This is a genomic window from Bacteroides faecis MAJ27 (assembly GCF_900106755.1).
GTDB classification, from domain to species: Bacteria; Bacteroidota; Bacteroidia; order Bacteroidales; family Bacteroidaceae; genus Bacteroides; species Bacteroides faecis.
This window is the reverse complement of the sequence record NZ_FNNN01000003.1, coordinates 1-57671: the sequence shown is the minus strand read 5'-3', so window position 1 is coordinate 57671 and position 57671 is coordinate 1. Positions and strand designations below refer to the sequence as shown.

Sequence of the window (57671 nt, the reverse complement as noted above, 5' to 3'; positions counted from 1 at the left end):
TGGATGTTGTTTGATGGTGGAACTGTATTACCTGATGGAGCGCCTTCCTCTTGGAGACTGACCGGATGGGATGGAAATACCTGTAGCTATCTAGGTTTTACTCCACTCAATGGGCAGCGTCGTGAGAATCTTGAATTTCGTGTAAAGATTGACAGTGGCCAGGGAGAAGGTATTGGTGGGACAACATTGGCTTCCGACCCTCTGACAGTTGCAGGAGTTACTCGTCCGGCGGCTCTTGATTTGAGAAATGATCTTTCTACTCAAACAGAGGCATTGAGAGAATTCTACAATGCTAATCTTATACGCAAGACGAAAAAGGGAGATTCCTATAACGATTCTCAAGCAGAATTGTACATCGAATTTCTTCCCCGCTATTATTTCCTCGGATTTAACCAAGGCATACAGAGTAGTGCTACTACGCTGACGCAAACTATCGGTTGGGGAGATTACATGAACGGTGGTTCCAATGGTACTTTTGACCCACTGGAAGAATAAAAAGATCCGATTTTCTACCTAAATAAATAGGATTGAATACATAAGAAATTGCCATTTTCCATATCTTTTATGAAAGAAGAGAGGAAAAATGGCAATTTCTCATTTACTTTGAAGCCGCAGAGGGCAAGAATGCTCCCAATGGCAGAAAAAAAATGAGAATGGTATGATTTTTACTTGAAATAATAATAAAAATAAAGGATTGGACTGATTCTTGTGTTGCCGTGGACGATGCTTACTGCCTGCTCGTCAAGTTTCTTAACGCTAATACTCTAATTGAAGCGGGTACTGGTTATACAGACGTGGTAGCCAAATGAATGCTGCGTTTATTGTCTGTAACAAACGTCAGGTGCTAGGACGGAAGGCGAATGCCACAGAAGGTAGAACCTTCGATTGAGACAACAGTGGTGGTGAAACTTCGGACTTGACTATATAAGGAGGTTGGAAATTGGCACAAAATAAAATTGGGTGTTTAACAACAAAAGTTTCATGTGTCTAATTTTGAACATAGACAAAGATTTTATTTATAAATGATAAATTCAATACTGGGCAAAAACTAACAAAAATCACACTATTTTTTCTCTCCACTGATTACAAAATCTCTCCTCTCTCGTCTTATTATTGTATTTTAGAATGATCAATCTCACAAAACCTAATAAAAATGAAGAAGAAACATGTACTTTTAGTAGCCTTTGCTGCTACAATGTTGACTCCGACCGTTGTATGGGCACAATACCCGCAGATAACTGACGAAGCCAAAGCGAATTATACAAAGATGATGACCGAGGAACGGAAACGTTCTGATGAAGCATGGGAGAAAGCGTTACCTATAGTACTGAAAGAAGCAAAAGAGGGACGTCCTTATATCTCATGGGCTGGTCGTCCCTATGATTTGCCACAAGCTAGAATTCCCTCGTTTCCGGGTGCTGAAGGAGGTGGAATGTATAGTTTCGGTGGTCGTGGAGGTAAAGTAATTACGGTTACTAATCTGAATGATCGTGGCCCGGGTTCATTCCGCGAAGCTTGTGAGACAGGTGGTGCACGTATTATTGTATTCAATGTGGCTGGTATCATTCGTCTGGAATCTCCGATTATTGTTCGTGCACCTTACGTTACTATTGCCGGACAAACAGCACCGGGTGATGGTGTCTGCATTGCCGGAGAATCATTCTGGGTGGATACACACGACGTAGTAGTACGTCACATGAGATTCCGTCGTGGAGAAACAAAAGTGTGGCATCGTGATGACTCCTTTGGTGGTAATCCGATTGGTAATATCATGATAGACCACTGTTCATGTACATGGGGACTGGACGAAAATATATCTTTCTACCGTCATATGTATGATCCGAGTGAAGGACAGTATGAGAGCAAAGACGAAAAGCTTGCCACGGTAAATGTAACTATTCAGAATACGATTTCCGCAAAAGCTTTGGATACATATAACCATGCATTCGGCAGTACATTAGGAGGTGAAAACTGTGCATTTATGCGTAACCTTTGGGCTAGTAACTCAGGCCGTAATCCGTCTGTTGGTTGGAATGGAGTATTTAACTTCGTCAATAATGTGATATTTAACTGGGTGCATCGTTCAACTGACGGCGGTGATTATACGGCTATGTTTAACATGATCAATAACTACTATAAACCCGGTCCTGCTACTCCCAAAAACAATACAGTAGGTTGTCGTATCCTGAAACCGGAAGCCGGACGTAGCAAACTGAATTATAAAGTTTATGGTCGTGTATATGCTGATGGTAACGTGATGGAAGGTTATCCGGAAATAACAAAAGATAACTGGAATGGTGGTATACAGATTGAAGGTCAGCCAAATACTGACGGATATACTGAAATGATGCGGAGCTACGAACCGTTTGCAATGCCTTATATTAAAATTACATCTGCCAATGATGCTTATGATTATGTAACGAAACATGTAGGTGCCAATATCCCTTGCCGCGATATTGTAGACGAACGCATTATCGAAGAAGTAAAAACCGGTATTCCTTATTATGACAAGAAAATGGCGAAGGATGCTAACGGTGACCTTACAGGCTTAGCTCCTAAATCAATGGGTGAAGACGGTCAGTTCAGATATCGTCGTTTGCCGAAAGATTCTTATAAGCAAGGTATCATTACTGATATTCGTCAGATGGGTGGTTTCCCCGAATACAAAGGAACTCCGTATGTGGATACGGATGGTGACGGTATGCCGGATGAATGGGAAATTGCTAATGGATTGAATCCGGATGATCCAAGTGATGCTAATAAAGATTGTACAGGTGACGGATATACGAATATTGAAAAGTATATCAATGGAATCAGTACAAAGCACAAAGTAGACTGGAGAGATTTAAAAAACAACTATGATACATTAGCTGAAAAAGGAAAATTAATGTAATCTGCAACCGGCATCGGTAAGGTGCCGGAACCGAGTTTCCTTTTGGCATATGGTATAAAAAATAAGATGAAATGAAAAAGATAGTTTTAATGTCTCTGTTGCTTCTTTGCGGTTGGATATCTGCCGGAGCAGTTGATTTGAATAAAGAGAATCGTGATCCGAAATATGTAGAGTCCATTGTCAATCGTTCGCAGAAAATTGTAGATAAACTAGGACTTACGGATGCGAAAGTAGCCGAAGATGTTTGTAATATTATTGCCAATCGCTATTTCGAACTGAATGATATTTATGAAATACGTGATGCAAAAGTAAAAACCGTTAAGGAATCAGGTTTGACCGGTGATGCGAAAGATGAAGCGTTGAAGGCTGCTGAAAATGAAAAAGATGCAGCTTTGTACCGTTCTCACTTTGCTTTTCCTGCCAGTTTATCTCTCTTTTTGAATGAGGAACAGATAGAAGCCGTAAAAGATGGAATGACTTATGGCGTGGTGAAAGTGACTTATGAAGCTACGCTTGATATGATTCCTTCTTTGAAGGAAGAAGAAAAGGCACAAATCTATGCTTGGTTGGTAGAGGCGCGTGAGTTTGCTATGGATGCAGAAAATTCAAACAAGAAGCATGCGGCTTTCGGTAAGTACAAAGGACGTATCAACAATTATCTGGCCAAACGTGGGTACAATTTGACAAAAGAACGTGAAGAGTGGGCTAAACGTGTAAAAGCACGGGGAGGAACACTGTAAAACCATAGCATGTTGTAAACAAGGAATTTGTGACAAATAAGATACTATAAAAAGAAGTGGAATTCTTTCCCATTATTAAATGGTTAGTTTGTTTGATGGAGGAAAGGGTGGCTCGGAGAGTCGCCCTTTTATCGATTATAAAAAATGATTCTTTATATCTATTTGAGTACAAATCCGGCTTTTTATCGTCTCTGTATAAAGGATATTAGTATAGTGTAAAAGAATCATAGAAATGGGAAAGTTAAAAAATACATTAGCTGCAATAAGCATTCTGCTTTTAGCTTCTTGTGGAGGGAATAAAGATTATTATATGTTCACTTCATTTCATGAGCCGGCTGATGAAGGTCTGAGATATCTGTATAGCGAAGATGGAATGTACTGGGATAGCATTCCCGGCGTTTGGTTGAAACCGGAATTAGGGCAACATCGGTTAATGCGCGACCCTTCCATAGTGCGTACACCGGATGGAACCTTTCATTTGGTGTGGACTACCAGTTGGAAAGGTGATTTAGGTTTTGGCTATGCACAGTCCAAAGATTTGATTCACTGGTCGGAGCAACAAATGATTCCTGTGATGGCAGACGAACCTACCACTGTCAATGTATGGGCGCCGGAGATTTTTTATGATGACGAAGGTGAACAGTTTATGGTAGTATGGGCCTCTTGTGTGCCCGGTCGTTATGAAAAGGGAATAGAAGAAGAAGAGAACAACCATCGCTTGTACTACATCACAACAAAGGATTTTAAGGCAGTATCGAAAGCGAAAGTATTATATGATCCCGGTTTCAGCTCGATTGATGCTGTGATTGTGAAACGGGCGAAAAATGATTATGTAATGGTACTCAAAGATAACACACGTCCCGAACGCAATCTGAAAATAGCTTTTTCTGGCTCTATGACCGGTCCTTATTCACCGTCATCACAACCCTTTACCGAGTCGTTTGTAGAAGGCCCGACGGTTGAAAAACTCGGTGATGATTATCTGATCTATTTTGATGTTTATAAGAAAAAAATATATGGAGCTATGCGTACCAGGGATTTTCGGAATTTCACGGATGTCACCGAAAGCGTAAGTGTGCCTGTCGGACATAAGCATGGAACTATCTTTAAAGCTTCGGAATCTGTTGTTAAAACATTGCTGGAAGAAAGCAAGAAGAAATAAACTAAAACCTGAAATAAATCATGAACAACTTAACGAAGATTCTTTTTGTATTGGCTACCGGATGGCTGACAAATACCATTCAAGCACAGTCCCCGCAAGACAGAATCCATTACACAGGAAAGGAATTGTCGAATCCCGCTTATCATGACGGACAACTGTCTCCGGTAGTAGGAGTACATAATATTCAACTGGTACGTGCCAACCGTGAACACCCGGATACGTCGAACGGTAACGGATGGACTTATAATCATCAGCCTATGTTGGCCTACTGGAACGGTCAGTTCTATTATCAGTATCTGGCAGACCCTTCGGATGAGCATATACCACCTTCCCAAACATTCCTGATGACCTCAAAAGACGGTTATCAATGGACAAATCCGGAAATAGTATTCCCCCCTTACAAAGTGCCGGACGGATATACTAAAGAATCCCGCCCTGGTATGCAGGCAAAAGATTTGATCGCTATCATGCATCAACGTGTAGGCTTTTATGTATCTAAGTCGGGCAAGTTGATTACAATGGGAAATTATGGGGTAGCCTTAGATAAGAAAGATGATCCGAATGATGGGAACGGCATAGGTAGGGTAGTGCGTGAGATTAAGAAAGATGGTTCGTTTGGTCCTATCTATTTCATTTATTACAATCATGGATTCAACGAAAAGAATACCGATTATCCCTATTTTAAAAAGAGCAAAGACTGGGAATTCGTAAAGGCTTGCCAGGAAATACTGGATAATCCGCTTTATATGATGCAATGGGTAGAAGAAGCTGACCGTGAAGATCCGATCATTCCACTGAAAAAAGGATATAAAGCATTCAATTGCTATACATTGCCCGATGGACGCATTGCGAGTCTTTGGAAACACGCTTTGACTTCGATCAGTGAAGATGGGGGACATACCTGGGCAGAACCTGTGCTTCGTGCAAAAGGATTTGTCAACAGTAATGCGAAAATCTGGGGACAACGTCTGAGCGATGGAACCTATGCTACGGTTTATAATCCGTCGGAATTCCGCTGGCCGTTGGCTATCTCATTGAGTAAGGACGGATTGGAGTATACTACATTAAACTTGGTACATGGTGAAATTACTCCGATGCGCTATGGAGGAAATTACAAATCATATGGTCCTCAATATCCCCGTGGTATTCAGGAAGGAAACGGAATACCTGCAGATGGTGATTTGTGGGTTTCATATAGCGTGAATAAAGAAGATATGTGGATTTCCCGTATTCCTGTTCCGGTAGAGATCAATGCTTCCGCACATGCAGATGATGATTTTTCGAAATTCGGTTCAATGGCTGAACTAGCTAATTGGAATATTTATTCTCCGGTTTGGGCTCCGGTTTCTTTAGAAGGAGAATGGTTGATTTTACAGGATAAAGACCCGTTTGACTATGCGAAGGCAGAGCGTAAGATTCCGGCTTCTAAAGAATTGAAAGTTTCATTTGATCTGTTGGCCGGACAGAATGATAAAGGTATACTTCAGATTGACTTTTTAGATGAAAACAGCATTGCTTGTTCGCGGCTTGAGCTAACTCCGGACGGTATTTTCCGTATGAAAGGTGGCTCACGGTTTGCAAATATGATGAAATATGAGGCAGGGAAGACTTATCATGTAGAAGCAGTTCTTTCGACTGCAGATCGTAATATTCAAGTGTATGTAGATGGTAAGAGAGTCGGTTTGCGTATGTTTTATGCTCCGGTAGCGACTATTGAACGAATCGCTTTCCGTACGGGAGAGATGCGTACATTCCCGACCGTAGATACTCCTGCCGATCAAACTTACGATTTACCCAATGCAGGTGGGCAGGAACCGTTAGCGGAATATCGCATTGCCAATGTGAAGACTTCCTCCACAGATAAGGACGCTTCTTCCGCTTTTTTGAAATATGAGGACTTTAGTCATTATGCTGACTATTTCAATGGCATGGAAGATGAGAATATTGTTCAGGCCATTCCCAATGCCAAGGCTTCGGAATGGATGGAAGAAAATATTCCTTTGTTTGAATGCCCGCAACATAACTTTGAAGAAATGTACTATTATCGTTGGTGGTCATTGCGTAAGCATATCAAGGAAACTCCTGTCGGATATGGCATGACCGAATTTCTGATTCAGCGGTCTTATTCGGACAAATATAATCTGATAGCCTGTGCTATCGGACATCATATTTACGAGAGCCGTTGGTTGCGCGATCCGAAATATCTGGATCAGATTATACACACATGGTATCGTGGCAATGATGGCGGGCCGATGAAGAAAATGGATAAGTTCAGTTCATGGAATGCGGATGCCATACTTGCGCGCTATATGGTGGATGGTGATAAGGATTTCATGTTGGATATGGCGAAGGATCTGGAAACAGAATATCAGCGTTGGGAACGTACGAATCGTTTGAAGAACGGACTGTATTGGCAAGGTGATGTACAAGATGGTATGGAAGAGTCCATCAGTGGAGGACGGAAGAAAAAATATGCCCGTCCGACAATTAACAGTTATATGTACGGTAATGCAAAAGCTCTTTCGCTAATGGGAATTCTTTCCGGTAATGAAGGAATGGCTATGAAATACGGCATGAGAGCGGATACATTAAAGAGTCTCGTGGAGAACGATTTGTGGAATACACGTCATCAGTTCTTTGAGACTGTGCGTATTGATTCTTCTGCCAATGTACGTGAAGCAATCGGGTATATCCCATGGTATTTCAATTTACCGGATACAACGAAGAAATATGAAGTTGCCTGGAAAGAGATTATGGATGAAAAAGGATTTTCTGCTCCTTATGGATTGACTACGGCAGAACGCCGTCATCCGGAATTCCGCACGCGTGGAGTCGGCAAGTGTGAGTGGGACGGAGCTATCTGGCCGTTTGCTTCTGCACAGACATTGACTGCAATGGCTAATTTCATGAATAACTATCCGCAGACTGTTTTATCTGACAGTGTATATTTTCGTCAGATGGAATTGTATGTAGAGTCGCAATATCATCGTGGCCGTCCGTATATTGGCGAGTATCTGGATGAAGTGACCGGTTATTGGCTGAAAGGCGATCAGGAACGGAGCCGGTACTATAACCATTCTACATTCAATGATTTGATGATTACCGGATTGATTGGACTTCGTCCCCGTCTGGATGATACGATAGAAGTAAATCCGCTGATTCCGGCTGATAAATGGGACTGGTTTTGTCTGGATAATGTTTTATATCATGGGCACAATCTGACGATTCTTTGGGATAAAAATGGGGACCGTTACCATTGCGGAAAGGGATTACGTGTTTTTGTGGATGGGAAAGAGGCAGGACATGCGGATACGCTGACAAGACTTGTTTGTGAGAATGCTTTGAAATGATAGATTCAGACACGGATTATTATTTATAACATATTGAAAACCAGATAATGATTTTAAGAAAATATCTTCTTCTTATTCTTTGCCTGCCATGTTTCGTACAAGCGAAGAATATAACAATCAGTCGCCTGACTTGTGAAATGCAGGAAGGGTTAGTAGTGGTTGAGGGAGTGCCCCGTTTGGGATGGGTGATGGAATCACCTGAAAACGGAACACAACAATCGGCTTATGAAATAGATATTCGGGAGGTTTTTACCGGTCGTTCTGTGTGGAACAGTGGAAAAGTAAACTCTTCACAGAGCCAGTTGGTATCCATTGAAGGAGCGGATATTCGCTCTGGCAATCTACTCAATTATATTTGGCGCGTACGGGTTTGGGACGAATCTGGTTCACCCTCACAATGGAGCTCAGATGCTAAATTTCGTTCAGTTCCTGACTGCTTTTCTTCCAGGAAATGGATTGGGGCTATTACTCGTCAGGATGCCCACTTGCCGGAAGGTCGTAAGTTTCATGGTGGCGAATTGAAAAAGCCGGAGGTAAAAGCGGCTTGGGAAGCGGTGGATACACTAGCCAAGAAGAGCATTTATTTGCGGAAAACATTTGAGTTGGGAGATATAAAGGGAGGTAGTGCCGGTCGTAAAACAAGCAAGAGGATTGTAGAAGCGACAGCTTACGTATGCGGACTGGGATTCTATGAGTTTTCGTTAAATGGCAAGAAAGTAGGTGATAGTGAGTTTGCTCCGCTTTGGAGTGATTATGATAAAAGTGTTTATTATAACACGTATGATGTGACAGAGTTGTTGCAAAATGGTGAGAATGCAGTTGGAGTTTTATTGGGGAATGGATTCTATAATGTACAAGGGGGACGTTATCGTAAGCTACAGATTAGTTTTGGTCCTCCCACGCTCTTATTTGAGTTAGTTGTTAATTATGAGGATGGAACACATACGGTCATCCATTCTGATAATGGCTGGAAATATGATTTGAGTCCGATAACCTTCAACTGTATTTATGGAGGTGAGGATTATGATGCGCGTGGAGAACAGAAAGGATGGAACCAAGTTGGGTTTGATGATAGTGATTGGCGTCCGGTAGTAGTTCAGGAGGCTCCGAAAGGAATACTTCGCCCACAAATGGCACGTCCGGTGAAGATTATGGAACGGCACAACATTCAAAAGGTCACAAAACTGAATGATGAGCAAGTTGCCTTGGCTTCCAAATCTACGAAACGAGTGGTAGCCCCTTCTGCCTTAGTCTTGGACATGGGACAGAATCTGGCTGGTTTTCCCGAAATAACAGTACGTGGTAAACGCGGACAAAAAGTGACTCTGATAGTCGCCGAGGCGTTAACGGAAGAAGGTGCTTGTAACCAACGTCAAACAGGACGCCAACATTACTATGAATATACATTGAAAGGTGAAGGAGATGAAACTTGGCATCCTCGTTTCTCTTATTATGGTTTCAGATATATTCAGGTGGAAGGTGCTGTCTTGAAAGGACAGAAGAATCCGCATCAATTGCCGGTATTGAAAAACATTCAGTCCTGTTTCGTTTACAATTCGGCAAAGAAAGTTTCTACATTTGAATCATCAAATCAGATATTCAATGCTGCTCATCGCTTGATAGAGAAGGCAGTACGTAGTAATATGCAGTCTGTGTTTACGGATTGTCCGCACCGGGAAAAACTTGGTTGGCTGGAGCAGGTGCATCTTAATGGTCCGGGATTATTATATAATTATGATCTGACTGCTTATGCTCCGCAAATTATGCAGAACATGGCTGATGCGCAGCACTCCAATGGAGCAATGCCGACAACAGCCCCTGAATATGTCGTTTTTGAAGGTCCGGGTATGGATGCTTTTGCCGAATCGCCGGAGTGGGGAGGTTCTTTAGTTATTTTTCCATTTATGTATTATGAGACTTATGGAGATGATTCGCTGATCAGAAAATACTATTCCAATATGCGTCGTTATGTGGATTATCTCAAAACTCGTGCAAATAATGGAATCTTATCTTTCGGTTTGGGTGACTGGTATGATTATGGAGATTTTCGTGCGGGATTCTCACGGAATACACCTGTTCCATTAGTGGCTACCGCACATTATTACATGACCGTTATGTATTTGGTAAAGGCTGCCGGAATGGTAGGTAATGAATTTGATGTTCGTTATTACAGCTCTTTAGCCCATGATATTATGGTAGCCTTTAATAAATGTTTCTTAGATAATAATACCGCACAGTATGGTACGGGAAGTCAATGCAGTAATGCACTTCCGTTGTTTCTTCATTTGACACAAAGTGCAGGAGAACAAGGTGTTTGTCAGCCGGATACAAATTTGAATAAAAAGGTGCTTTTCAATCTGATTAAAGATGTAAAGGCACATAGAGATCGTCTGACAACCGGGGATGTGGGCAATCGTTATTTGATTCAGACATTAGCCCGTAACGACCAGAATGAACTTATTTATAAAATGTTTAATCATGAAGAAGCTCCCGGTTATGGTTTTCAATTAAAATTTGGGGCAACTACTCTGACAGAACAATGGGACCCGCGTCAAGGTTCTTCGTGGAATCATTTTATGATGGGGCAGATTGATGAATGGTTCTTTCGTTCATTGGTTGGAATTCGTCCATATACGGTATTATCTGCCTCCTTGGAAGGAAAAGATGATTCAATGCAGGGCTACCGGAAATTTATCATTGCTCCCCAACCGGTAGGAGACTTGAAATATGTCAAATCATCATACGAAACCCTTTATGGTACTATTATAGTAGAGTGGACTCGGCAAGAGGATGCATTTACCTTAAATGTGTCTGTTCCGGTGAATACAACGGCTGTCGTATATCTTCCGGGAGAGAAGGACCCCAAGGAAATACAAAGCGGAATGTATAAGTTTGACTGATAATACCTATATTTAGGCACGAATTTCTTGAATGGAAATGATGAAGAAGTATTCTTTAATATAATAGATTATGAATTTACAAATAACTCTTTTGGCATTCCTGTGCCTTTGTGCAGCCACTGTTCTTCATGCCGAACGTGTAGACATGCTGAAAATCGGTGCAAAGGCAAATGGCAAAGTTCTTAATACAAAGTTGATCAACACTACGATTGACCGTCTGAACCGTAATGGTGGAGGAACCCTTTTCTTTCCGGCGGGAACTTACCTGACAGGAAGTATCCGGTTGAAAAGTAATATAACCTTGGAGCTGGAAGCTGGTGCCACGTTACTTTTCTCAGATAACTTTGATGATTATCTTCCTTTTGTGGAAGTCCGTCACGAAGGAGTGATGATGAAAAGTTTCCAACCTTTAATCTATGCAGTGGATGCAGAGAATATTACGATCAAGGGCGAAGGAACTTTGGACGGACAAGGTAAAAAATGGTGGATGGAGTTTTTCCGGGTCATGATTGACCTGAAAGATAACGGTATGCATGATCTGAATAAATATCAGCCTATGTGGGATGCAGAGAATGATACTACGGCCATTTATACTGAAACAAATAAGGATTATGTAAGCACATTGCAGCGACGTTTTTTCCGTCCTCCGTTCATTCAGCCTGTTCGTTGTAAGAAGGTAAAGATTGAGGGAGTGAAAATTGTCAATTCCCCTTTCTGGACTGTAAACCCGGAATTCTGTGATAATGTGACTATCAAAGGAATTACGATTGATAATGTTCCTTCTCCTAATACAGATGGCATCAATCCGGAATCCTGCCGGAATGTACATATCAGCGATTGTCATATTTCAGTAGGTGATGACTGTATTACGATTAAATCGGGAAGAGATGCACAAGCCCGACGTTTGGGAGTACCTTGTGAAAATATCACTATAACCAATTGTACAATGCTTTCCGGGCATGGTGGTGTTGTTATTGGCAGCGAAATGAGTGGAAGTGTGCGTAAAGTGACTATTTCCAACTGCGTGTTTGACGGGACTGAGCGAGGTATCCGCATTAAGTCAACTCGTGGAAGGGGAGGAGTCGTTGAAGATATTCGTGTCAGCAATATTGTGATGAGCAATATCAAGCAAGAAGCTGTCGTTTTAAACTTGAAATACAGTCCGATGCCGGCAGAACCGAAGAGTGAACGCACCCCAATCTTTCGTAATGTACATATCAGTGGGATGACTGTTACAGATGTAAAAACACCGATAAAAATAGTCGGATTAGAAGAAGCTCCGATATCAGATATTGTATTACGTGATATCCATATTCAGGGAGGAAAGCAGAAATGCATCTTTGAAGATTGTGAACGCATTACGATGGATGATGTGATTGTCAATGGTGAGGAATTAAAACTTAAATAAATGAAACGGATACTTTTCACAATGCTGCTTGCCGCATCCCTTTCGGCAGAGGCGCAAACACAAAGATATGAGACGGAATTTGCCCGTCCCTTAAATGAAGTTCTGACGGATATTCAAAATCGTTTTGGAGTCCGCTTGAAATACGATATTGATACAGTAGGCAAAGTATTGTCTTACGCTGATTTCCGTATTCGTCCTTATTCAGTGGAAGAGTCGCTGACAAATGTACTTGCACCTTTTGACTACAAGTTTGTCAAGCAGAAGGGAAATATGTATAAGTTGAAAGCTTACGAATATCCCCGTCGGACGGATGAGGATGGGGAAAAGATGTTGGCGTATCTGAACACCCTTTATGCTGATAAGCAAACATTCGGATTGCGTGCGGATTCTTTGAAGAAAGAAGTCCGTCAGCGTTTGGGCATTGATGCTATGTTGGCCCAATGTGTTAAGTCGGAGGCTATTCTCTCGAAAATACGAAAGTTTGATGGCTATACTGTACAGAACTTTGCACTTGAAACACTTCCCGGATTGTATGTCTGCGGCTCTATTTACACCCCTCAATCAAAAGGGAAGCATGCACTGATTATATGCCCGAACGGACATTTCGGCGGTGGACGTTATCGTGAGGATCAGCAACAGCGCATGGGCACTTTGGCCCGTATGGGAGCTATTTGTGTGGATTATGACTTATTCGGATGGGGAGAATCTATATTACAGGTTGGCAGTGCGGCGCATCGTAGCAGTGCGGCGCATACTATTCAGGCGATGAATGGTTTGCTGATTCTTGATTATATGCTTGCTTCCCGGAAAGATATTGATACCGGTCGTATCGGAGCGAATGGTGGTTCCGGTGGTGGTACACATACAGTGTTACTAAGTGTATTGGATGATCGTTTTACGGCTTCTGCTCCGGTAGTGAGCCTGGCTTCCCATTTCGACGGGGGATGTCCCTGCGAAAGTGGCATGCCTATTCAGCTCTCGGCAGGAGGCACTTGTAACGCAGAATTGGCTGCGACATTTGCTCCGCTTCCACAACTGATTGTTTCTGATGGCGGAGATTGGACAGCCAGTGTTCCTACGTTAGAATTTCCTTATCTGCAACGTATTTATGGTTTCTACCATGCAAAGGATAAGGTTACAAATGTACACCTTCCCAATGAGAAACACGATTTTGGCCCGAATAAACGAAATGCTGTTTATGATTTTTTTGCCGATGTGTTTCATTTGGACAAGAAGAAACTGGATGAAAGTAAAGTTACTATTGAACCCGAAGCTGCCATGTATAGTTTTGGAGAGAAGGGAGAGCTATTACCGGAGGGCGCCATTCGTTCTTTCGATAAAGTAGCAGCTTATTTTGACAAGAAAGTATTTGCCAGACTAAACTCGGATACTTCTCTTGAAAAGAAAGCGATGGACTGGGTAGCCTCACTGAACCTGAATGACGAGAGTAAAGCCGGATTTGCAATTACTACTATTTACAATCATCTGCGTAAGGTTCGCGATTGGCACAATGACCATCCTTATACCACGATTCCTGCCGGCATCAATCCGTTGACAGGCAAACTATTGAGTAAACTTGACCGTGAAATGATTGCTGACTCTGCTATGCCGAAAGAGATACATGAAAAGTTGATGAAAGACTTGCGCAGGGTATTGACAGAAGAACAGGTGGAACAGATCCTTGATAAATATACTGTTGGAAAAGTTGCATTCACTCTAAAAGGATATCAGGCTATTGTACCTGATATGACGGAAGAAGAAACAGCATTTGTCCTGGAACAACTGAAGCTGGCTCGTGAGCAGGCTATTGACTACAAGAACATGAAACAGATTTCTGCTATCTTCGAAATCTATAAAACTAAATGCGAACAGTATTTTAACGAACATGGGCGTAACTGGCGCCAGATGTTTAAGGATTATGTGAATAAAAGGAACGCAGAGAAAAAAGCACAGGGAAAGAAATAAACCTTAGTTAGGAATAAGAGATAATCATATAATGTACATTAAGAGCGGCAATACCTTTGGAAAAAGAGGATTGCTGCTCTTGGTGTATCATACATTATGTGAAAAATAGAGTTAGCCGGACATCTTTTTCGCAGGAAATGTGTTAATTTGTAGACAACTAACAGAAACGTATAGTATATGAATAAGCAAAAAGTCGCATTAGTACTTTCTATGGGTGGTGCACGGGGTATTGCACATATTGGAGCCATCGAAGAATTGCTCCGTCATAATTATGAGATAACTTCTATTGCAGGAAGTTCAATGGGAGCGATGGTAGGAGCGATGTATGCTTCGGGAAAGATGGAGGAGTGTAAAGAATGGTTGTATAGCTGGGATAAGCGTAAAATGTGGGAACTGGCCGACTTAACCTTAAGTCGGGACGGGCTGGTAAAAGGTGACCGCTTCATCAAAGAATTAAAACAGATCATTCCGGATATGAATATCGAAGACCTGCCGATTCCTTATGTGGCAATGGCTACGGATATTGTATGTGATCAGGAAGTAAGGTTTGACAGAGGAAGTCTGCATGAGGCCATCCGGGCATCCATTTCTATTCCGATGGTTTTCCGTCCGTTGCGGAAAGATGGTATGGTATTGATTGACGGGGGAATTTTAAATCCTCTTCCGCTGAAGCATGTGCAGCGTACTGAAGGGGACATCCTGATTGCAGTGGATGTAAATGCCCCGATTGATTGTGGCAAGAAAAAGAAGATGAGTCCTTACAATCTATTGACAGAATCCTCAAGAATGATGATGCAACAAATCACCCGTTACCAGATAGATCGTTGTCAACCTGATATTTTGATTGAGATGTCCGGCAATGCTTATGATATGCTTGCATTCAATCACGCAGCTTCTATTGTGAAAACCGGGGTTGAAGTTACCAAAAGTGCATTGGATGGAATCGGTAGAAAGGAGTCATAAGCCTTTATCTATTCTGTATATATCATCTTTTTAGTCATTCCTCCGTCAATAGTGATATTCTCGCCATTGATAAAGTCGTTCTCATCCTGACAAAGGAATAGGCACATACGTGCAATATCTTCGGGTTTGCCTACCCGCTTAGAGGGATGCTGCATATGGTCTTCCGGTCGGAGTTGATCATAATTTTGTGTTTGTATCCATCCCGGAGCAATGGAATTTACAGTAATATTCCATTCTGACAGTGATGTTGCCAATGCATGTGTAAGCGAATAAATGCCACCTTTTGAGGCAGCATAGCCTTCACTTCCCGATTCGCTCATCAGATATCTTGTAGAGCAAATATTGATAATTCTTCCATATACATTAGGAGTGGACAGACCTTTACGATGGATAGCGAGTGCACGTGAGGTGATGAAAACCGGACGCAGATTGATAGACAGGATTTTGTCGAAATCTTCCACGCTTGTTTCTGTGATAGGAGAGAACTTGCTGATACCTACGTTGTTGACTATAATATCGATATCTCCCCATTCTTTCAGAATATGTTGCATACAACTTTCAAGTGCATCTTTATCACTGACATCGACCGGATAGAATGTAGCTCCGCTATTTTGAGCTGTTTGTTGTCCTGCTACTTCGTTAATATCACAGAAAGCGACTTGATGCCCGGCTTGGCAGAAAGATGCTACGATAGCCTTGCCGATACCTTCAGCTCCGCCTGTAACGAACACCCTTCTTTTCAAGCAGTTCGGCTTTGAAGTAATTACAGTCGGTTGTTCTGATTTTATCTGGTTAGTTGATGGCGATTTCTTTTTACCATATTTTTGCGCTTGTTTCCAAGCTGCTTTTCTCGCCTCGTATTGCTCTTGCTGTCTTTCTATATAATTGTCTGCCATGAGTTCTTCATTTTTAAATCTGAGGAACAAAAATAATATATTTATTCGAAAAGGCAAAATTACTCAAGAGTCATTATAATGGCTGCTGAAAATCAGTGCTTTGAAGAAAAATGAGCAACTTTTAACCTTAAAGCTAAGCATAATAATATCCCTTGCTTGGGTTGGTGTTATATTATGAATATGAATAAGTAATTCCCCAATAATCTAGAACATTGATGTTTACATTATCATTGATCATGAATTTGATAACTTTATAACACCGGACTTCTGAGGAAATAAACCTTATAATGATCTGTTTTTTTTATATTATCTAGAGATTTCTATTGGCAGGTAATTAAAATATGAGACTTTTTTACTTGCATATAGTGTTAAAAATATCAAACTGTTAGTGGTTATGAATAATGTTAAACGTCTTAAAAACAGTTCTAGCTTCTGATATCGAGAGGAATTTCATATTAGGTAGTACTCTTTATAATGACCATGCAAAGAACATGTCGGATAAGAATTCTACCCGTGTCATCTTGACTTTTTAATAATATATAGAAAAAAGAGTATGAAAAAGAATTTGAAGTATTTGTTGTTGCTCTCGTTATTATCCTTCATGGCTTGCAATGGTGATGAAAAAATAGATTCGGGTATGGTGCAGCAAGACGGTGAAGCATTGCAACTGAATGTTCGTGTTGGTGATTTTGCTATTAACGATATCTCCAATATTCGTGTCACGGATAGCGGAAGTGCAACCACTTTCGAAAATGGGGATCGTATCGGTGTCATTGTGCTGGATGCAGATAATAATGTACTATCCGACAACATACCTTACAAATATGATGGTAGCATTTGGAGCTTCGACAGCAGCAATGGTGAAGGAAAAACAGCCATATACTACGACAATAAAGCCACGGTTTACTTTGCCTACTTTCCGTATAGTAAGGAAGCGGATAATGTGATTAACATAGATGGTCTAAAAGGAATATTCTTACCGGAGGGTGATCAACGCAGCAAGGATGCCTACCGTGCTTCCGATTTGTTGGTATGGAGTGACACGAGTGGTAGACCGCTAAAAAAATTAGATATACTATTTGAACATGCTTATTCCTTACTTTCGTTGTCTCCTTCCATAAAATGCAAAATTAATGGAAGGAGGGACTTTACTTATGTTCCTTCTTCCATTAGTGATGTGAGTTTCAATATCGGAACTGAGTCTCTTTTCCCTTACCAGGTGAATGACGGCAGTTATCAGGTAATTATTTCTCCGAAAAGGGCAAAGGTTCATTGGCTTTATGAATATAACAAAGAGATGTATAGTGGTGCGATGCCCTATACAGATTTATCTGCCAATACCTGTTATACATTTACCCCGATTTTAAAAGATATAGGTGATTATACATTGGATAAAGTTCAAATGGGCGATTTTTATTGCAAGGATGAAAGTAATAACGGCTATTTGATTCCCGGCGATGTTACTGCTCTTTCCGCAGATATGGACTGCTTGGGTATCGTTCTGAAGTCGGGTAAAGACAGTGGAGGCGAATGGGTAGATTATTGTAAATACAAACAGAAAGATGGTATAACAGAGATGCATACCGTGCATGGTTACGTTCTTGCGCTTTATGATGCCAATGGAGGAAATGCTTGTACATGGGGGCTTTGGAGTCTTGCTGCTATAGACAGCGGTGAGCCGAGTATCGGTTTCTACGGTTATAAGAATACACAAAGAATTATTTCGTTTGCAGAAAGTGAGAATAGAACTTTAAAGGATGTTTTTCCCACTGTCTATTGGATAACGGATGGTACGGAAGGCTATGAATATAGTTATCCTGCCCCTGCGAATAGTAGTGGCTGGTTTTTACCCTCGCTAGGTCAATGTTGGTATTGGATGTACAATAAGGCTAATCTTTTATCCGCTATCAAGAAAGCTACTGGGGATAATGACTATGGGTGGAAATTGGGGTATTGGTCAAGTTCGGAGGACGGCTACGATCCGTTTCTCAACGCATACTATGCCGACACCTACGTCGGTGCCATGGATTGGGACTATAAGATCAGCAAACTTTATGTCCGTGCGTGTCTTGTTTTTTGATTTGTGGTGTATGCTATTTATTCGGTAAAGGAATATTGATAAACCTGTAAATAATAAAAATACCGCGCTGACACGATAATTGTCAGTGCGGTATAATTATAACAGAGAATCTGTTTTTTTATTCAGCTACTACTTAAGCTTTGACGGATCTATTTCCGCATACTTAATCCGTTGGCGACGCCAAGTATAAATCGCATGTAACTTGCCGTCTTTACCTTGAATAATACTTGGATAGGAATATTGGCTGATAGGACTATCTTCCAGTGTAAGGACAGGTTTCCAATGAATGCCATCCTCTGAAATGGCAACACATAGTGGAGTACGAGGTCCTTTCGGTGTACCGGGCTGTGTTGAGAAATTGTTGTAAATGAGTATGTGACGTCCGTCACTCATCGTTACAGCATCTGTTCCGGAATTATTGTTCGGGACATTGCTCAATGTCACTTTATTCCATGTTTCACCATTGTCGCTACTCCAGGCTGTTGCCAATAATGCATTACGTGTACGGCAAAGTACTTGTAATCTTCCATCCTTATGTTTTAGAATACTGGGTTGGATGGCGAGAATCGGCTGTGCACCTTTCCCTTGGATAGCTTCTCCTGCCTCTTGGTCATCTACGTTAATACCACCTTTTTTACGATTCTGAGTCGGAACAGACAACTCTGCCGGTACTGATTCCGTCGTTTTCCAAGTTTTACCTTTATCATCCGAATATTCAAAATGGATGCGCCATCCTCCTTTTCCTTCCCTGCTTGATGGACAGATAATACGCCCATTGATGTATTCGGGTTTGTTCTTGATAGGACCTAAAAATCCTTGGGGGAGTGCTTCACGCTTGCTCCATGTTTTACCTCCGTCTTTGGAACGAACCAACCATCCGGTCCAGTCGGCTACACTTAATCCTATTTTATAGAATAAGATCAAGTCACCTCCGGGTATTTGGAATAATACTGGGTTCCAGCATGCTTTTCTGCGGGCTGTCAGTTTCCCTTTTGTGTCCTTTACAGGTGTGCAGGCAGTGTCGATGCCTGCAATCTCAGCATTAGGATCATTGAGTGCAAACACACCGTCAGCTGCAAGTTTGGGAGCTGTCCATTCTTTTGCCCCTTTGGCTTTGCGGCATACCCAGATGCAACAATCCGGATTACGTTCTTTGGTACCACCGAAGAAAGAAGCTACCAAGTCACCGTTTTTCAACTCCACAATGGTTGCCCCGTGACATTCGGGGAAAGAAGCTTTTTCATATAGAAATTCATCACTGATGATGGCGGTGTTCCGTGTTGGTATATCTACGCTGAAATGATATTTGCCGGAACCTATTTTTTCTTTTTGTCCATCCGGCAGGTGCACTTCTCCTGTTGTATTGGCAGGAAGTTCGATATCCCATTCCAGATGCATGGGAGTCTTTTTCCATTGGCTGGTAATCTTTCCATAGATACTCATATAAGAAGCATCCACGTTACTCAATTCCTGAATTTCAAAAGCAGGCTGGAAAACAATATGTTTATAGCCGGATTTCCAACGGTCGGCACGGATACCAGCCAGATTATTGAAGCACCAGGGAAGTAGGTCGCCTAAGAGCATCACGTGGTTTCCACTGTTCATACCTGGATTTGCAGTATCACCGTTCCAAAGCTCCCAGATGGTAGTGGCACCTTGTGCAGCCATATACCCCCACGAAGGATATGTATCATTGGTGGCTAAGAGATATGCTACATCTGCATGCCCCCTACGGCTCAATTCACGCATTAGCCATTGTGTACCGATTACTCCGGTACTGATATGTCCTTTATTCGTTGTAATAATGGTCGTAACGGCATTCTTGGCCACTTCCTTAATGTATGGCTTGGGCACAAGACCGAAGGCTAACGGTAAAATATTCGCTGTTACAGTATTATTGCCATAGAAAATACTATCCGGATACAATGTATGACCGGGTACGAGCGATGTTCCTTCCTTCGCATGAAGAAAACGCGCATTAAACGCATCTTTCATTTTATGTTCCAGGTCTTCCCACTCTTTAGCGTCGGCTGTTAACCCTTGAATGCTGGCAAAACGATGCATTAATTGCAATACTTTCAGGTAATAAGCGGTAGCTATCAGTGCACCATCCGTTTTGCGGGCAGGATCTTGGCTATGAATCATTTCTAACGATTCGGGAGGAACGCACCAGTCACCATATTTGTCTTTGGTTATAATGTAATCCTTTGTCATATAATACTCACGGATATGAGATACCCATTTTTTGATAGCAGGATAATTATCTTCTATCGGGCGTTTGTCTCCATAGTTGGTAAAGAGCATATCGCAGACCAAGGGTAGGGTAGCGGGCCAGGTCACATTATCCGAATAGTAATTCCAAAAAGCCGGAGCTACATCGGGGATGCATCCGTCTTCGCGCTGTGCTTCGCGGATATCACGTGCCCATTTGTTGTACATCGCATGATTGTCGAAGAACATGCTTTCACCCCAGCAACCCATTGCATGATCGCCTAGCCAAGGCTGGCGTTCGTTACGTTGCGGGCAGTCTACCGGCATCCCTTTATAATTGCTCCGGATGCCCCAGAATGCGTTGCGTATGATCTGATTTAATGTCTCGTCTGAACAGGAGAAAGAACCGACATGATCCATTTCGTCTTCTACGACTTCCACAGTGAAATCTTCTACTTTTGCATCGGGATACCCACTGATTTCCACATAGCGGAAACCATGATACACAAAACTGGGAGCCCAGGTTGCACCTTGCGGTTCATGTCCGCTAACTACATATATATCCGTACAATGCGCATCGCGCAGATTCTTCGTAAAGATTTCCCCATTTGATTCTAAACGCTCTGCGAAATGAAGGCGAATACTGTCGCCTGCCTGACCTTTGATACGGAAGCGTACCCATCCTGCCAGATTTTGGCCGGTATCCATAATGTATTTATCATCAAGTTTCTTGATAGAAAGCGGCTTTAGAGTTTCCGTTACTTTCATGCCCGGTATCATCTGTGCACGTAATGTTCCACTGGGAATGCTGACGCGTTGGGCAGGTGTCCACCCCTTATCATCGTATCCTGTCAACGTCCAGTTTCCCAATTCTTTGCGTGCGTCATATTCTTCGCCATCATACTCGTTGTTGCTGCGGACCGGTCCTTCAGTCGTTAATTTCCAAGAGATGTCCGAGACGATTGTTTCTTTGTTTCCATCCGTATACTCTACAATCAGATTCAGGCGAAGCTTCGGATAGCCGAAAGTAGGTATTTTATACGGTTTGTAATTCTGGCGCATGGTATAAAAACGACCGTTGCCTAAGGTTACTCCGATTGCATTTTCTTTCTGAAGCTGAGACGTGACATCATAAGTATTATATAGAATTGTTTTCCGGTAATCGGTAGGGACAGGTGCCAGCACTTGGTCACCAATACGTTGTCCGTTGATGAATAACTCATACAGCCCCATTCCGGCAACGTGCACCATGGCTCGTTTCACCTCTTTCTTCAATGCAAATTCTTTGCGAAGATAACGGGCTGCCAAGCGGCTCCATTGAGTTTCACTATCGCCCGGAGCTGCCCGGTCCAGACCAATCCATTGGCCTCTCCAGTCTGCTTCATTGAATAACCCCATGCTCCAGAAAGCCGGGTTACTCCAGTTCGCTTCTCCTTTATTGGTATATACTTTTACTTTCCAGTAATAGGGAGCATTGCACTTCAGTGGTTCTCCCTGATAGGTAATCCATTGGGAAGCATCCGTTTCTATTTTTCCGGAATCCCACATATCTCCTTTTCCTTGTGCCAATAGCTCCGGGGAAGATGCAACAAGAATGTGATACGCAGTTTGCATCACATTCTGTTCATCCGACTCGATACGCCAACCCAGTCGGGGCTGGCGTGTATCGATGCCTAATGGATTCTTTAGCTGCTCTGTCCGCAGGTTGGTTACGTCTATGGCTGCACGTAATGAACCTGCTCCAAGAAGCAGTAAAGAAAATAATAATAGTTGTATTTTCTTATTCATGAGTGTAAATTAGATAAAGAGAGTGATTACTAATTAGACTCCGGCACCTTGGCGGTCCGGAAGTTCTGTCCAATCCTTATTCACATAGTCTTTACTACTGTCTACTACAATAAGGATATGATCGTTTCCGCTGCTGTAACCGCTGTCATGCTGGAACTTGTGCACACCGTTATCAAACTCACCGATGTATTTCAGTTTGCCATCTTTGGTAGTGTACCACCAGGCATTCTTTTTAGCACCACTAATTTTGCTGAAATCAACTTCCATCGGACGTCCGGTATAGTTATATACCATCAGATAATCATTACCGCGTGTCGCAATGGCACGGTCATACCGTTCACCGTTTTGTCCGGCAATGATAGATTGATCCGGTACGCGTTCGAAGAATGGGAAAGTCAGCATCAGATTCTTCAGATACTTCATTTGATTGTATCCGGGATCATTCAAAGCATCATACCAAGGTTTCTTAGCACCATAAGCACCGCCTACACCCGGTTTGATAAATTGCATAATAGAATTGTGACCATAGGTATGTCCGAAAGAACCGGCAAATACAGACCAATAAGCATATCGACGTACATCATAATCTTTCCATAATAATTCATTCTCGTCATGCAGGCCGTGAGGTATTTCCTCGTAGATGGGTTCACCGTCTATGACAGGTTTCATGGGTTTCATAGCCATACTGCGTTCTACAAAGCGCCAGTTGTCTTCTTCCGTATTTTCTTCAATAGGATAGTCGCCGTCACCGAAACGTTGCCCATAACGGCGGTGTCCGCTTTGGAACATATTGAAATCCAGCCAGGGAGCATTGTTGAACCAAGTTGCAGAAGTCGTTCTGCCACGTGGATGGAATGTCATCAGATGATTTTTATCAATTGCCTTGATGGAGGTTGCCAAGGCTTCCCATTCGGCAGTTTTCACATCACCACGGATATCACCGCCGATAAACCAGATAATATTAGGCTCATCTTTATAACGTTCCGCCAAGAACTTACCATAAGCTTTTGCCTGATCTACATTCATTTCACCATGACTTACCGGACTTCCCCAGATGCAGACCATGCCGATATAAAGACCTTTCTTTGCTGCGGTACGGATAATGTAATCCATATGATCCCAATAACCATATACACCTTTCTGATTGATATTCTTGAAGTTGTAGCCGTCAGTCATTGAATACTGTCCGTAGATATTCATAGACGGGACATTATTCAATGTCTGAACCTGAATCACGTTATATCCGCGGCGTTTGCATTGTTCCAGATAATATTCGGCTTCGTCACGATTCAGACGTTCAGGCAGCAGCCAGCCGGTTTCTCCCAGCCAGAAGAAAGGAGTGCCGTTTTCGTGTTTCAGATAACGTCCTTCTTCAGAAACGACGAGTTTGCCGTTGCTCCATGGGATATACGTCTTTTGTGTTTTCTTTTGTGCTGCGGCAGAGGTTGCCAATGTCAACAGCAGCAATAAGAGAGGAAGAATCTTAAATTTTCTCATTGTATTTTATCGTTTTTGGAGTTCATATCTTTACATTTATTTGTCTGTCATTTTCTCATACTCGATGGCTGCCAGAATAAATGATCCTACTGATTTCGGGTCATTCTCTATAACCGGTTCGCTGATATAATATTCGAATGAACCGTCACGGTATCTTTTGGAGTCTCCGCCCAGTCCGGCTACCGCACAACAATTCGTAATGGTATAGCTGCCGTCTTCTTCAAGACGGGTAAATGTCTTGACCATTCCATCAAAAGCTTTGCGGGTAGGTTGGATGTAGTCCTTGCCGATATATCCCTTATTGACAGCTTTGGCAAGTGTATAGATAAATAAGGCGGTTGCCGAAGATTCCAGGTAATTTCCTTCACGCGCTCCCTGATCAGTTACCTGATACCAGGTGCCGGACTGAGGATCCTGATATTTCACTAAAGTCTTTGCCAATCCCTGAAGAATCTGCATTACGCTGTCTCGTCCGGTCGTTTCCTGGGGGAGATAATCCAGTACGTCTACCAAGGCTGCTCCATACCATCCGATACTGCGGCTCCAGAAATTAGGAGAACAACCGGTTTCGGGATTTGCCCATTTCTGTTCGCGGCTTTCATCCCACCCGTGATAGTAAAGTCCTGTGGTGGGGTCGTAAGTTTTGCGTGCTATCAGAAGAATCTGTTTCATAGCTTCATCGTATAGTGCCGGTTCCTGGAAAGTACTGCCATACTGTACCAAGTAAGGAGAAGCCATGAAGATGCCATCCAGCCACATCTGATGAGGATATCTTAGCTTATGCCAGAATCCTCCTTCACTTGTGCGGGGTTGTTCTGCCATCTGTTTACGTAGGGTATCCATAGCTATTTTATAGCGTTCATCTCCTGATTGTGCATAAAGATCAAAAAGAATCTTGCCGCCATTGACGTTATCAATGTTGAATGAAAGATATTTCATCGTTTTAATATGGCCGTCCGTATCGATCAGACTGTCTGCATAGATTTTGGCATATTCATAGTAAGTGCTGTCTCCGGTATGTTTCCATTCTTCCAGCATAGACTTTACAACAAGTCCGTGGGTATATCCCCAACGGGGTACTTTTGCTTTTTCAATCATCCAGGGTTCGGGAAAACGTTTCATCTCAGAGCGTGCCATACGTTCGCTCCATTTTTCTGTTTCTGCTTTCTGAGGTGCTGTGCAGGCGATGAAGCAGACAGCTCCGCAAGCAACAATCAGTTTTAACAAGTTTCTGTTCATATAGGTAGAGTTATTATTTTCCAATCAATATATATTCTTGCCCTGCTTTGGTAGGCAGGTCATACAAGTAAGTCCTTGCAATTTCCACTTTATTCAGGCTGGCTTTTTCATTCACCAATGGCTGGGGAATCGTGGGGACTGCATAGAGAGGGTTCGGGTTCTCTCCTTTGGCACGTTTCAAGCCCTTTCCGGTCAGCGGGTTGAGTGAACGTAGACGGCAGTTACCACCTTTATGAGATTTCACGACCAGGCGATTTACTTTTCCATTCTTCCAGCTTAAATCAAGTTCGAAACCTCCACGGGCAATGATACCTGTGACAGAACCGTCCTTCCAGAGAGTCGGAAGTGCCGGAAGCAGGTAAATAAAGCCATCGTAACTTTGCATCAGCATTTCGGCTATACCTGCAGCACAACCGAAGTTTCCGTCGATTTGGAAAGGCGGGTGGGCATCGAACAGGTTAGGGTAGGTACCTCCTTTTTTCTTTTCGTTACGTACCAAAGTCAATTGGTCGGTTATCAGTTTGTAGGCATGGTCACCATCAAGGAGGCGTGCCCACAGGCAAACCTTCCATCCCATGCTCCATCCGGTGGACGGATCTCCACGGTGAATCAGAGAAGTGCGTGCAGCGTCAAATAGTTCCGGAGTGCGGTAAGGGGAAATCTGGTTGCTGGGGAATAATCCATATAGATGGGATACGTGGCGGTGTACATCGTTCGGATCATCCCAGTCGAACATCCATTCCTGCAATTGTCCCCAATGTCCTACCTGCATAGGAGCCATTTCTTTGAGGCGTTGTTCCAGATGAGCGGCAAATTCTTTGTCCGTATCCAAAATTCGGGAAGCTGAAATAATAGCTGTCCAAAGGTCGAATATCAACTGATTGTCCATCGTGCATCCGGCGGCTGTAGTTGCTTTGCCATCGCTGCCGGAATGTACATTTTCGGGTGAGTTGCTCGGGCAGACTACCAGCCAGTTGTGTACAGGTTCTTTTACCATAATCTCGTCAAAGAACAGTCCGGATCCTTTCAATATCGGATAAACGGAACGCAGGAACTCTGTGTCTCCGGTGTACAGATATCGTTCCCATAGATGACGGCACAACCATGCACCGCCGCTCGGCCACATACCCGAAGGGGCTTTGTCCAGTGCTCCTGTGATACGCCATATATCCGTGTTATGATGTAATACCCATCCGTTGGCTCCATACATGATTCTTGCCGTTTCCTTTCCGCTTTCGCTCACCTCTTTTATCAGCCGGAAAAGTGGCTCGTTCAAGTCGCTTAAATTAGTCACTTCTGATGGCCAATAATTCATTTCCAGATTGATATTACAGGTATATTTGCTATCCCAGGAAGGGAAAAGTTTATCATTCCAGATACCCTGCAAGTTAGCGGGTTGTCCACCCGGTTGTGACGAACAGATTAACAGATAACGGCCGAACTGGAAGTAAGTGGCAACCAGATGCGCGTCATGTGTGTCCTTAAAATTCTCTACACGCTTGTCGGTTGTCACATTTTTATATTGGTCTTCCCCTAAATCCAGAGATACTCTGGTCAGATATCGACGATAAAATTCTACGTGATTCTTTTTGGCTTCTGCGAATGGATGAACCAGCGCTTCCGACAAATAGCTCTTTGCACGTTCTGTCTGATTGCCTGTGATGTCCAGATAATTATTGAAGTTGGTGGCTATAGACACATAGATTGTGGCTTCGTCAGCTCCTTCTACAGAGAGGACGCCATCGGTACAAGCTATTTTCCCTCCTTGGTTGCGGACGGTCAGCCTTCCCTGAAATTCTACTTTTCCCTTCAGTCCTTCATGCAAGGAAGACACCCCTGAAAGGATTACGCAGTTTCCTTTTTCAGAGTTAATCATTACATCCTGATGAGGGGAGGTGAGCTGTGCGTTGAAGGTAATTTGTCCCGGACGGTTGGCAGTCAGTCGTACCATAACTACCTGATCGGTAAATGAGGTGATCGTTTCACGTTGATATTGCACTCCGTCTACTTCATAACGGACGATGGCACGTGCCGAGTCCAGACTCAGTTCCCGATAATAATCGGAATAGCGGGTATGTCCGGGGAAGGCAATTCTCAGGTCGCCGAAACTCTGATAAGGCATTCCCGAATTTGTTTTTGCCATCACTTTCTCCGTAGCGAGCGTTTGTGCTTCCAGATATTTTCCGGCAAAAACAAGTTCACGTACCTTCGGAATATACTCCAGTGCGTTCGGGTTTGCGTTGTTGTTGGGGCGTCCTGCCCAAATGGTTTCTTCGTTTAGTTGTATTTGTTCTATTCCCGGCGTTCCATATACCATTGCCCCCAGACGCCCGTTTCCCAAGGGTAAAGCTTCGGTCCATACCTGTGCGGGACGGTCATACCATAGCTTATATTCCTGTGCAGATACTTTTTTCTCCTGCGCATGAATACATCCTGCAGAGACCATTACAAACAGATATCCGATTAATCTCTTTTTATTCATTTTCATCTAATCGCTTTTATACTTTTATAGGAGGACGATTAAAAAGGAATTTTGTACCCAATATACAGACAATAAGAAACAGGGATAATCAAAAGTTATCGGGTATAAAAAAAATGAACTTCAATATCTGCTCAAAAAGGTCTTACTTTGCATACGTAAGAGCACTAGGAAGAAGTTATTTCCTGGGTGTGGATTTATTTCTTTAATCTAAAAAACAGATAATTGAAAATGTATAATTTAATCGTTAGACCGTTATTATTTCTCATTGATCCTGAAAAAGTACATCGAATGCTCTTGAACTGGTTAAAAATCTATCGTTATCTGCTTCCGGTTCGTGCCTGCGTAAGAGGACACTATCAAGTGGACGAACCTTTTTCATACGGAAGCCTGCGATTCAAAAACCGGATAGGCTTGTCTGCCGGATTCGATAAAAATGCGGAAACATTTGATGAGTTGGCAGATTTTGGTTTCGGATTTCTGGAAGTGGGGACTGTAACTCCTGATTATCAGCCGGGAAATCCTTCTCCCCGTATCTTCAGACTGGTAGAAGACGAATCACTGATCTCACGTACAGGGTTCAATAATTGCGGTGTCGATGTAGCTCTGGAGCATATCAGAAAATACAGAAAACATTCTTACAGACTCGGAGTAAATATCAATAAGAATCCGCTTTCTGCCGGTGAGCAAATCATCAAAGATTTTGAGTTGGTTTTCACTCGCTTATATGAAAGTGTAGATTATTTTACGCTGAACTGGGGTAGTATAGATAAAGAATCATTTGCTAAAGTTTTAGAAAACCTCACAACATTTCGTCAGGCAGTGAACAAACGGTGCAGTATTTTCATTAAGCTCCCGGCGGATATCGATGAGAAGGCATTGGATCTGGTCATTTCCCTTGCATATAAATATTCCATAGAAGGCTTTATAGCTACGGGGCCGACGATGGACCGCTCAGAATTGCATCATACAAAAACAAAACAGTTGGAAAAGATCGGTAACGGTGGCGTCAGTGGTCGGGGTATCGGAAAGAAATCGCAGAAGGTAGTGCGTTATCTGTCCGGGCACACCGACCACCACTTTCTGATTATCGGGGCAGGAGGAATAATGACAGCAGAGGATGCAGCTGATATGATTTCCCAAGGGGCCGATATGATACAGATTTATTCGGCATTTATCTATTCTGGTCCGTCTGTTGTTCATAAAATAGGGAAGAAACTTAAACATTAATCGATATGAAGAAATTAATTTGTATTAGCTTGTATGAGGACTTATCCATGACGACCTATGATTTGTCGGAAGTGGACAATGTCGAACTGATTGGAATCGTAGAAAATGCTTCCGAAGGAACTTTATTTGTTTTTACTTGTGACAGGCCCAATGGAAGCAGTGTTATTATGTGTCCCGGAGGTGGATTTCTGAAGACTAATCTGGAGAATGAAGGCATTGATTTTACCGAATGGTTTACGAAGCTGGGAATTACATATATCGTCTTTAAATATAGAATGCCTCATGGTAATCCTGATGTTCCCGAACAAGATATCCGGTTGGCATTGAAGGTTGTGCGAGAAAAGTTTCCAGAGTTTTGTGATAAACTGGGAGTGATGGGGGCTTCTATCGGAGGATATCTGGCAACTTTTTCAGCTACGCTTTTGCCTGATGATGAGAAGCCGGATTTTCAGATATTGATGTATCCGGTAGTCAGTGTCGATGATCGTTTGACACATTTTCCTTGTCGTGAACGAATGTTTGGTCATTCCTATTCACCGGATAAAATGGAGCAGTATTCACCGATTGAGCATATTACTTGCGGTACACCTGCCGCTTTCATTGTAGCAGCTGCAGATGATGCTGTGGTAAGCCCTCTGAATGGTATTATGTATGCTGCCAGACTACAGAAAGCAGATATCCCCATTTCTCTGCACATCTATCCTGCGGGAGGACATGGATTCGGTTATAATGATAGTTTTGTGTATAAGCAAGAGTGGCTTCAGGAGCTTGGAGAATGGTTGGCAAAATTGTAATTCTTTTCTTGTAATTCGAAATATACTTCCTATATTTGTCATTAGAATATTTAATGAAAAGAAATTATGAGAAATTCAAAGGTTACATCTATGTTGGTAGTGCTGATGTTTCTGTTGGTCACAGGAATACAGGCGCAGACCGTTACTCCCAGTAAGAAATATATCACAAAAGAACTGAATAACGTAAGCAACTTCAGTTCAATCAGAGTATTAGGCAGTCCTGATGTTGAGTATCGTCAGAGTAATGGTTCTAAAACGACAGTTTCTATATACGGTTCGGATAATTTGGTAGACTTGTTGGAAGTTTCTACAGTAAATGGAGTATTGCAGGTGAATATCAAAAAAGGTGTCAAGATTCTTAGTGGAGAGCGTCGTTTGAAAGTGATAGCTTCTTCCCCTTCATTGAATCAGGTAAATATTAAAGGTTCGGCAGATGTATATCTGAAAGGTACAATCAAAGGGAATGACTTGAATTTGAATATAGCCGGTTCCGGAGATATCGAAGCGGAGAATCTGCAATATGTTAATATATTTGCTTTGGTAAAAGGAAGCGGGGACATTGATTTGAAAAATGTGAAAGCGACTACTGTGATGTCAGAAGTTAATGGTTCCGGTGATATCAATATGAAAGGTTCTGCACAGAAGGCGACACTGACAGTAAATGGTTCCGGAGATATTAGTGCTGAAAAACTGGCTGCAACTAATGTCGTTGCTACAGTTGCCGGTTCGGGTGATATAGTATGCTACGCTTCCAGACAGTTGGATGCAAGAGTTAGTGGTAGCGGTGATATTGAATATAAAGGAAGCCCTTCAGTTGTAAATAAACAAGGTAAGAAGAATTCGATTACTAGCAAGTAAAAGGATACCTTATTATAGTAAGTGGGCAAATATGTGACAGATAGCATGTTTGCCCGTTTTTGTTTGTGCATTTATTAGTGTCTTATCTGAATATATGCAACGATAAAATGTTAAAAATGCGGCTAATTAAGATACAATTAACCTGCAATTCTGTTTTAATTCATATGGACTTATATCCACATCTGATATTATAGTACATTATGGAAGATTATTTAATTAAGCCAATCAGTATATGAACTTAGATGAAGTTTTAAATTACCGTCGCTCTGTACGAGTGTATGATAAAGAAAAGAAAATAGATACAGAGAGAGTGAAACATTGTCTGGAACTGGCAACTCTGGCTCCTAATAGTTCGGATATGCAACTGTGGGAGTTTTATCACATCACACAGCCCGAATTAATGGCAAAAGTTTCAAGAGCTTGCCTTGATCAGAAAGCAACTTCTACGGCTTCGCAGATTGTTGTTTTCGTGACACGTCGTGACTTGTATCGGAAACGGGCGAAGTTCGTCCTTGATTTTGAGACAGGAAATATCCGGCGGAATAGTCCTGAAGACAGGCAGGAAAAACGTATTAAAGACAGAAAACTATATTACGGGATACTGATGCCGTTTGTCTATGCCCGTTTCTGTGGTCTTTTAGGACTTTTCAGAATGTTGTTAGCTAATATTATCAGCATTTTCCGTCCTATGATGCTCGAAGTATCCGAAGGTGATGTGCGTGTGGTAGTACATAAATCCTGTGCACTTGCTGCCCAGACATTTATGATTGCTATGGCAAATGAAGGATATGATACCTGCCCTTTGGAAGGCTTGGATAGCCGGAGGCTTAAAAGGTTGCTTAAGTTACCTCATGGTGCCGAAATAAATATGGTGGTTTCTTGCGGAATACGAAATGGAAATAAAGGTATTTGGGGGGAACGCTGCAGAGTGCCGTTTGAGAAGGTTTATCGTAGAATTTAAATTAGTTCAACAGACGGAGGATAATACTAAACGGTCTTTATTAAATAATCAGATCTGCGGAGATACGTTTTGGCATACCTCCGTTTTTTGTTTTATAATCTGCCCGAGTATAGAGGCGAATATGCTTGTCAGCTTGATTTAATTGAATTTTAATAAATGAAATTTATTTTTTCGTAATTGTACAAATAACACAAAATAATGTTCACTGTGGGCTTCATTTGCTATATTCCGCAACAAAACTTGCTTAGAGTCATAGTATTAGTCACCTTTCGAAACATTTATTGTTTGTATCCGTCATGAATGGAGTTTGGCTAGTCCCCAAATATACGGATATTTGTGAAGTGAGATTTCACTATCAAAAGTATTGGTCCTTTCGGACCGGCCGCCTGTGAAGGTAGCTCTATTGTTTGTTTTGTTTGTGTTTGGTGCATCTTTTTTCAAGCGAGAAAGAAGATGCACTATTAATTTATACCACCTAATTGTCGGATATGGGCTGAAAATTTGCCTATGAAACGAAGAAAGCATACATTTGAAGAAAAAAAGAAGATGGGTGAGAAAGCGTCGATGTGGAACTTATGGCATGGCTGTCACAAATGGAGTGAGGGCTGTCGCCATTGCTACGTATATCGCACAGATGGCAAATATGGAAAAGACAGTTCGGTTGTGACAAAGACAGAAAAGTTCGGTTTGCCTTTGCAGAAGAAAAAGAATGGAGAATATAAAATACCTTCAGGGAACTTGGTATATACCTGCTTTACTTCCGATTTTCTTATTGAAGATGCAGATAGATGGCGTGCTGAAGCATGGGAAATGATGCGGATACGGCAGGACCTTCACTTTATGTTCATAACGAAGCGGATAGAGAGACTGCAGCAGTGTTTGCCACCGGACTGGGGAGATGGGTATGACAATGTGACGATTTGTTGTACCATGGAGAATCAGGACAGAGTAGATTATCGCCTGCCTATTTATAGAGAAAGTCCTATTAAACATAAAATTATTATCTGTGAACCTCTTCTTAGTTCGATTGATTTCAGAGGAGAGTTGGAAGGATGGGTAGAGCAGGTAGTAGCCGGAGGAGAGTCCGGGAAAGAAGCTCGCGTATGCAATTATGATTGGATATTGGACATTCGCCGCCAATGTGTGGAAGCGAATGTCGGTTTTTGGTTTAAACAGACGGGAAGTTATTTGTTGAAAGACGGACATGAATATAAAGTTGCCCGACAGTTCCAACATTCGCAGGCGAGGAAAGCGGAACTGAATTATACTCCTAAGAAATAACGGAAAAACATATATAAATAAAGGAATACGAAGGTTGCCGGACAGCCTTCGTTTTTTGTTTTATTGAGTACAAAATATGAATAATCACGTCTCTCTTTAAAGAGATAGTGTGTAAATTTTAAAAATATTCATATTAAATGAAACAGATAAAGCTGTTATTTCTTCTAGCTTCCGCCTCCGTCACGGGAGTATTTGCACAAAGCAATGGATTGACGGACATGAGTCAAAGCCGTTATGCCAAAATGGCGAACACCGGAATAAATGCCGTACATTGGACCAATGGATTTTGGGGAGAACGTTTTAATGTATTTAGCGGGACTTCCCTGCAGAGCATGTGGAATACCTGGAATACGCCGGAAGTTTCTCATGGTTTCCGTAATTTTGAGATTGCTGCCGGTGTATGCAAAGGAGAACATTGGGGACCTCCATTTCATGATGGAGACATGTATAAGTGGATGGAAGGGGTTGCTTCTGTGTATGCAGTCAATAAAGATCCGGAACTGGACAAGTTAATGGATAACTTTATTGCTTGCGTCGTAAAAGCCCAACGTGCAGACGGTTATATACATACACCGGTTGTTATAGAAGAACTAAACAAAGGGATCGACAGTCATACGCTGGCAGATTCTCAGCAACAGACTGTGATTGGTACGAAGGTAGGTGCAGAGGATGAGAAAGGAGCTTTTGCCAATCGATTGAATTTTGAAACTTATAATCTGGGGCATTTGATGATGGCAGGTATCGTCCACCGTCGTGCTACCGGAAAAACGACTCTTTTCGATGCAGCAGTGAAAGCTACGGATTTCCTTTGCCACTTCTATGAGACAGCTTCTGCTGAATTAGCACGCAATGCTATTTGCCCTTCACACTATATGGGAGTGGTTGAGATGTATCGTGCCACAAAAAATCCCCGTTATCTGGAACTTTCGAAGAATCTGATTAATATTCGCGGTATGGTAGAGAACGGTACGGACGATAATCAGGACCGTATCCCTTTCCGTGATCAGTATCGTGCAATGGGACATGCCGTACGTGCCAATTATCTTTATGCAGGCGTAACAGATGTATATGCCGAGACAGGAGAACAACAGTTGATGAAAAACCTGACTAGCATCTGGAATGACATTGTCACTCGGAAAATGTATGTGACCGGAGCCTGCGGAGCCCTCTATGACGGAACTTCTCCTGATGGTACCTGCTATGAACCGGATAGTATACAGAAAGTGCACCAAAGTTACGGTCGTCCCTATCAGTTGCCAAACAGCACGGCACATAATGAAACATGTGCTAATATTGGTAATATGCTTTTCAACTGGCGTATGTTGGAAGTAACCGGAGATGCAAAATATGCAGAACTGGTAGAGACTTGTCTTTATAATAGTGTATTGAGTGGCATCAGTCTGGACGGAAAGAGATATTTCTATACGAATCCCCTCCGTATTAGCGCCGATCTGCCTTATACACTTCGTTGGCCGAAAGAACGGACAGAATACATTAGCTGTTTCTGTTGTCCTCCGAATACATTGCGTACTCTTTGTCAGGCACAGAATTATGCTTATACATTAAATGATGAAGGTATCTATTGCAACTTGTATGGCGCAAATACATTGACAATCCACTGGAAGGATAAAGGTGAGATTGTCTTGACACAAGAAACGGATTATCCCTGGGATGGTAATGTACGCGTGAGATTGAATAAACTGCCTCGTAAAGCCGGAGCTTTCTCTCTTTTCTTCCGTATACCGGAGTGGTGCGAAAAGGCTACATTGACAGTAAATGGCGAGCCGGTGCAGATTGCTGCAAAAGCAAATACATACGCGGAAGTGAACCGTATATGGAAAAAAGGAGATATGGCGGAGTTGACAATGGACATGCCTGTCCGTTTGCTTGAAGCTCATCCTTTAGCAGAGGAAATCCGTAATCAGGTGGTCGTGAAACGTGGTCCGTTGGTATATTGTCTGGAAAGTATGGATATTGCGAACGGAGAGAAGATAGACAATATACTGATTCCCTCAGATATACAACTGACTCCCAGGAAGATTACGATTGAAGGTAGTCCGATAGTAGCGCTTGAAGGAAAAGCCCGCCTGACATCAGAAGAGTCATGGGAAGGAGTACTTTACCGACCGGTCGCCCGTGCCGGGAAAACTGTGGATATCCGTTTGATTCCTTATTATGCATGGGGGAACAGGGGAAAAGGGGAAATGACTGTTTGGATGCCACTAGCAAGATAAAAATATGATTAGAAAGAATGTGATAATAATGGGGGTATTACTAGCCATGAGTTCTACTCTTATGGCCGGCGATATCTGGGTTTCTCCGAAAGTGACCCTGACATCAGCTTTGCGACAGGCACGTGAATGGCGGCGAACCGGTGATGAACGTGCTCAGGGAGGGATCAATATTTATATAGAAGGTGGTACATATACATTTCATGAACCTGTTTTTATTCGTCCGGAAGATAGCGGAACAGAGGATTCTCCTACGGTAATTCGTTCCGCTACCGGTGAAAAAGTTGTGTTGAGTGGAGGTGTCCGTATCAATGGCTGGAAAAAACAGGGTAAGTTTTGGGTAGCGGATGTTCCGACATTTAACGGACGTCCGTTAGATTTCCGGCAGATGTGGGTGAACGGAAAGAAAGCTGTCCGTGCCCGTGATGTAGAAGATTTCGAGAAGATGAACCGTATTTGTAGTGTGGACGAGAAGAATGAGATTCTTTATGTCCCTGCCAGTGCAATACGTAAACTGACAGACGGGAAAGGCATTTTACAAGCCAAATATGCCGAAATGGTTCTTCATCAGATGTGGTGCGTGGCAAATCTTCGCATTAGTTCTATCGAAATACAGGGGGACAGTGCTGCCATATGTTTTCATCAACCGGAGAGCCGGATACAGTTTGAACATCCCTGGCCCCGTCCAATGGTTACGACGGACGGACATAATTCCGCTTTCTATCTGGTCAATGCACGTGAATTGTTGGATGTGCCCGGAGAATGGTACCACGATATAGAAAGCCGTAAAGTCTATTATTATCCGCGAACAGGAGAGAAGATGCAATCTGCTGATACGGAGGTGATAGTCCCTGCCGTTGAGACATTGGTGCAGATAGCAGGAACGTTGGATCGTCCGGTTTCGAATATTCGCTTTGAAAACATCACTTTCTCTTATACTACCTGGATGCGTCCTTCCGAAAAAGGTCATGTTCCTCTCCAGACAGGGATGTATCTCACAGACGGTTACCGCATCGAACCGAAGATGCAGCGGAATTATTTGAATCATCCGTTGGATAACCAGGGATGGTTGGGACGACCGGCTGCGGCTGTCCGGGTGGTTGCTGCCAATCAGATTGATTTCGAACGTTGCAGTTTTGAACATTTGGGCTCTACCGGATTGGATTATGAGCAAGCTACACATGGCGGGGTGATTCGTGGATGTCTTTTCCGTGACATTGCCGGAAATGGATTGCTGGTCGGTAGCTTTTCTCCGGCTGCTCACGAAACGCATTTACCTTATGATCCTGCCGACCGTCGGGAAGTATGTACACATCAACAGATCGATAATTGCTATTTTACTGAAATTGGCAATGAAGATTGGGGATGCCTTGCCATCGCTGCGGGATATGTCAGCGATATCAATGTGGAACATAATGAGATCTGTGAAGTGCCGTATAGCGGTATCAGCCTCGGGTGGGGATGGACGCAGACGGTGAATTGTATGCGAAATAACAGAGTTCATGCGAATCTGATCCATCATTATGCCAAACATATGTATGATGTGGCAGGAATATATACACTTGGTTCCCAACCCAAAAGTTATGTAACTGAGAATTGTGTTCATAGCATCTATACACCCGGTTATGTGCACGATCCTAACCATTGGTTTTATCTTTATACGGATGAGGGTTCTTCTTTCATCACAGTCCGTGATAATTGGACGGAAGGAGAGAAGTACCTTCAAAATGCCAATGGTCCCGGCAATGTATGGGAAAATAATGGTCCGAAAGTAGATACTGTTATTCGTGAGCGTGCAGGCCTGAAGGCGGAATACAGGGATTTACGGAATAATTAGAAGAAATATAAGAATCTGTTAGGAATAGAAAGAAAAATGAAAAATAGATGGATAATCTTATTGGGTGCATTGTCTTTGGCAAGTAGCACTTTTGCCCAAACCTGGATATGGTATCCCGGTGACTACGAAATCTGGTTGGGCAACCAGATGAACAACCGGCGTACAGAGCGTGGTGCCTTTTTTCCTCCCTTCTGGAAAACGGATAGTCACTATGTAGTCGTTGAATTCAGCAAGCAACTGAATCTTTCGGAACCGGAAGAGATTTTCATAGCTGCCGAAGGAAAGTACAATGTCAAACTCGACGGAAAACTTCAATTCGGTATGCCGGAAACGATGACTCTTCCTGCCGGAAAGCATAGTCTGAACATCAAAGTCTGGAATCAGGCTACTCCGCCCACCATTTATGTAAAAGGGAAGACTGTAAATTCTGATTCCTCCTGGCGTGTGACCTATGAAGATAAGGAATGGATTGATGAGAGCGGTAAAGCCAGCGATACCTCTGCTACCGTTTACATGGATGCCGGATGCTGGAATTTTGATGGTGCCACTCAGCGCCCTTCTCAATTCACTTTGCTTCGCGAACCTCATCAAGCTATCTCTAAGACAGAGCAACCGGAGGGGGGAACTCTTTATGACTTTGGCAAAGAGACTTTTGGATATATCACTTTGAAGAATCTTTCCGGGAAGGGGCATATTGCTATATTTTATGGTGAAAGCCCGGAAGAAGCAAAGGATAAAGAGTTTTGTGAAACACTGGACAAGCTGTTCGTAGAATCGGGGCAAGTAACTGATCTTGCCATCCGTAGTACCTCTCCTTTAAACGATTCGGCTAATGAATATACATTGGAAAATAGTAAAGCTTTCCGTTATGTTTATATCACTCATGAGCCCGGAGTACAGATAGGAGAAGTATCCATGCAATACGAGTATCTTCCTGAAGAATATCGCGGCAGTTTCCGTTGCAATGACGAGGAACTGAATCGTATATGGGAAGTGAGTGCATATACCATGCATCTTACTACCCGTGAATTCTTTATCGATGGAATCAAACGTGACCGTTGGGTATGGAGTGGTGACGCCATCCAAAGCTATCTGATGAACTACTATCTTTTCTTCGATAATGAATCAGTGAAACGCACTATCTGGCTGCTTCGCGGCAAAGATCCGGTGACCAGCCATAGCAACACCATTATGGACTATACTTTCTATTGGTTTCTGAGCGTTTATGATTATTACATGTATAGCGGTGACCGACACTTCGTTAATCAGTTATATCTGCGCATGCAGACGATGATGGACTATGTATTGGGACGAACGAATAAAAATGGAATGGTAGAAGGATTGTCCGGCGATTGGGTATTTGTGGACTGGGCAGATGGTTATCTGGATAAAAAAGGAGAATTATCTTTTGAGCAAATACTCTTCTGCAGGAGTCTGGAAACAATGGCTTTATGCGCCGACTTAATCGGAGATTCAGACGGAAAACAGAAATACGATAAACTGGCTTCCGCATTGAAGGCTAAACTGAAACCGACTTTCTGGAATACACAGAAACAGGCATTTGTACATAATAGTGTCAATGGCAGACAGAGTGATGCAGTCACTCGTTACGCTAATATGTTCTCTGTCTTTTTCCAATATCTGGATGATAAGAAGCAACAGGCAATCAAGCATTCTGTCCTTTTAAACGACAGTATCCTGAAGATTACCACTCCTTATATGCGTTTCTATGAACTGGAAGCCCTCTGTGCTCTGGGCGAACAGGATGCTGTGATGAAAGAAATGAAAGCTTACTGGGGAGGTATGCTGAAAGAAGGGGCTACTTCTTTTTGGGAGAAGTATAATCCGGAAGAAAGCGGAACACAACATCTTGCAATGTACGGGCGCCCTTATGGAAAGAGCTTGTGTCACGCTTGGGGAGCTAGCCCTATTTATTTGCTGGGTAAATATTATCTGGGAGTGAAACCGGTAAAAGAAGGTTATAAAGAATTTAGCATTGCTCCGGCATTGGGAGGATTGAAATGGATGGAAGGCACTGTTCCTACTCCGAATGGTGATATCCAAGTCTATATGGATAGCAAAACAATCAAAGTAAAAGCAACGGAAGGCAAGGGATATCTGACAATCCGGAGTCGCCGCCAACCGAAAACAACTATTGGCAAGATGGAAAAGGTATCGGAAAATACCTGGCGTCTTTGGATTGATTCACCAGAAGAAAGAGTGATAAGCTATTTTAACTCGATATGATATACTACATGTCTGCAAAGTGCATGTCCCTGAGGAACAAGCGGATGGTTAAACTCTTTCATCCGCTCCATTCCTATTTTCTGCATTACCCGCTCCGAACGCAGATTGGGGAGGGAAGTAAACGAAAAGATTGTTTGGATATCTAAGTATTTGCGGGCATACTCCAAACATGCCAATGCCGCTTCAGGAGCATAACCATGTCCCCAATACTCATGTGCCAGCCGCCAACCGATTTCTACACCCGGAGCAAAGTCCACGTTAAATGTAATCTGATGAAATCCCGTATAGCCTATAAAAGCATGATCTTCTTTACGCTCTACAGCGTACAAACCAAAGCCGCAAGTTTGGAACTCATTTTGGATACGATGATAAAAGGCCAATGATTCTTCGGGAGTCAGTGGGTTGAGAAAAAATTCCATCACATGAGGATCAGCATTCATGCGGGCAAAAGCTGCAATGTCTTCCTCTTTCCAATCGCGGAGAATCAATCGGGGTGTTTCTATGTAAATCTGCATAATGATAATGATAAATGGGGTACAAAGATATACTTTTGAATTTAAAAAGTTTAGATTTTATATTACTAAACCGGGATTTTATGAAATCATTCTCTGTTTTATAAATATGACTGACATAAATAAAGACCTTAATACATGCCTCCTGATCTTATTATAATGAGTACAAACAGGGAGTTGCTTCGTCTTCTTATAGTATAGAAAGATCAAATTACACAATTTATATCAGAAGAATGAAAAATACCAAATTGTTCATGTTTGCGGCGTGCACACTTTTCTTAGCTGCATGTGGTAAGCAAACCGTGAAAATAATGACTCCGCCGGATGCATCAAACCGTGTCCAGTTCAGTGCGGAACAGTTACAGACTACCTTGGATAAAGCCGGTTATCAGGTAATGATGCAACAAGGGGATACCACATTCTCCGATCCGGAAATAAAGACCATATTGCTGACAGAAGTAAACGATACAACGCTAAAGAAAGAAGGTTTTCATATTACAACTACCGGTAATCTGACAAAGGTAAGTGGTAGGGACGGAAGCGGCGTTATCTACGGATGTCGTGAACTGATAGATTGTGTGAACGATTCCGACGGCAAACTCAACTTTCCGGAAGATCTGAAAGATGCCCCGGAAATGGTACTTCGTGGCGCTTGTGTCGGTTTGCAGAAGATGACTTATCTGCCGGGACACGGTGTGTATGAATATCCGTATACTCCGGAAAGTTTTCCTTGGTTTTATGACAAGGAACAATGGATTAAATACCTTGACATGCTGGTTGCCAACCGCATGAATTCCCTGTATCTCTGGAACGGTCATCCGTTTGCATCATTGGTCAAACTGGAAGATTATCCGTTTGCCTTGGAAGTAGACGAAGAGACGTTCAAGAAAAATGAGGAGATGTTTTCTTTTCTAACAGAAGAAGCGGATAAGCGTGGTATCTTTGTGATACAGATGTTTTATAATATTATCCTCTCTAAACCATTTGCAGAGCATTATGGACTGAAAACACAAGACCGTAACCGCCCGATTACCCCTTTGATTGCAGATTATACCCGCAAAAGTATTGCCGCATTTATAGAGAAATATCCGAATGTGGGACTGTTGGTTTGTCTGGGTGAAGCCATGTGCACAGTGGAAGACGATGTGGAATGGTTTACCGAGACCATTATTCCGGGTGTAAAAGACGGATTACAGGCTTTGGGGCGTACCGACGAACCGCCTCTTTTGCTGCGTGCACACGATACGGACTGCAAACTGGTAATGGATGCCGCATTGCCGATATACAAGAATCTCTATACGATGCATAAATATAATGGTGAATCATTAACAACTTATGAACCCCGTGGTCCATGGTCGAAGATTCATACGGATCTGAGTTCTTTAGGCTCCATTCATATCAGCAACGTACATATTCTGGCGAACCTGGAACCGTTCCGCTGGGGTTCTCCGGACTTCGTACAAAAGGCGGTACAAGCGATGCATAATGTACATGGTGCCAATGCGTTGCACCTTTACCCACAGGCTTCATACTGGGACTGGCCTTATACAGCCGACAAGTTGCCGAACGGTGAACGGGAATTTCAACTGGACCGTGACTGGATTTGGTATCAGACGTGGGGACGCTATGCATGGAACTGCCGTCGTGACCGTACAGATGAGATTGGTTACTGGAATCATCAGCTAGGTAAGTTCTACGGAACATCTGATGAGAATGCGGGCAATATTCGCATTGCTTATGAAGAAAGCGGAGAGATTGCTCCGAAGTTATTGCGCCGTTTCGGCATTACGGAGGGAAACCGTCAGACATTGTTACTGGGTATGTTTATGAGCCAGCTTGTCAATCCGTACAAATATACGATCTATCCGGGATTTTATGAAAGTTGCGGACCGGAAGGGGAGAAGTTGATCGAATTTGTAGAGAAAGAATGGAAGAATGAGCCTCATGTAGGTGAAATGCCTCTGGATATTGTTGCTCAGGTGATAGAACACGGTGACAAGGCAATAGCAGCGATCGATAAAGCAGCCACTTCCATCTCTTCCAATAAAGCCGAATTTGCACGTTTGCAGAATGATATGCACTGTTACCGTGAGTTTGCCTATGCGTTTAATCTGAAAGTGAAAGCTGCGAAACTGGTATTAGACTATCAGTGGGGAAAAGACATTAAGAAGCTGGAAGAAGCCATTCCTCTGATGGAACAAAGTCTGGAACACTATCGCAAGTTAGTGGAACTGACCGACGAGCATTATTTATACGCCAACAGTATGCAGACAGCCCAACGCCGTATTCCTATCGGCGGAGATGATGGTCATAATAAGACATGGAAAGAACTGCTGGTACACTACGAAAAAGAATTGGAGAACTTTAAAGCGAACCTTACCATGCTGAAAGAAAAGCAGAATGGCAATGCCGTGACTGAAACGGTAGAGATTGCAGCCTGGACTCCTGCGAATGTGAACTTAATATCGAATTATCCGACAGTTAAACTGGATGAAGGAACCTCTTTATTCACAGACCTTTCGGGTAAAATAGAAGCGATTGCTCCCGAACTGAAAGGAATGAAGGCATTCCGCTTCAATGGAAATGAACAACGGGAGAAAGGGACAAGCATTACTTTTGAAACGAATGATCCGGTCAAACTGCTGGTTGCTTATTTCAAAGACGATCAGAAGAAGTATGCAAAGGCTCCCAAACTGGAGATTGATGCTTCTGCTAACGATTACGGTCAGGCTGAACCGGTATTGACAAATGCCATTCATATTAGTGGAATGCCGTTGGCAAATGTACATGCATATAGCTTCCCGGCTGGAAAACATACGTTGATGTTGCCTAAAGGCTATCTTCAGGTCCTTGGATTTACAGCTGCGGAAATGAAAACTCGTAATGCCGGATTAGCCGGAGACGAAGAAACAATGGATTGGTTGTTTTACTAATGAGCACTTGTTGTAAGTCCATATTTAGTTTCAAGCAATGAAACTGTTTGTTTCTCGGTGTGAAACCATTAGTTTCATGCCTTGAAACCTTTTGTTTCGAGCAATGAAACTAATGGTCACAACTTAGATAAAGATGATAGATAAAAGTATAATGAAGAAGTTATTACTGACATTATTTAGTATAGTTACTGTATGCACTCTGCATGCGCAACGTGAAGAAGTTACGCAGGAACGGATGGAGCAGATTTATGAGGAGGTAAAGACGCCCTATAAGTACGGACTTGCCGTTGCCCCGACCGACAATTATCATAAGATTGATTGTCCCACAGTATTCCGTCAGGGAGACAAGTGGCTGATGACGTACGTCGTTTATAATGGCAAGACCGGAACGGATGGCCGTGGATACGAAACCTGGATAGCAGAAAGTGATAATCTGCTTGAATGGCATACTCTTGGACGCGTACTTTCCTATCGGGACGGAAAATGGGACTGTAATCAGCGTGGCGGATTTCCTGCGCTGCCGGATATGGAATGGGGAGGAAGCTACCAGCTCCAGACTTATAAAGGTCGTCACTGGATGACTTACATCGGTGGCGAAGGTACAGGGTATGAAGCCGTAAAAGCACCACTCTTTGTCGGACTGGCATCTACCAAAGGAGATATTTCCACGGCTCACGAATGGGAGTCTTTAGACAAACCTATTTTAAGCATTCATGATAAAGAGGCACAGTGGTGGGAAAAGCTGACCCAATATAAAAGTACTGTTTACTGGGATAAAGACAAAACCTTAGGGGCTCCGTTTGTGATGTTCTACAATGCGGGAGGGCGCCATCCGGAAACGGACTTAAAAGGAGAACGGGTAGGTATCGCACTCTCCAAGGATATGAAAACATGGAAACGCTATCCCGGCAATCCGGTCTTTGCGCACGAAGCGGACGGAACGATCACCGGAGATGCTCACATTCAGAAAATGGGCGACGTGTATGTGATGTTTTATTTCTCTGCTTTTGAACCCTCGCGCAAGTATAAAGCTTTTAATACGTTTGCTGCAAGTTATGATCTGGTCAACTGGACAGACTGGCATGGGGCTGATTTGATTATCCCGTCTAAGAATTATGACGAATTGTTTGCACATAAAAGTTATGTAATCAAACACGATGGAGTAGTTTATCATTTTTATTGTGCAGTGAATAATGCCGAACAGCGTGGTATCGCTGTTGCCACGAGCCAACCGATGGGACGTTCCGCAGTCCGCTTCCCGAAACCTGAAACAAAGAACCGTCGGATGATCACTGAACTGAATGAAGGCTGGAAAACTTGGTTAATTGACAATTCACAATTAACAATCGACAATTCAAAAGACCATTCAAAGGATAATCACCAATCACCGATTACCAACCGTCAATCATCAGTTATCGATTGTCGAATCCCCCATAACTGGGATGACTATTACGGTTATCGCCAACTAACTCATGGCAACCTACACGGAACAGCCATGTACGTAAAAGACTTCTCTCTCGATAATTGTCAATTGTCAACTGTCAATAGTCAATTAAAAAGGTATTTCCTGCGTTTTGAAGGAGTGGGTACGTATGCTACTATTAAAGTGAACGGACATGACTTCGGACGTCATCCGGTAGGGCGTACTACGTTGACATTGGACGTGACCGATGCACTGAAACAAGGAACAAATCGTCTGGAAGTAAAAGCGGAGCATCCGGAAATGATAGCCGATATGCCGTGGGTATGTGGTGGATGTTCGTCAGAGTGGGGATTTAGTGAAGGCTCTCAGCCGTTAGGAATATTCCGTCCGGTAGTGCTGGAGGTAACAGATGAGATTCGTATTGAACCTTTCGGAGTACACATCTGGAATGATGAAAAGGCGGCTAATATATTTGTAGAAACAGAGGTGAAGAACTATGGTAAGACCGAGGAAACGATAGAGGTAGTTAATAAATTGAGTAATGAGGATGGAAAACAAGTATTCCGTCTGGTAGAGAAAGTGACATTGGCTCCGGGAGAAATGAAGGTAATTCGCCAACAGGCTCCTGTAGAAAATCCTGTTTTATGGGATACGGAGAATCCATATCTTTATAAACTGGCAAGTATGATTAAGCGTGATACTAAAACAACGGATGAGATTTCAACTCCGTTCGGTATCCGTACGATCAGTTGGCCGGTGAAGAGAAATGATGGAGATGGTCGCTTTTACCTGAATGAAAAGCCTGTCTTTATCAATGGCGTATGCGAGTATGAACATCAGTTCGGACAGAGTCATGCATTCAGTAAAGAACAGGTAGCTGCAAGAGTGAAGCAAATACGTGCGGCAGGTTTTAATGCCTTTCGTGATGCCCACCAGCCACATCATCTCGATTATCAGAAATATTGGGATGAAGAAGGAGTCTTGTTCTGGACACAGCTTTCTGCCCACGTGTGGTATGATACTCCGGAGTTTCGTGAGAATTTTAAAAAGCTGCTTCGTCAATGGGTGAAGGAACGTCGTAATTCTCCGTCAGTAGTGATATGGGGATTACAGAATGAGAGTACATTGCCTCGTGAATTTGCACAGGAGTGTAGTGAAATCATTCGTGAAATGGACCCCACAGCACGTACAATGCGTATCATTACCACTTGCAACGGAGGTGAAGGGACTGACTGGAATGTAATTCAGAATTGGAGCGGTACATATGGAGGAGATGTTACGAAGTATGGAAAGGAACTTTCGCAGAAGAACCAGTTACTGAATGGAGAATATGGTGCCTGGAGAAGCATTGATCTGCATACGGAACCTGCGGAATTCGACGCAAATGGTGTATGGAGTGAGAGCCGTATGTGCCGGTTGATGGAAACAAAGATTCGTCTGGCGGAACAGGTCAAAGACAGTGTTTGCGGACAGTTTCAATGGATTTTCAGCAGTCATGACAATCCCGGACGTCGTCAGCCGGATGAGGCATACCGGAAAATAGATAAGGTAGGCCCGTTCAACTATAAAGGACTGGTGACTCCGTGGGAAGAACCATTGGACGTATATTATATGTATCGTGCCAACTATGTTTCGGCAGCTAAGGACCCGATGGTATATCTGGTATCACATACTTGGGCGGACCGTTTTGAGAAAGGACGCCGTCGGGCTACGATCGAAGCATACAGCAATTGTGATTCTGTATTGCTTTATAATGATATGTCCAATGAAAAAGTGACTTATCTGGGACGTAAAAAGAATAATGGCACAGGTACTCACTTTATGTGGGAGAATCGGGATATTCGTTATAATGTACTTCGTGCTGTAGGATATTATAAAGGAAAAGCTGTTGCCGAAGACATTCTTGTACTCAACGGTCTGGAACAAGCTCCTCATTTCGGGATATTGTATCAGGACACAAAACCTCTATTGAAAGGTGAGGACGGATATAATTACCTGTATCGCATCAACTGTGGGGGAGATGATTTTACAGATAGTTTTGGTCAGTTATGGATGCAGGATAATACCAATTACTCCCGTTCATGGGCAGCAAGCTTCAACGAGTTGAATCCATACCTTGCAAGTCAGCGCACTACGAATGATCCGATTCGGGGAAGTCGTGACTGGAAATTGTTTCAGTATTTCCGTTTTGGCCGCCATCAACTGGAATACAATTTCCCGGTAGCTGATGGAATGTATCGAATCGAATTTTACTTCACAGAACCTTGGCATGGAACAGGAGGCAGTGCTTCTGCCGATTGTGAAGGATTGCGCATTTTTGATGTTGCAGTGAATGACTCTGTGGTATTGGATGATCTTGACATTTGGGCTGAAAGTGGTCACGATGGAGCTTGTAAAAAAGTAGTATACGCTATTGTAAAAGGCGGATTATTGAAAATACATTTTCCGGAAGTGAAAGCGGGGCAGGCTTTGATTTCGGGTATTGCTATTGCTTCTGCCAATTCGGATTCGAAACCGACTCTATTTCCCGCATCAGACTGGAATTGGGAGAAGGCAAGTAAAGAAGTGATGGAGAAAACTCCGAAAGAATTGCTTCCCGAAGACAAAAATGCTCGTGTCAGCATAGCTTACGAAGCGGAAGCTGCTGTACTGAAAGGAAAATTCCAGAAGAAAGAACACCGCAAACAGATGGGTGTTTTCTTTGGTAAAGGAAAAGGTAACAGTATTGAATGGAATGTTTCTACAGGATTGGCACAAGTCTATGCACTTCGTTTTAAATATATGAATACTACCGAAAAACCGATGCCTGTATTAATGAAGTTCATTGATTCAAAAGGAGTGGTATTGAAAGAGGATGTACTTACCTTCCCCAAAACACCGGACAAATGGAAGATGATGAGTACCACCACCGGTACATTTATTAATGCCGGACATTATAAGGTACTGCTTTCAGCAGAGAATATGGATGGTTTGGCATTTGATGCGTTGGATATTCAGTAATTCCACCAAATTACAACACTAAAAGTAACGGGATGCAAAGACGTTTTATATAGCTTTCTGTATCCCGTTTCTTATTTTGTCCTTTTCTTATAAATAGAATATAAATGTTATTTTTTTAAGATTCGATGCTCGAATTTTAATTATCCTGAATGTGGATTTTAAATAATCTCTATATTTGAAATTAAAAACAAGATAGACAATGGAAAGCGATATACCAAGGTACAATTTAACGGTTGATTATAAAGTGGGAGAAGGATTCGGGGAAAACTTGCTAGGGTATAAAAATGTTCATTGTAAAATAGAGGCCGGTTTCTTTATTCTTTGTACGAAAGGGACAATACAAGCAACGATTAATGGGAATCACTATAATATTGTCGAAAACGATTTAATTACCTTACCACCTAATTATTTTATGGAAATTCATGAGTTTTCGTCTGATATTCATATTTATTACGCAGGCTTCTCTTTTCAGTTTATAGAAAATATTAATTTGATGAAGTCCACCCAACATCTGCTTCCGATAATCATGCAAAATCCGGTTATCAAATTATCTCCGCTGCAAGCCAATAGCTATAAACTGTTTTATGAATCATCGATTCTTGCATACACTTCGGCCAGAACATTGGCTAACAAAGAGATTGTAAAAGCTGTTCTCACCATGTTTGTAGAAGGAGCGACCGAAATTTACAAATTGCAGAATAAATGGTATATATCATCTCAATCAAGAAAATATGAGATATATCAGGAATTCATACAACTGGTTATGAGGTATTATACTGTTCATCATGGTACCTCTTTTTATGCCAGTCACTTAGGACTTACTCTGCCTCATTTTTGTTCAACAATCAAGAAGGCAGCGGGGAATACTCCGTTAGAAATAATTGCTTCTGTTATCCTGATGGATGCCAAGTCCCGTTTAAAGTCAAGCAATGAGCCTGTGAAAAACATAGCTTTGTCCCTGGGATTCAATAACATCTCTTTCTTCAATAAGTTTTTTAAGCAGCATACCGGTGTCACTCCACAAAAATATAGAGGCCACTAATCTTCTGCTTGCCTTTTGAATGGCAGGGTAACACTAAAACAGCTGCCTTTCCCAACTTCTGATTCAACGGAAATTTCTCCTTGCAGATGTTCGGCAATCGTTTTGCAGATAGAAAGCCCCAAACCGGTTCCCTGCTTAAATGTATCTACCTTATAGAAACGGTCGAATATTTCTTTTTGGCATTCCTGCGGAATCCCCGAACCAGTATCTTCCACAAATACATGAACTGAGTCTGCATGGATAGAATCAACAGTATAACCGAAATGAATATATCCTTTTTCTGTAAACTTGCGGGCATTATTAATGAAATTACATACTACTTGTTTCAGACGTGTAGCATCTGTGTTGATATAGACATCTTCATCGGGCAATATTGCTCTAATATCGATTTCAGATGTAGATTTCACAGCCTGTTCTTTCTCTATATCTATCATTAGAGACTTTAGAGAACAATCTGTGAAAGTAAATTTAATAGTATCTGATTCAATCTTGGATAAATCAAGTATGTCATCAATCAGCCTTAGTAAGTGTTCGCTGTTGACGCTGATTAACCTCACAAAATCGGCACGTTCTTCCTCACTTAATCCATCATAACTGGAACCGATTACATCAGAGAAGCCTACTATTGCATTCAATGGTGTACGAATCTCATGGCTCATATTTGCTAAAAAAGCCATTTTAAGGCGGTCACTTTCTTCTGCTTTCTTACGGGCCTCTATCAAAGTGTTTTCTATGTCTTTATATTCTTGGATACTCAGACAGATTCCCACTAATCGATAGGGATGTCCGGAGATGTTTGCAATATAAGTGGATTGACCCTCAAACCATTCCCAAGTGCCGTCTCCGCGGCGCAAACGGAATGGTACGGTTTTATCAAAAGTTGTATTGCCGCTAAGTTGCACAACAAAGGCATCGGTCATGGTTTGTCGGTCGTCCGGATGAATCATATTCACATATTCCTCCATTGTCAAAGTATTGTTTTCTCCTGCCGGAATACCTAAATGCTCAAAATAACGATCGTCAAGGGTAAATTCACTTCGGCTTATATCGTAATACCAGGGATATATTCTAGTTCTTTGTAAAGCGGTATTCAAGATATACTCTTGTGTTAGTTCTACTGTAATATTGCGGAAAAAGAATAAGATCTTTTTTAATTTACCTTCCTCCCTAATTGTTGCAAATTCCCCTCTGATAGGAAATTGGGTATAATCAACCTGTTCTTGCATAAAAGTATGTTCAGGCAATGAATAAGTTTTTTCTCCTTGACAAATCTTTTGCAGAATAGTCGAGAGTATATCTTCCTTCTTGTTTAGCAGTTTAAATAAATGATTGGCAGGAAGAGGAAGTATCTCATTGACTGATGGGTGAACATGAAGCTCTGTTAGAGCCTGCTGATTAAGTTGAATGACTTCTCCACCAACATCAAATATGATAACTCCATCGGGTAAAATACTTAGTAATTCATCATAATAGAGCGTTTGTTTGTTCTCTTCCATTTCTTTTGGTTTTTAATGCAAATATATAGGATGACGTATATGTTCATAACAAAGAAAGCTATTTCTTAGAATATAATGCCATATTTACAGGACTTTTTGGGACTACTTACGGAGCTATTTAGAATTGCAACATATTTAATGTTAATATGATATTCATATTTTAATATTCAATGCTCCAATATTAATTAGACGATTATTCATATATTGAATCATACAAAAGAATGGCAGAATGAGAACTTATAAAAAGGCAATTCTGTTTTGAAATGATTTTGGCTTTATAAGTAAGTTTACTGTGAAGGAATAAAAAAGAGGAAAACCATCCGTCTTCCTCTTTCTATTTATTATTTAGTGAGTTTTATGCCATTTATTTGCCAGTCTTTTTCAGACGTACCTTCCGTGAAGTTGAATCGTTTTGTATCGAAAGGCAGTGGCTCGAATGTGAGTGAGAACTCGGCTTCTCCGCTTTCGGGCAAAAAGAAATGTTCACCGGGAGTAAGCCCATCGGCCTTCTTTAGAGTGTATGATCCCCCTTTTTCATCTGTCAACTGGGCATTTGTGCTTACTTGTATCCAGTATTTAGGTATATAGTACGCATAGAAGTGGATGATTGTGGCCGTATCAGTTAGTTCTACTTGTTTCACTTCAAGAATATCAGTATTGGTTGATTCTGTAACCGGATGATTAACAATCTTGTCATTGGTCCCTTGAGTTATACTCATCTCGCGTTTGGGTACATCCAGATATCTGCGCATTTTAAGTTTTAGGCTACCCTTACCATATCCCGACCACATTTTCATGATTTTTCCTTCCGGAGAAATGAGAACATAATTGGGAATACCATTGACATCATATACCGCAGACAGCCCGGCATTCTGTTTCAGGTCGCTTAGGTTTTGCCAAGTCATCTCATGTTGTGCAGAAGCAGCCTTCCATCGGCTCTTGGTATCCGAGCTCAAACTGACAATAGTGAGTCGGTCTTTATATTGTTCATGAATCTCTCTCATTTCGGGCAGAGCCATGATACAAGGTCCGCAACCGCTACTCCAAAAATCAAGAAGTATGAATTTCCCCTTAAAGTCAGCTAAATGGTGAACATTTCCGTCCAGATCGAAAAGATCGGAATCTGCCATTTCATCTCCTTCTTTTACTGTCTTTGGAGGGAAAAGATTGACTGTTATTTCTTGTCCTGTTATGGAAGCTTTCTGTTCTTCGTTCAATCTGTTATACAAAGCCAGTATTTCTTCTTTATCAGTAAACTTAGGATTGTACTTTACAGACATGCTTAAACCAAATAACTTATCCATCCAAATATTGGAAATAGGGAGTTCCTGCATCAGCTTCACTTCCCGTTTATCAATAATAGCCGATATGCTGTCCGATTTTGCCCGTATTGCTTTTCGTTCGGCTTCCGGAGCAGAACGCATATTGATAGCCAGGCGTTGGAATTCGTCCCATAAGTCACGTGAGTTTTCGATAAATCGATTATACTCTTGCTGTTCTTTCACCGGACTCTCTACTTTCCATGTGTAAATCAAAGTGTTTGTACCTGTTACTTTTATTTTGGCGTTGGGAGTTGCATAAATCTCCAGAGACATCGGAGGAAAATCCGCTTCACGGTTACACATAAGTGACAATTGATCCATACCACTTTCTCCTGCATTTCGCTTGAAAAAGAACGTTCCATTCCGTATTGTGTCCGAAGCAACGACACTTCCTACACGTCCATCCGTTAAAAACAAAGAAACCAGAGTTCCATCTTTCACTCCTTTTACATCGCCTTCAATTGTATACTCATTTTGTGCTTGCGAAGCGAGACTACTTAATAAAAGGAGGCTGCTGAATAGTAGTTTTTTCATAATAAAAATATTAGAATTAGTTATAAGTCACAAGGTAGAGCTTTTCATCATAGAGTGTTTCTTCTTTTATTATTCTTTAATATTTCTGTAAAAGAAAGGGGTACAAAATGCCCTTTCGTCCGTCTACTTGATATGAAGAAAAAAGAACGAATGAGAATATATACTTTACTGCTTGGCGCATTGATTGCTTGCCCGATGCAGGCACAAACAACGCATGACTGGGAGAATCATCATGTTCTCCAGATCAATCGTGAACCGGCACGAGCTGCTTTTATTCCTTTTTCCACGCAGAAAGGAGATTGTTCTATGTCTCTGGATGGAATCTGGAAGTTCCGTTGGACTCCTGTGCCTGATGAAAGAATCATAGATTTCTATCAGGCAAACTTCAATGATAAAAGCTGGAAAGATTTTCCTGTCCCTGCTAATTGGGAAGTGAATGGATATGGTACACCTATTTACGTATCTGCAGGTTACCCATTCAAAATAGATCCTCCGCGAGTGATGGGAGAGCCAAAGGCTGACTATACCACTTATAAAGAACGAAATCCGGTCGGACAGTATCGGCGTACATTCGTTTTGCCTGTCGGATGGGAAGCAGACGGACAGACTTTTCTGCGCTTTGAAGGAGTGATGAGTGCTTTTTATGTATGGATAAATGGCGAACGGGTGGGATATAGTCAGGGAAGTATGGAGCCTAGTGAATTTAATATTACCAGTTATTTGAAGACTGGTGAGAATCAGATTGCGCTGGAAGTTTACCGATATAGTGACGGATCATACCTTGAAGATCAGGACTTCTGGCGTTTTGGTGGTATTCATCGTAGCATTCATCTGATACATACACCTGATATTCGCATCCGTGATTATGCTATACGTACTCTTCCTGCATCTGCCGGTGAGTATAAAGACTTTATTTTGCAGATTGATCCTCAATTTAATATATACGGAGGTATGACCGGAAAAGGATATACAATACAAGGTATGTTGAAAGACGCGACCGGAAAAGTAATTGTAACGTTACAGGGAGAGGTTGAAGACATATTGGATTTAGAACATAAAGCCAGCCGGATGAATGAATGGTATCCGCAGCGTGGGCCACGTAAGATGGGACGTTTGTCAACTGTTATAAAATCCCCGGAGAGATGGACGGCAGAAACCCCTTATCTCTACAAGTTACACTTGGCTTTGTTAAATCCGGAAGGAAAAGTGATAGAGCAGACAGAACAGTCAGTAGGTTTCCGTTCTGTGGAAATTAAAAAAGGACAGCTACTGATTAATGGTAATCCGGTCCGCTTTAGAGGTGTAAACCGTCATGAACACGATCCGAGGACAGCACGTGTTATGAGTGAAGAAAGAATGCTTCAGGATATACTTTTAATGAAACAGGCGAACATCAACGCTGTCCGAACCAGCCATTATCCCAATGTGAGCCGTTGGTATGAACTTTGTGACAGTTTAGGGCTGTATGTGATGGATGAAGCGGATATTGAAGAGCACGGTCTACGCGGAACACTGGCTAGTACACCCGATTGGCATGCTGCATTTATGGATCGTGCAGTCCGCATGGCAGAACGTGATAAGAATTATCCGAGTATCGTGATGTGGAGTATGGGAAATGAAAGCGGTTACGGCCCCAACTTTGCGGCCATTTCTGCATGGCTACACGATTTTGACCCTACACGCCCTGTACATTATGAGGGCGCACAAGAAGTGGATGGTGAGCCTGACCCGAAGACGGTCGATGTAATCAGCCGTTTTTATACTCGTGTGAAACAAGAATATTTGAATCCCGGCATTGCAGAAGGAGAAGACAAGGAGCGTGCGGAAAATGCACGCTGGGAACGGCTGTTGGAAATAGCGGAACGTACTAATGATGACCGTCCGGTAATGACAAGCGAATATGCACATTCGATGGGTAATGCATTGGGAAACTTCAAAGAATATTGGGATGAAATATATAGTAATCCACGCATGTTGGGCGGTTTCATCTGGGATTGGGTAGATCAAGGTATTTATAAGGAATTGTCAGATGGACGTATCATGGTGGCGTATGGTGGAGACTTCGGTGATAAACCGAATCTGAAAGCTTTCTGTTTTAATGGCTTATTGATGAGTGACCGTGAAACGACTCCGAAATATTGGGAAGTAAAGAAGGTATATGCTCCGGTTCAGTTGGCAGTCAACAATGGGCAATTGATCATTACAAACAGGAATCATCATATAGATTTGTCTCAATATCGTTGCTTGTGGACACTGTCGATAGATGGCAAACAGAAGGAACAGGGAGAAATCGCATTACCGGAAATAGCTCCCGGAAAGAGCGAAGCGGTCGCTTTACCCGTTTTCCCTAGGAACTTAATGAAGACACGTTCCGATTGTCAACTAAAAGTAAGCATCGTTTTGAAATCTGATGCTCTTTGGGCGAAAGCAGGACACGAGGTAACTTGGGAACAGTTTTGCTTGCAGAAAGGGGATTTGTTATCTGCTGATGTAGTCAATAAAGGAACACTGCAAATAAATGAGGATGATAAAACTCTATTGATTAACGGACGAAGTTTTTCTGTTCAGTGGGAAAAGGGAGTAACCGGAAGTATGACCTCTCTTATATATAATGAAAAAGAGATGTTGGCTCATTCAGATGATTTTCCGGTTCAGCCAGTCACACAAGTCTTTCGTGCTCCGACAGATAATGATAAGAGTTTTGGAAACTGGTTGGCAAAAGACTGGAAATTGCATACAATGGATAATCCCCGGATTAACCTGGAGTCTTTCAATCATGAAGAACGTGCAGATGGAGCAATTATAGTCAGGATACGGACAACTAATTTATATAAGGAGGGGAGAGTAACAACGACATCAGTTTATACAATTTCCTCTGATGGAACCATTGATCTGAAAACTACTTTCTTACCACAAGGAGTGCTCCCGGAATTGCCTCGTCTAGGACTTGCATTTTGCCTGTCTCCGGCTTGTAATACGTTTACATGGTATGGAAGAGGACCGCAAGATAATTATCCCGATCGAAAGACATCTGCTGCAATAGGGCTTTGGAAGAGAACAGTAGCAGAACAGTATGTACATTATCCTCGCCCACAGGATAGTGGAAATAAGGAAGAAGTGCAGTTTCTTACGTTGACAGATAAACATAATAAAGGTATTCGTGTAGACGCTGTAGAAAATGTATTCTCTGCATCCGCTTTGCATTATACCGCACAGGATTTATATAAAGAAACACACGACTGCGATTTAAAGCCACGTCCCGAGGTCATTCTCAGTATGGATGCTGCTGTACTTGGATTAGGGAATAGCAGTTGTGGACCAGGCGTGCTGAAAAAGTATGCTATTGAGAAAAAAGAACATACACTGCATGTACGCATAAGCAAACTGTAAAATAAGATTTGATACAAATAAATAGTAACTAACACAATAATAAAAGTAATAATGAGAAAAGTAACCACTTTATTATCGACTTTAGCATTGGCAACTACGCTGGCTGCTCAAAATCTTCCGCAAACGGAACGACAATACCTTTCCGGTCACGGATGTGATGATATGGTAGAATGGGACTTCTTCTGTACTGACGGACGTAATTCAGGCAAATGGACAAAGATCGGTGTACCATCTTGTTGGGAGTTGCAAGGCTTTGGTACCTATCAGTATGGAATCACCTTTTATGGCAAAGCATTTCCCGAAGGCGTTGCTGATGAGAAAGGAATGTATAAATATGAGTTCGAAGTTCCCGAGAAGTTTCGCGGGCAACAGGTGAATCTTGTATTCGAGGCTTCAATGACAGATACCGAAGTCAAAGTAAACGGACGGAAGGTTGGTTCGAAACATCAGGGAGCTTTCTATCGTTTTTCATACAATGTCACTGATTTCCTTAAATACGGAAAAAAGAACCTCTTGGAAGTAACAGTGTCTAAAGAAAGCGAAAATGCCAGTGTGAATCTTGCCGAACGTCGTGCCGATTACTGGAATTTTGGTGGTATCTTCCGCCCGGTATTCCTGGAAGTGAAACCTGCCATTAATTTGCGACATATCGCAATTGATGCGCAAATGGATGGAACCTTCCGTGCCAATTGTTACACAAATATATCCAATGATGGAATGAGTATCCGTGCCCAGATTCTGGATAATAAAGATAAGAAACTGGTAGAAACGACTGTACCGGTGAAGGCAGGAGGGGATTGGACATCGTTACAATTAAATGTTCCAAATCCGGCTTTGTGGACAGCGGAAACTCCCAATCTTTATAAAGCTCAGTTCTCCCTGCTTGATAAGAATGGCAAAGTGTTGCACAATGAAACTGAAAAATTTGGTTTTCGCACTATTGAAGTACGCGAAAGTGACGGACTATATATAAATGGAGTACGCATCAATGTACGGGGTGTCAATCGTCATAGTTTCCGTCCGGAAAGTGGCCGTACGCTAAGTAAAGCAAAGAATATCGAAGATGTTCTTTTGATGAAAGACATGAATATGAATTCTGTTCGCCTGAGTCATTATCCTGCCGATCCGGAGTTTCTGGAAGCATGTGATTCTCTGGGACTTTATGTGATGGATGAATTAGGTGGCTGGCATGGCAAATATGATACCCCGACCGGAGTACGACTGATTGAAGGAATGATAGAGCGGGATGTTAACCATCCGTCTATTATTTGGTGGAGCAACGGTAATGAAAAAGGATGGAATACCGAACTCGATGGGGAATTTCATAAATACGACCCGCAAAAACGTCCGGTGATTCACCCGCAAGGTAATTTTTCCGGTTTTGAAACCATGCACTATCGTTCTTACGGTGAAAGTCAGAATTACATGCGTTTGCCGGAAATCTTCATGCCGACAGAATTCCTCCATGGTTTGTACGATGGTGGTCACGGTGCCGGATTGTACGACTATTGGGAAATGATGCGCAAACATCCCCGCTGCATCGGTGGATTCCTTTGGGTACTGGCAGATGAGGGAGTGAAACGTGTCGATATGGATGGTTTCATTGATAATCAAGGGAACTTCGGTGCTGATGGCATTGTAGGGCCACATCATGAAAAAGAGGGTAGTTTCTATACAATCAAGCAGTTATGGAGTCCGGTACAAATTATGAATACTTCTATTGACAAGCAGTTTGACGGTAAATTCTCTGTAGAAAACCGCTATGATTACCTGAACCTGAATACTTGTCGCTTCCTCTGGAAACAGGTGAAGTTTCCTACTGCAACAGATACTTCTAATACAACCACTCAAGTTCTGAAAGAAGGAGAGGTACAAGGAAGTGATGTGGCAGCTCATTCAACAGGGATACTGGATATTAAAACAACCATTCTTCCGAATGCTGATGCCCTTTTCCTTACAGCGATTGACAAATACGGTCATGAGCTATGGCGCTGGACTTTCCCTGTAGATAAATTGAATCAGACGAACGAAGTGTTTTCTCCTCTATCTGGTAAAGCAACATATTCAGAAACGGAAAATGAGCTGACTGTGAAAGCGAAGAATCATACTTTCATTTTCTCAAAGAGAGATGGCCAACTAAAAGGTGTATCAGTGAACAATCATAAGATCAGCTTTGCCAATGGACCTCGTTTCATTGGTGCCCGTCGTGCGGACCGTTCTTTGGATCAATTTTACAATCACGATGACGAAAAGGCAAAAGAAAAAGACCGTACTTATAGTGAATTCCCTGATGCCGCAGTATTTACCAAACTAGAGGTAAAAGAAGACGGAGGAAACCTGATTGTTACTGCAAATTATAAATTGGGGAATCTTGATAAAGCACAATGGACAATCAATCCCAATGGAGAGGCGGCATTGGATTATACGTACAATTTCTCCGGTGTGGTAGATTTAATAGGAATCTGCTTCGACTATCCCGAGGATCAGGTCATCAGCAAACGATGGCTGGGAGCAGGACCATACCGTGTATGGCAAAACCGTATTCATGGTACGCAATACGACGTATGGGAAAATGACTACAACGATCCTATTCCGGGTGAAACATTTACCTATCCTGAATTCAAAGGATATTTCGACAGCGTCTCCTGGATGAATATCCGTACAAAAGAAGGTACTATCAGTCTGACCAATGAGACTCCGGATTCCTATATCGGAGTATATCAGCCGCGTGACGGTCGTGACCGATTACTTTATACGCTTCCTGAAAGTGGAATCTCTGTCTTGGATGTGATTCCTCCTGTACGTAATAAAGTAAATTCCACAGATCTGTGCGGTCCTTCTTCACAACCCAAATGGGTAAATGGTCCGCAGACCGGTCGAATCATTTTCCGGTTTATGGAATAAATGAAATAAAGAGGTTGTGTCAAAACGCTGGCACAACCTTTTTTTATGCACAAAGCCCAGACTTTCACAAGCCCGGGCTTTGTTATTACCCAAAGTTTTTGTATC

General features: G+C 42.3%; 31 protein-coding genes (1 of these 31 running past the window's edge). 23 read left to right on the top strand and 8 right to left on the bottom strand.

The features are described 5' to 3' along the window. The 9 genes from BLW31_RS03610 to BLW31_RS03570 all read left to right on the top strand — a co-directional run. Nucleotides 1-495 carry the end of a RagB/SusD family nutrient uptake outer membrane protein gene (locus BLW31_RS03610; protein ID WP_010537908.1) on the top strand. It extends 1710 nt beyond the left edge of the window, so the window shows 495 of its 2205 coding nt (coding positions 1711-2205); the start codon falls outside the window, past its left edge; the stop codon is at nt 493-495. Between the two features lie 658 nt (nt 496-1153). Next, nucleotides 1154-2893, top strand: coding sequence for a polysaccharide lyase (locus BLW31_RS03605; RefSeq protein ID WP_010537909.1), 1740 nt, complete (start codon nt 1154-1156; stop codon nt 2891-2893). A 71-nt stretch (nt 2894-2964) separates the two neighbouring features. After that, complete coding sequence (locus BLW31_RS03600; RefSeq protein WP_022301458.1) at nt 2965-3633, top strand: DUF3826 domain-containing protein; 669 nt, start codon at nt 2965-2967, stop codon at nt 3631-3633. Nucleotides 3634-3865: 232 nt separating this feature from the next. Further along, on the top strand, nt 3866-4795 hold the full coding sequence (locus BLW31_RS03595; protein WP_010537911.1) for a glycoside hydrolase family 43 protein: 930 nt from the start codon (nt 3866-3868) through the stop codon (nt 4793-4795). A gap of 20 nt (nt 4796-4815) precedes the next feature. Beyond that, nucleotides 4816-8145 (top strand): MGH1-like glycoside hydrolase domain-containing protein, encoded by a 3330-nt coding sequence (locus tag BLW31_RS03590; protein ID WP_010537912.1) that lies wholly within the window; start codon nt 4816-4818, stop codon nt 8143-8145. Nucleotides 8146-8192: 47 nt separating this feature from the next. Continuing rightward, the gene (locus BLW31_RS03585) at nt 8193-11045 is read left to right on the top strand and encodes a glycoside hydrolase family 78 protein (RefSeq protein WP_022301471.1); all 2853 of its coding nucleotides are present in this window, start codon (nt 8193-8195) and stop codon (nt 11043-11045) included. Between the two features lie 70 nt (nt 11046-11115). Next, the gene (locus BLW31_RS03580) at nt 11116-12453 is read left to right on the top strand and encodes a glycoside hydrolase family 28 protein (protein ID WP_022301470.1); all 1338 of its coding nucleotides are present in this window, start codon (nt 11116-11118) and stop codon (nt 12451-12453) included. Beyond that, nucleotides 12454-14418, top strand: coding sequence for a 6-O-methylesterase (locus BLW31_RS03575; RefSeq protein WP_010537915.1), 1965 nt, complete (start codon nt 12454-12456; stop codon nt 14416-14418). It abuts the gene before it with no gap. Between the two features lie 177 nt (nt 14419-14595). Further along, the gene (locus BLW31_RS03570) at nt 14596-15381 is read left to right on the top strand and encodes a patatin-like phospholipase family protein (protein WP_010537916.1); all 786 of its coding nucleotides are present in this window, start codon (nt 14596-14598) and stop codon (nt 15379-15381) included. Between the two features lie 8 nt (nt 15382-15389). Here BLW31_RS03570 and BLW31_RS03565 read toward each other — a convergent pair whose 3' ends face one another. Then, a complete protein-coding gene (locus tag BLW31_RS03565; RefSeq protein WP_010537917.1) occupies nt 15390-16277 on the bottom strand; it encodes an SDR family NAD(P)-dependent oxidoreductase in 888 nt (295 codons plus the stop codon). A gap of 553 nt (nt 16278-16830) precedes the next feature. Between BLW31_RS03565 and BLW31_RS03560 the strand changes: the two genes are divergently transcribed. Continuing rightward, complete coding sequence (locus BLW31_RS03560) at nt 16831-18357, top strand: fimbrillin family protein (RefSeq protein WP_010537918.1); 1527 nt, start codon at nt 16831-16833, stop codon at nt 18355-18357. 129 nt (nt 18358-18486) lie between these two features. On the opposite strand, the gene BLW31_RS03555 is transcribed toward BLW31_RS03560, so the two are convergent. Genes BLW31_RS03555 through BLW31_RS03540 form a run of 4 tightly spaced genes read right to left on the bottom strand, consistent with a single transcriptional unit; the run spans nt 18487 to nt 27574 of the window. Next, nucleotides 18487-22356, bottom strand: a complete 3870-nt coding sequence (locus BLW31_RS03555) for a family 78 glycoside hydrolase catalytic domain (RefSeq protein ID WP_010537919.1) — start codon at nt 22354-22356, stop codon at nt 18487-18489. A 33-nt stretch (nt 22357-22389) separates the two neighbouring features. After that, nucleotides 22390-23853, bottom strand: a complete 1464-nt coding sequence (locus tag BLW31_RS03550; RefSeq protein WP_010537920.1) for a glycoside hydrolase family 140 protein — start codon at nt 23851-23853, stop codon at nt 22390-22392. A gap of 36 nt (nt 23854-23889) precedes the next feature. Continuing rightward, the gene (locus tag BLW31_RS03545) at nt 23890-25092 is read right to left on the bottom strand and encodes a glycoside hydrolase family 88/105 protein (RefSeq protein WP_029425537.1); all 1203 of its coding nucleotides are present in this window, start codon (nt 25090-25092) and stop codon (nt 23890-23892) included. Nucleotides 25093-25105: 13 nt separating this feature from the next. Continuing rightward, complete coding sequence (locus tag BLW31_RS03540; protein WP_029425538.1) at nt 25106-27574, bottom strand: glycoside hydrolase family 95 protein; 2469 nt, start codon at nt 27572-27574, stop codon at nt 25106-25108. A gap of 228 nt (nt 27575-27802) precedes the next feature. Here BLW31_RS03540 and BLW31_RS03535 point away from each other — a divergent pair, with 228 nt between their 5' ends. The 8 genes from BLW31_RS03535 to BLW31_RS03500 all read left to right on the top strand — a co-directional run bounded on the left by BLW31_RS03535 (nt 27803) and on the right by BLW31_RS03500 (nt 39010). Further along, nucleotides 27803-28801 carry a quinone-dependent dihydroorotate dehydrogenase gene (locus BLW31_RS03535; RefSeq protein WP_008765799.1) on the top strand — a complete coding sequence of 333 codons (999 nt, stop codon included), beginning with the start codon at nt 27803-27805 and terminating at the stop codon, nt 28799-28801. 5 nt (nt 28802-28806) lie between these two features. Further along, nucleotides 28807-29595, top strand: a complete 789-nt coding sequence (locus BLW31_RS03530; RefSeq protein ID WP_010537924.1) for an alpha/beta hydrolase — start codon at nt 28807-28809, stop codon at nt 29593-29595. A gap of 66 nt (nt 29596-29661) precedes the next feature. Continuing rightward, nucleotides 29662-30453 carry a head GIN domain-containing protein gene (locus BLW31_RS03525; protein ID WP_010537925.1) on the top strand — a complete coding sequence of 264 codons (792 nt, stop codon included), beginning with the start codon at nt 29662-29664 and terminating at the stop codon, nt 30451-30453. A 232-nt stretch (nt 30454-30685) separates the two neighbouring features. Further along, on the top strand, nt 30686-31414 hold the full coding sequence (locus tag BLW31_RS03520) for a nitroreductase family protein (protein WP_010537926.1): 729 nt from the start codon (nt 30686-30688) through the stop codon (nt 31412-31414). 546 nt (nt 31415-31960) lie between these two features. Then, nucleotides 31961-32695, top strand: coding sequence for a DUF5131 family protein (locus tag BLW31_RS03515; RefSeq protein ID WP_022302048.1), 735 nt, complete (start codon nt 31961-31963; stop codon nt 32693-32695). 137 nt (nt 32696-32832) lie between these two features. Beyond that, nucleotides 32833-34929, top strand: a complete 2097-nt coding sequence (locus BLW31_RS03510; RefSeq protein WP_010537928.1) for an aceric acid hydrolase — start codon at nt 32833-32835, stop codon at nt 34927-34929. A 4-nt stretch (nt 34930-34933) separates the two neighbouring features. Next, nucleotides 34934-36763, top strand: coding sequence for a right-handed parallel beta-helix repeat-containing protein (locus BLW31_RS03505; RefSeq protein WP_029425539.1), 1830 nt, complete (start codon nt 34934-34936; stop codon nt 36761-36763). 36 nt (nt 36764-36799) lie between these two features. Further along, complete coding sequence (locus BLW31_RS03500) at nt 36800-39010, top strand: alpha-L-rhamnosidase-related protein (protein ID WP_010537930.1); 2211 nt, start codon at nt 36800-36802, stop codon at nt 39008-39010. Here the strand turns inward: BLW31_RS03500 and BLW31_RS03495 are convergent. Beyond that, a complete protein-coding gene (locus tag BLW31_RS03495) occupies nt 38992-39525 on the bottom strand; it encodes a GNAT family N-acetyltransferase (protein ID WP_029425540.1) in 534 nt (177 codons plus the stop codon). The genes BLW31_RS03500 and BLW31_RS03495 overlap by 19 nt on opposite strands. Nucleotides 39526-39755: 230 nt before the next feature. Here BLW31_RS03495 and BLW31_RS03490 point away from each other — a divergent pair, with 230 nt between their 5' ends. From BLW31_RS03490 to BLW31_RS03480, 3 genes are all read left to right on the top strand, one after another. Continuing rightward, nucleotides 39756-42455: an alpha-d-galacturonidase gene (locus tag BLW31_RS03490; protein WP_029425541.1), complete on the top strand. Its 2700-nt coding sequence runs from the start codon at nt 39756-39758 to the stop codon at nt 42453-42455. Between the two features lie 151 nt (nt 42456-42606). Further along, the gene (locus tag BLW31_RS03485; RefSeq protein ID WP_010537933.1) at nt 42607-46878 is read left to right on the top strand and encodes a beta-d-glucuronidase/beta-L-arabinofuranosidase; all 4272 of its coding nucleotides are present in this window, start codon (nt 42607-42609) and stop codon (nt 46876-46878) included. Between the two features lie 199 nt (nt 46879-47077). Then, the gene (locus tag BLW31_RS03480) at nt 47078-47920 is read left to right on the top strand and encodes an AraC family transcriptional regulator (RefSeq protein WP_010537934.1); all 843 of its coding nucleotides are present in this window, start codon (nt 47078-47080) and stop codon (nt 47918-47920) included. On the opposite strand, the gene BLW31_RS03475 is transcribed toward BLW31_RS03480, so the two are convergent. Both BLW31_RS03475 and BLW31_RS03470 read right to left on the bottom strand, forming a co-directional pair. Further along, nucleotides 47917-49416: a sensor histidine kinase gene (locus BLW31_RS03475; protein WP_010537935.1), complete on the bottom strand. Its 1500-nt coding sequence runs from the start codon at nt 49414-49416 to the stop codon at nt 47917-47919. The two genes, BLW31_RS03480 and BLW31_RS03475, sit on opposite strands and share 4 nt — an antisense overlap. A 341-nt stretch (nt 49417-49757) precedes the next feature. Beyond that, nucleotides 49758-51272, bottom strand: a complete 1515-nt coding sequence (locus tag BLW31_RS03470; RefSeq protein WP_010537936.1) for a TlpA disulfide reductase family protein — start codon at nt 51270-51272, stop codon at nt 49758-49760. 150 nt (nt 51273-51422) lie between these two features. Between BLW31_RS03470 and BLW31_RS03465 the strand changes: the two genes are divergently transcribed. Together BLW31_RS03465 and BLW31_RS03460 are read left to right on the top strand one after the other, a co-directional pair. Continuing rightward, complete coding sequence (locus BLW31_RS03465) at nt 51423-54662, top strand: glycoside hydrolase family 2 TIM barrel-domain containing protein (RefSeq protein ID WP_010537937.1); 3240 nt, start codon at nt 51423-51425, stop codon at nt 54660-54662. Between the two features lie 51 nt (nt 54663-54713). Further along, nucleotides 54714-57566 (top strand): glycoside hydrolase family 2 TIM barrel-domain containing protein, encoded by a 2853-nt coding sequence (locus BLW31_RS03460; RefSeq protein WP_010537938.1) that lies wholly within the window; start codon nt 54714-54716, stop codon nt 57564-57566. Nucleotides 57567-57671: the final 105 nt, after the last annotated feature.

Coding starts and splice junctions, on each gene's coding strand:
- BLW31_RS03565 (WP_010537917.1), bottom strand. CDS start 16,277: ATGGCAGACAATTATATAGAAAGACAGCAAGAGCAATACGAGGCGAGA.
- BLW31_RS03535 (WP_008765799.1), top strand. CDS start 27,803: ATGTATAATTTAATCGTTAGACCGTTATTATTTCTCATTGATCCTGAA.
- BLW31_RS03550 (WP_010537920.1), bottom strand. CDS start 23,853: ATGAGAAAATTTAAGATTCTTCCTCTCTTATTGCTGCTGTTGACATTG.
- BLW31_RS03495 (WP_029425540.1), bottom strand. CDS start 39,525: ATGCAGATTTACATAGAAACACCCCGATTGATTCTCCGCGATTGGAAA.
- BLW31_RS03460 (WP_010537938.1), top strand. CDS start 54,714: ATGAGAAAAGTAACCACTTTATTATCGACTTTAGCATTGGCAACTACG.
- BLW31_RS03510 (WP_010537928.1), top strand. CDS start 32,833: ATGAAACAGATAAAGCTGTTATTTCTTCTAGCTTCCGCCTCCGTCACG.
- BLW31_RS03485 (WP_010537933.1), top strand. CDS start 42,607: ATGAAGAAGTTATTACTGACATTATTTAGTATAGTTACTGTATGCACT.
- BLW31_RS03600 (WP_022301458.1), top strand. CDS start 2,965: ATGAAAAAGATAGTTTTAATGTCTCTGTTGCTTCTTTGCGGTTGGATA.
- BLW31_RS03555 (WP_010537919.1), bottom strand. CDS start 22,356: ATGAATAAGAAAATACAACTATTATTATTTTCTTTACTGCTTCTTGGA.
- BLW31_RS03560 (WP_010537918.1), top strand. CDS start 16,831: ATGAAAAAGAATTTGAAGTATTTGTTGTTGCTCTCGTTATTATCCTTC.
- BLW31_RS03570 (WP_010537916.1), top strand. CDS start 14,596: ATGAATAAGCAAAAAGTCGCATTAGTACTTTCTATGGGTGGTGCACGG.
- BLW31_RS03545 (WP_029425537.1), bottom strand. CDS start 25,092: ATGAACAGAAACTTGTTAAAACTGATTGTTGCTTGCGGAGCTGTCTGC.
- BLW31_RS03515 (WP_022302048.1), top strand. CDS start 31,961: ATGGGTGAGAAAGCGTCGATGTGGAACTTATGGCATGGCTGTCACAAA.
- BLW31_RS03505 (WP_029425539.1), top strand. CDS start 34,934: ATGATTAGAAAGAATGTGATAATAATGGGGGTATTACTAGCCATGAGT.
- BLW31_RS03530 (WP_010537924.1), top strand. CDS start 28,807: ATGAAGAAATTAATTTGTATTAGCTTGTATGAGGACTTATCCATGACG.
- BLW31_RS03500 (WP_010537930.1), top strand. CDS start 36,800: ATGAAAAATAGATGGATAATCTTATTGGGTGCATTGTCTTTGGCAAGT.
- BLW31_RS03585 (WP_022301471.1), top strand. CDS start 8,193: ATGATTTTAAGAAAATATCTTCTTCTTATTCTTTGCCTGCCATGTTTC.
- BLW31_RS03575 (WP_010537915.1), top strand. CDS start 12,454: ATGAAACGGATACTTTTCACAATGCTGCTTGCCGCATCCCTTTCGGCA.
- BLW31_RS03525 (WP_010537925.1), top strand. CDS start 29,662: ATGAGAAATTCAAAGGTTACATCTATGTTGGTAGTGCTGATGTTTCTG.
- BLW31_RS03540 (WP_029425538.1), bottom strand. CDS start 27,574: ATGAATAAAAAGAGATTAATCGGATATCTGTTTGTAATGGTCTCTGCA.
- BLW31_RS03605 (WP_010537909.1), top strand. CDS start 1,154: ATGAAGAAGAAACATGTACTTTTAGTAGCCTTTGCTGCTACAATGTTG.
- BLW31_RS03480 (WP_010537934.1), top strand. CDS start 47,078: ATGGAAAGCGATATACCAAGGTACAATTTAACGGTTGATTATAAAGTG.
- BLW31_RS03520 (WP_010537926.1), top strand. CDS start 30,686: ATGAACTTAGATGAAGTTTTAAATTACCGTCGCTCTGTACGAGTGTAT.
- BLW31_RS03470 (WP_010537936.1), bottom strand. CDS start 51,272: ATGAAAAAACTACTATTCAGCAGCCTCCTTTTATTAAGTAGTCTCGCT.
- BLW31_RS03580 (WP_022301470.1), top strand. CDS start 11,116: ATGAATTTACAAATAACTCTTTTGGCATTCCTGTGCCTTTGTGCAGCC.
- BLW31_RS03475 (WP_010537935.1), bottom strand. CDS start 49,416: ATGGAAGAGAACAAACAAACGCTCTATTATGATGAATTACTAAGTATT.
- BLW31_RS03595 (WP_010537911.1), top strand. CDS start 3,866: ATGGGAAAGTTAAAAAATACATTAGCTGCAATAAGCATTCTGCTTTTA.
- BLW31_RS03465 (WP_010537937.1), top strand. CDS start 51,423: ATGAGAATATATACTTTACTGCTTGGCGCATTGATTGCTTGCCCGATG.
- BLW31_RS03590 (WP_010537912.1), top strand. CDS start 4,816: ATGAACAACTTAACGAAGATTCTTTTTGTATTGGCTACCGGATGGCTG.
- BLW31_RS03490 (WP_029425541.1), top strand. CDS start 39,756: ATGAAAAATACCAAATTGTTCATGTTTGCGGCGTGCACACTTTTCTTA.